Annotated in this window: 44 protein-coding genes and 1 pseudogene; 23 read left to right on the forward strand and 22 right to left on the reverse strand. The window is 66.9% G+C overall.

The features are described from left to right. Window positions 1-173 precede the first annotated feature (173 nt). The 4 genes from WH07_RS17900 to WH07_RS17915 all read left to right on the forward strand — a co-directional run bounded on the left by WH07_RS17900 (window position 174) and on the right by WH07_RS17915 (window position 7,973). Window positions 174-1,154, forward strand: a complete 981-nt coding sequence (locus WH07_RS17900) for a hypothetical protein (protein ID WP_232788945.1) — start codon at window positions 174-176, stop codon at window positions 1,152-1,154. A 466-nt stretch (window positions 1,155-1,620) separates the two neighbouring features. Next, window positions 1,621-3,600, forward strand: coding sequence for a type I restriction-modification system subunit M (locus WH07_RS17905; RefSeq protein ID WP_046501015.1), 1,980 nt, complete (start codon window positions 1,621-1,623; stop codon window positions 3,598-3,600). Continuing rightward, window positions 3,597-4,868 carry a restriction endonuclease subunit S gene (locus tag WH07_RS17910; RefSeq protein ID WP_052744447.1) on the forward strand — a complete coding sequence of 424 codons (1,272 nt, stop codon included), beginning with the start codon at window positions 3,597-3,599 and terminating at the stop codon, window positions 4,866-4,868. Before WH07_RS17905 ends, WH07_RS17910 begins: the two co-directional genes overlap by 4 nt. Window positions 4,869-4,871: 3 nt before the next feature. After that, the gene (locus WH07_RS17915; RefSeq protein WP_232788946.1) at window positions 4,872-7,973 is read left to right on the forward strand and encodes a type I restriction endonuclease subunit R; all 3,102 of its coding nucleotides are present in this window, start codon (window positions 4,872-4,874) and stop codon (window positions 7,971-7,973) included. A 236-nt stretch (window positions 7,974-8,209) separates the two neighbouring features. Here WH07_RS17915 and WH07_RS17920 read toward each other — a convergent pair whose 3' ends face one another. From WH07_RS17920 to WH07_RS41210, 3 genes are all read right to left on the reverse strand, one after another. Continuing rightward, window positions 8,210-8,578 (reverse strand): hypothetical protein, encoded by a 369-nt coding sequence (locus WH07_RS17920; RefSeq protein WP_198533831.1) that lies wholly within the window; start codon window positions 8,576-8,578, stop codon window positions 8,210-8,212. An 862-nt stretch (window positions 8,579-9,440) separates the two neighbouring features. Further along, the gene (locus WH07_RS39815; protein ID WP_157877372.1) at window positions 9,441-9,587 is read right to left on the reverse strand and encodes a hypothetical protein; all 147 of its coding nucleotides are present in this window, start codon (window positions 9,585-9,587) and stop codon (window positions 9,441-9,443) included. 100 nt (window positions 9,588-9,687) lie between these two features. Then, window positions 9,688-9,918, reverse strand: coding sequence for a transposase (locus WH07_RS41210; protein ID WP_232788947.1), 231 nt, complete (start codon window positions 9,916-9,918; stop codon window positions 9,688-9,690). A gap of 206 nt (window positions 9,919-10,124) precedes the next feature. Between WH07_RS41210 and WH07_RS17925 the strand changes: the two genes are divergently transcribed. Together WH07_RS17925 and WH07_RS42165 are read left to right on the forward strand one after the other, a co-directional pair. Then, window positions 10,125-12,266 carry an AIPR family protein gene (locus tag WH07_RS17925; RefSeq protein WP_046501017.1) on the forward strand — a complete coding sequence of 714 codons (2,142 nt, stop codon included), beginning with the start codon at window positions 10,125-10,127 and terminating at the stop codon, window positions 12,264-12,266. A 509-nt stretch (window positions 12,267-12,775) separates the two neighbouring features. Next, window positions 12,776-13,072, forward strand: a complete 297-nt coding sequence (locus WH07_RS42165; protein WP_079023319.1) for a transposase — start codon at window positions 12,776-12,778, stop codon at window positions 13,070-13,072. Between the two features lie 389 nt (window positions 13,073-13,461). Here the strand turns inward: WH07_RS42165 and WH07_RS17930 are convergent, their stop codons facing one another. Together WH07_RS17930 and WH07_RS17935 are read right to left on the reverse strand one after the other, a co-directional pair. Further along, window positions 13,462-14,019 carry a GNAT family N-acetyltransferase gene (locus WH07_RS17930; RefSeq protein ID WP_046501018.1) on the reverse strand — a complete coding sequence of 186 codons (558 nt, stop codon included), beginning with the start codon at window positions 14,017-14,019 and terminating at the stop codon, window positions 13,462-13,464. Window positions 14,020-14,029: 10 nt separating this feature from the next. Further along, window positions 14,030-15,352 carry a hypothetical protein gene (locus WH07_RS17935; protein ID WP_232788948.1) on the reverse strand — a complete coding sequence of 441 codons (1,323 nt, stop codon included), beginning with the start codon at window positions 15,350-15,352 and terminating at the stop codon, window positions 14,030-14,032. Between the two features lie 295 nt (window positions 15,353-15,647). On the opposite strand from WH07_RS17935, the gene WH07_RS37685 reads away from it, so the two are divergent. The 4 genes from WH07_RS37685 to fxlM all read left to right on the forward strand — a co-directional run bounded on the left by WH07_RS37685 (window position 15,648) and on the right by fxlM (window position 18,991). Beyond that, the gene (locus WH07_RS37685) at window positions 15,648-16,118 is read left to right on the forward strand and encodes an ATP-binding protein (protein WP_052744448.1); all 471 of its coding nucleotides are present in this window, start codon (window positions 15,648-15,650) and stop codon (window positions 16,116-16,118) included. After that, a complete protein-coding gene (locus WH07_RS17945; RefSeq protein ID WP_157877373.1) occupies window positions 16,118-16,558 on the forward strand; it encodes a DUF6415 family natural product biosynthesis protein in 441 nt (146 codons plus the stop codon). The genes WH07_RS37685 and WH07_RS17945 overlap by 1 nt, the downstream gene beginning before the upstream one ends. A 112-nt stretch (window positions 16,559-16,670) precedes the next feature. After that, window positions 16,671-17,669, forward strand: coding sequence for a helix-turn-helix domain-containing protein (locus WH07_RS17950; protein ID WP_063775787.1), 999 nt, complete (start codon window positions 16,671-16,673; stop codon window positions 17,667-17,669). Further along, complete coding sequence (gene fxlM / locus WH07_RS17955; protein WP_079023321.1) at window positions 17,666-18,991, forward strand: methyltransferase, FxLD system; 1,326 nt, start codon at window positions 17,666-17,668, stop codon at window positions 18,989-18,991. The genes WH07_RS17950 and fxlM overlap by 4 nt, the downstream gene beginning before the upstream one ends. On the opposite strand, the gene WH07_RS39820 is transcribed toward fxlM, so the two are convergent. Further along, window positions 18,936-21,347: a hypothetical protein gene (locus WH07_RS39820; RefSeq protein ID WP_157877374.1), complete on the reverse strand. Its 2,412-nt coding sequence runs from the start codon at window positions 21,345-21,347 to the stop codon at window positions 18,936-18,938. The genes fxlM and WH07_RS39820 overlap by 56 nt on opposite strands. Window positions 21,348-21,460: 113 nt before the next feature. On the opposite strand from WH07_RS39820, the gene WH07_RS17960 reads away from it, so the two are divergent. Both WH07_RS17960 and WH07_RS17965 read left to right on the forward strand, forming a co-directional pair. Beyond that, window positions 21,461-21,922: a hypothetical protein gene (locus WH07_RS17960; protein WP_157877375.1), complete on the forward strand. Its 462-nt coding sequence runs from the start codon at window positions 21,461-21,463 to the stop codon at window positions 21,920-21,922. Between the two features lie 454 nt (window positions 21,923-22,376). Continuing rightward, entirely contained in the window at window positions 22,377-22,937 is a 561-nt protein-coding gene (locus WH07_RS17965; protein ID WP_046501021.1) for a hypothetical protein, read from the forward strand. 223 nt (window positions 22,938-23,160) lie between these two features. Here the strand turns inward: WH07_RS17965 and WH07_RS17970 are convergent, their stop codons facing one another. Then, on the reverse strand, window positions 23,161-24,414 hold the full coding sequence (locus tag WH07_RS17970; protein WP_046501023.1) for a Dyp-type peroxidase: 1,254 nt from the start codon (window positions 24,412-24,414) through the stop codon (window positions 23,161-23,163). 109 nt (window positions 24,415-24,523) lie between these two features. On the opposite strand from WH07_RS17970, the gene WH07_RS17975 reads away from it, so the two are divergent. After that, window positions 24,524-25,867 (forward strand): right-handed parallel beta-helix repeat-containing protein, encoded by a 1,344-nt coding sequence (locus WH07_RS17975; protein ID WP_046501025.1) that lies wholly within the window; start codon window positions 24,524-24,526, stop codon window positions 25,865-25,867. Between the two features lie 23 nt (window positions 25,868-25,890). Here WH07_RS17975 and WH07_RS17980 read toward each other — a convergent pair whose 3' ends face one another. Then, entirely contained in the window at window positions 25,891-26,586 is a 696-nt protein-coding gene (locus WH07_RS17980; protein ID WP_046501059.1) for a hypothetical protein, read from the reverse strand. Between the two features lie 301 nt (window positions 26,587-26,887). On the opposite strand from WH07_RS17980, the gene WH07_RS17985 reads away from it, so the two are divergent. Further along, a complete protein-coding gene (locus tag WH07_RS17985; RefSeq protein WP_046501026.1) occupies window positions 26,888-29,395 on the forward strand; it encodes an SdrD B-like domain-containing protein in 2,508 nt (835 codons plus the stop codon). 497 nt (window positions 29,396-29,892) lie between these two features. Then, window positions 29,893-30,486, forward strand: coding sequence for a DUF4291 domain-containing protein (locus WH07_RS17990; protein WP_046501027.1), 594 nt, complete (start codon window positions 29,893-29,895; stop codon window positions 30,484-30,486). A gap of 122 nt (window positions 30,487-30,608) precedes the next feature. On the opposite strand, the gene WH07_RS17995 is transcribed toward WH07_RS17990, so the two are convergent. Next, window positions 30,609-31,076, reverse strand: coding sequence for a hypothetical protein (locus tag WH07_RS17995; RefSeq protein ID WP_046501028.1), 468 nt, complete (start codon window positions 31,074-31,076; stop codon window positions 30,609-30,611). Window positions 31,077-31,389: 313 nt separating this feature from the next. Here WH07_RS17995 and WH07_RS18000 point away from each other — a divergent pair, with 313 nt between their 5' ends. After that, window positions 31,390-32,250: a tetratricopeptide repeat protein gene (locus WH07_RS18000; RefSeq protein ID WP_046501029.1), complete on the forward strand. Its 861-nt coding sequence runs from the start codon at window positions 31,390-31,392 to the stop codon at window positions 32,248-32,250. 42 nt (window positions 32,251-32,292) lie between these two features. Here the strand turns inward: WH07_RS18000 and WH07_RS42170 are convergent, their stop codons facing one another. Both WH07_RS42170 and WH07_RS18010 read right to left on the reverse strand, forming a co-directional pair. Further along, on the reverse strand, window positions 32,293-32,559 hold the full coding sequence (locus tag WH07_RS42170; protein ID WP_046501030.1) for a hypothetical protein: 267 nt from the start codon (window positions 32,557-32,559) through the stop codon (window positions 32,293-32,295). Between the two features lie 206 nt (window positions 32,560-32,765). Next, window positions 32,766-33,383, reverse strand: a complete 618-nt coding sequence (locus tag WH07_RS18010; RefSeq protein ID WP_079023322.1) for a TetR/AcrR family transcriptional regulator — start codon at window positions 33,381-33,383, stop codon at window positions 32,766-32,768. Between the two features lie 171 nt (window positions 33,384-33,554). Here WH07_RS18010 and WH07_RS18015 point away from each other — a divergent pair. Next, window positions 33,555-34,250 (forward strand): annotated as a pseudogene (locus tag WH07_RS18015) (SDR family oxidoreductase); the annotation flags it as partial. A 215-nt stretch (window positions 34,251-34,465) separates the two neighbouring features. Then, window positions 34,466-35,206 (forward strand): hypothetical protein, encoded by a 741-nt coding sequence (locus tag WH07_RS18020; RefSeq protein WP_046501031.1) that lies wholly within the window; start codon window positions 34,466-34,468, stop codon window positions 35,204-35,206. 61 nt (window positions 35,207-35,267) lie between these two features. On the opposite strand, the gene WH07_RS18025 is transcribed toward WH07_RS18020, so the two are convergent. The 4 genes from WH07_RS18025 to WH07_RS18040 all read right to left on the reverse strand — a co-directional run bounded on the left by WH07_RS18025 (window position 35,268) and on the right by WH07_RS18040 (window position 37,903). Next, complete coding sequence (locus tag WH07_RS18025) at window positions 35,268-35,834, reverse strand: hypothetical protein (RefSeq protein WP_157877376.1); 567 nt, start codon at window positions 35,832-35,834, stop codon at window positions 35,268-35,270. Between the two features lie 117 nt (window positions 35,835-35,951). After that, window positions 35,952-36,959, reverse strand: a complete 1,008-nt coding sequence (locus WH07_RS18030) for an acyl-CoA desaturase (protein WP_079023323.1) — start codon at window positions 36,957-36,959, stop codon at window positions 35,952-35,954. 243 nt (window positions 36,960-37,202) lie between these two features. Then, window positions 37,203-37,646 carry a PIN domain-containing protein gene (locus WH07_RS18035; protein WP_046501034.1) on the reverse strand — a complete coding sequence of 148 codons (444 nt, stop codon included), beginning with the start codon at window positions 37,644-37,646 and terminating at the stop codon, window positions 37,203-37,205. Further along, a complete protein-coding gene (locus tag WH07_RS18040; RefSeq protein WP_046501035.1) occupies window positions 37,643-37,903 on the reverse strand; it encodes a ribbon-helix-helix domain-containing protein in 261 nt (86 codons plus the stop codon). The genes WH07_RS18035 and WH07_RS18040 overlap by 4 nt, the downstream gene beginning before the upstream one ends. Window positions 37,904-38,146: 243 nt before the next feature. Here WH07_RS18040 and WH07_RS18045 point away from each other — a divergent pair, with 243 nt between their 5' ends. Next, window positions 38,147-39,022 carry a fumarylacetoacetate hydrolase family protein gene (locus tag WH07_RS18045; RefSeq protein WP_046501037.1) on the forward strand — a complete coding sequence of 292 codons (876 nt, stop codon included), beginning with the start codon at window positions 38,147-38,149 and terminating at the stop codon, window positions 39,020-39,022. Between the two features lie 61 nt (window positions 39,023-39,083). On the opposite strand, the gene WH07_RS18050 is transcribed toward WH07_RS18045, so the two are convergent. From WH07_RS18050 to WH07_RS18075, 6 genes are all read right to left on the reverse strand, one after another. Continuing rightward, entirely contained in the window at window positions 39,084-40,478 is a 1,395-nt protein-coding gene (locus WH07_RS18050) for a cryptochrome/photolyase family protein (RefSeq protein ID WP_046501038.1), read from the reverse strand. A gap of 129 nt (window positions 40,479-40,607) precedes the next feature. Continuing rightward, window positions 40,608-42,155, reverse strand: coding sequence for an SDR family oxidoreductase (locus WH07_RS18055; protein WP_046501040.1), 1,548 nt, complete (start codon window positions 42,153-42,155; stop codon window positions 40,608-40,610). Window positions 42,156-42,337: 182 nt separating this feature from the next. Continuing rightward, the gene (locus WH07_RS18060; RefSeq protein WP_046501042.1) at window positions 42,338-42,904 is read right to left on the reverse strand and encodes a hypothetical protein; all 567 of its coding nucleotides are present in this window, start codon (window positions 42,902-42,904) and stop codon (window positions 42,338-42,340) included. 142 nt (window positions 42,905-43,046) lie between these two features. Next, window positions 43,047-44,456 carry an oxygenase MpaB family protein gene (locus tag WH07_RS18065; protein WP_046501065.1) on the reverse strand — a complete coding sequence of 470 codons (1,410 nt, stop codon included), beginning with the start codon at window positions 44,454-44,456 and terminating at the stop codon, window positions 43,047-43,049. A gap of 143 nt (window positions 44,457-44,599) precedes the next feature. Then, complete coding sequence (uppS, locus tag WH07_RS18070; protein ID WP_269801375.1) at window positions 44,600-45,418, reverse strand: polyprenyl diphosphate synthase; 819 nt, start codon at window positions 45,416-45,418, stop codon at window positions 44,600-44,602. 220 nt (window positions 45,419-45,638) lie between these two features. Then, window positions 45,639-46,049 carry a Fur family transcriptional regulator gene (locus WH07_RS18075; protein WP_046501043.1) on the reverse strand — a complete coding sequence of 137 codons (411 nt, stop codon included), beginning with the start codon at window positions 46,047-46,049 and terminating at the stop codon, window positions 45,639-45,641. A 318-nt stretch (window positions 46,050-46,367) separates the two neighbouring features. On the opposite strand from WH07_RS18075, the gene katG reads away from it, so the two are divergent. The 3 genes from katG to WH07_RS18090 all read left to right on the forward strand — a co-directional run bounded on the left by katG (window position 46,368) and on the right by WH07_RS18090 (window position 50,286). After that, window positions 46,368-48,611 carry a catalase/peroxidase HPI gene (katG, locus tag WH07_RS18080; protein ID WP_046501045.1) on the forward strand — a complete coding sequence of 748 codons (2,244 nt, stop codon included), beginning with the start codon at window positions 46,368-46,370 and terminating at the stop codon, window positions 48,609-48,611. A 275-nt stretch (window positions 48,612-48,886) separates the two neighbouring features. Further along, window positions 48,887-49,573: a uracil-DNA glycosylase gene (locus WH07_RS41225; protein WP_046501046.1), complete on the forward strand. Its 687-nt coding sequence runs from the start codon at window positions 48,887-48,889 to the stop codon at window positions 49,571-49,573. Window positions 49,574-49,752: 179 nt separating this feature from the next. Further along, the gene (locus WH07_RS18090) at window positions 49,753-50,286 is read left to right on the forward strand and encodes an EF-hand domain-containing protein (protein ID WP_046501047.1); all 534 of its coding nucleotides are present in this window, start codon (window positions 49,753-49,755) and stop codon (window positions 50,284-50,286) included. Window positions 50,287-50,374: 88 nt separating this feature from the next. Here WH07_RS18090 and WH07_RS18095 read toward each other — a convergent pair whose 3' ends face one another. Continuing rightward, entirely contained in the window at window positions 50,375-51,130 is a 756-nt protein-coding gene (locus tag WH07_RS18095; RefSeq protein ID WP_046501070.1) for a class I SAM-dependent methyltransferase, read from the reverse strand. A 156-nt stretch (window positions 51,131-51,286) separates the two neighbouring features. Between WH07_RS18095 and WH07_RS18100 the strand changes: the two genes are divergently transcribed. Beyond that, a complete protein-coding gene (locus tag WH07_RS18100) occupies window positions 51,287-51,949 on the forward strand; it encodes a hypothetical protein (protein ID WP_046501048.1) in 663 nt (220 codons plus the stop codon). Window positions 51,950-51,969: the final 20 nt, after the last annotated feature.

A 51,969-nucleotide genomic window follows, 5' to 3' on the forward strand; every position in this document is an offset into this window, starting at 1 on the left:
CCGGACCCCACCATCGAGAGGGGAGCCACAGACCATGTGGAAACTTCCTGACTCCGTAGCCCAGCGATCCCCGACGCCCCCCCCGCCCCCCCCCCGCCTGCCTCCCCCTGCCCCAGCGCGTGCAAGCGCTGACAGAACTCGCCAACACCGCAGTGCAGCAAGGCGACCCGAGCATGGCCTCCACGGTCTACAACCAGGCCGCCCTGATCGCCTCCGACGTCGGCGTCCCGGCCACCGCCCGCGCACTCTGCCACCAGCACGCCACCGCCTACCTGAACGCCACCCCCCTGAACGCTGCGGCGGCCATCCGCGCCCTCGAACCCGTCGTCAACCTCGCGCGCCTCCAGATCCGAGCCGGGCACGCCGACGACGGCCGCCGTCATCTCCTCGCCCTGTACGACGCCGTCACCACCGGGAGCCCCGTCCAGGTCGAGAGCATCACTGTGCCTGCGGACCTCGTAGCAAGCGCCGCCGAACGCCACGATGTCCGCGCCTGGCTGTGGAGCGTCGTCCTCGCCGACGGCACCCGCGCCCTGACAACCGCCGGCCGCTGGGCCGAAGCGCTCGTCCACGTCGAGACGCATTGCGGCGTCGGACAGCGGATGCTCGACGGTCGCCAAGTCGCCGTCCTCGCCGCTCTCACAAGCGGAAATAGCCTCGCCGCAGACAGCCTCCTGGCCAATACAGCACCCGAAGAGGCATGGGAGAGGGCCGTCACCGACTGCCTGACCGTCCTGTGCCACCAGGCGTCGGGACGACAATGGCAACGCTCCCTACAGGACCTGGCAACCACCTACCTGAAACGCCCCGATCGGAACGGCCTGGCCGTCTTTGACACAAGACTCGGACTCGCGGTGCTGGACCTGGTCGACTCCCCCAAGCATCCTGCAACGCGGCCGGTGGTCACGGAGCTGCATCGCCGAACGATAAAGACGACTGACGGCTACGCCGCACGAGAGACCCTTGCACACCCGATGTTCGCGATCCTCGCCACCGACGGGGAGGCGCAGGACTGCCGTGCACTCCTCCACGCCTGCGCGCTCGATACCGGGACGCTCCCGGAAGAACTAAGCGGCCAACTCGCCACCGCCCTGCGCACCAGCAACCGTGTCATTCGCCGAAGCATCGACCACTCGGACAAGGTTGCACTATGAGCGAGAATGATCTCGGTCGGGCCTTCACTGGGCTGTCGTGACGAATCGTGACCACAAACCGTGGTGCTGTAATCGACATTGTCGCGTATGCACACCCGGAAGCTGGCCGTTGCACCGCAGGTCAGAACGCTCCTTACCACTCTCGGCCTCCCGGACAAACATCTAGAAAGCGTGCTGCTCACCGCCGACCGACGACGCCTCGCCTTCAATCCCTTCGCCCCCTGGCCCGGGTCCGTTCCGGCTCCGGGGATTCCTCCGCCGCCGACCTGCAGAACGCGACCGGACAATGTGGACTTGCGGCTGCGTGCTCACCACGAACGACTCCGTCGTGGCCGACTTGACGTCGTGCGACGCCCTTCGAGCGGTGTCGCTCCTGTCAGTGGCATCATCTAGGTTCCACCGAACGGCCAGCATTGGTCAGCCTCAGCGAGCCCCGCCCTTATGTAGGCCAGGAAGGACAACTCAAGTGGTCGACCTGAAGAAGGACGTCTGGGCCGTCGCCGACACCTTGCGCGGTGTCTATGCCCGCAACAAAGCAGGGGATGTCATCCTGCCCATGACGATCCTGCGCCGCCTGGAGTGCGTAATGGCACCCCACCGCGCCCAGGTTGCCGCGATCATCGCCCAGCAGCCGAACGAGACGCTGCGCGTGAAGATGATCAAGTCCTTCACTGGCAGTGTGAAGTTCTACAACACGACGAAGCACACCCTGGCCTCGGTGTACGACTCCGGCGACGACATGGCCGACAACCTGCTGGACTATGTGCGCGGGTTCAGCAGCGACATCGACGTCTTCGCGAACTTCCACCTACCCCAGCACATCGAACGGATGAGGAAGGGCGGCATCCTCGCCACGATCGTCCGCCAGTTCCGCGATCTCGACCTGTCGCCCAAGGCCGTGCCGAACTCCAAGATGGGTGAGCTGTTCGAGCACCTCATCTATATGGACTTTGAGTCGTCCAATGCTGAGTCCGGTGACCACTACACTCCGCGCGACGCGATCAACCTGCTTGTCGACTTGCTGTTCGCCGAGGACGACAACGCGCTGTCCGGCGACGCCATCCGCAGCATTTACGACCCCACCGTCGGCACCGGTGGCATGCTCAGCGTGGCAGAGGAGCACCTGCACCGCATGAACCCGGACGCCGAGCTCCTCCTGTACGGGCAGGAGCTGCGTTCCGAGTCCTACGCCATGTGCCGCTCCGACATGCTCGCCAAGGGCCAGAATCCCCAGAACATCGTGCTGGGCAATACCCTGACCAAGGACCTGTTCCCTGACGACAGGTTCAACTACATCCTCTCCAACCCACCCTACGGCGTGGACTGGAAGAACATCGCCGAGGATGTGGAGAAGGAGCACAAGAGGGGCTTCAGTGGTCGCTTCGGGGCTGGCCTGCCCCCGACCTCCGACGGCGCCCTGCTGTTCGTCCAACACGCCATCGCCAAGATGAACCCCGCTAACAGCCAGGACGGCGGCGCCCGCGCCGGCATCGTCCTGAACGGCTCCCCGCTGTTCTCCGGCGGCGCCGGGAGCGGCTCCAGCAACATCCGAGGGTGGCTGCTGGAGAACGACTTGATCGAAGCCATCGTCGCGCTGCCGAACGACATGTTCTACAACACAGGCATTCCCACCTACCTGTGGATCTTCGACAACAACAAACGCCCCGAGCGTCAAGGCAAAGTGCAGCTCATCGACGCCACCGCCCTGGGCGCCCAGATGGACAAGTCCCTGGGCTCCAAGCGCGTCAAGATCAACGATGCCGCCCGCGAGCGCGTGCTCCAGCAGTACACGGACGTGGAGTCCTCGGACACCTCCAAGATCTTCGACAACCTCGACTTCGCCTCCTGGCAGATCACCGTCGAGCGGCCTATGCGGCGGAACTTCGAGACCACACCTGAACGGGTCGCCCTCGTCGCTGAGCACAAGACCCTCAGCAACATCGACGGCCTCATCGACGCCCTGAACTCCTTCAACGGCGGTCAGTACCTCAACCGCGAGGACTTCCTCAACGACCTGGGTAAGCACCTCGGTTCCCGCAGCATCAGCCTGACCGCCGCGCAGCGCAAGGCCCTGTGGCAGACCCTCGGCGAGCGCGACGAGAACGCCGACATCTGCCGCTTCCAGTCCGGCAGGAACAAGGGGGAGCCGGAGCCCGACGTTCCACTCCGCGATACCGAGATCGTCCCCTTCGGCTGGAATCGGCATCCCAAGAGCCACGACGCCAAGGACGCCACCATCAAGGCGTACTTCAACGCAGAGGTTAAACCGCACATCGAGGACGCCTGGATCGACCACACCAAGACCAAGGTGGGCTACGAGATCCCCTTCACCCTCCACTTCTACAAGTACGTACCCCCGCGCACCCTCGCTGAGATCGACGCCGACCTCGATGAGTCCCTGCAGGACATCCTCGGCCTGCTGCACAAGGTGGAGGCAAGCAAGTGAGCACTCCACTTCCCTGGGGAGACACCCAACTGCCGTGGACGATCGGTAAGGTCAAGCACCTGGGCAGCGTCACTCTCGGCAAGATGCTCCAGGCAAAAGACACCGGCCAAGACGTCCTTGCTCCGTACATGAGGGCGGCCAACGTCCAGCCTGACGGCGTCCTTGCTCTGGACGACGTGAAGGAAATGTGGTTCTCACCCTCTGAGCTGGACGACCTCACCCTTCGGCAGGGTGACGTGGTCGTGGTCGAGGGCGGACAGGGAGGCTTCGGACGTGCCGCGTACGTCGGTGAAGACCTTGACGGCTGGGGGTTCCAGAACTCGATCAACCGTGTCCGGTCGAAAACTGGTAATGATGGGCGATTCCTTGCGTACTACCTGATCGCCCTGCGCGCCACCGGGTTCCTCCGGAGGTACTGCAACGTCGTTTCCATGCCGCACCTGACGGCCGAGAAGCTGGCTGCCATTCCCCTCCCGCTTCCCTCCGGTCCTGAGCAACGCGCCATCGCTGATCACCTGGATCGCGAGACCGCAGAGATCGACAGGCTCATTGCCGCGCTGGAGCGGTTCATTGGACAGCTGCAGGAACGACGTCAAGCTGTCGTGGAGCATGAGCTTGCGGAGGTCGTGCCGGCGGCGCACGGTACACGGCTGAAGCACCTGGTGCGGTCCGTTCGACAGGGGTGGAGCCCGCAGTGCTTTCCTTGGCCTGCAGATGGAGTCCAGACCTGGGCAGTCTTGAAAGCCGGGGCGGCCAACCGTGGGGTCTTCCGCCCGGAAGAGAACAAAGAGCTCCCCGAAGACCTGGAGCCGCGTCCGTTGACCGTGGTGCGGCGCGGCGATCTCTTGGTCTCCCGAGCCAACACCCGTGACCTTGTCGGTAGCGCTGCAGTGGTGTCCGGAGATTACCCGCGGCTCATGCTGAGCGACAAGCTCTACGCTCTCGCGCTTGACGAGTCCAAGGCTTTGCCCCGGTATGTCGCCCACCTGATGGCCAGCCGCCGAGTCAGGGATTTGATCGAGATCGCCGCGTCTGGCGCGAGCTCTTCGATGCTGAACATCAGCAGGGACGACATCGTGAACCTGCCGATGAATGTTCCTGAGCCTGCTGAACAGTGTCGCATCCTCAAGCACCTGGACGGGGAAACAGCGGAGATCGACATTCTGATCACGAAGACGCAGCGGCATATCGAGCTCGTCAGGGCGCGCCGTAGCGCGCTCATCACTGCGGCCGTGACCGGCCAGATCGACATCCCCGAGGAGGCCTGAGCCGTGGTGGACCTGACCTACGAGTCGGAGTTCGAGCAGCGCATCTGCGAATACCTGGCCGCCCACGGATGGGAGTACTCCCCGAACGGGGAGGGATACGACGCCGAACGTGCCCTGTTCCCAGAGGACGTGTTCGATTGGTTCAGGGACCTGGACCCGCAGGCATGGAAGCGCAGCATCGGTTCCGGCCCGCGGGCAGCCTCAGTGAAGGAGGCTCTGCTCGACCTGATCGTGCAGCTACGCTCCACCCCGCTGGACAACAGGGGTGGTGGCCCTGGCGGGACCCTGCAGTTGCTGCGCTCGAACGTCCCCGTGGGGCTGCGCGACGAGATGAAGATGGTCCAGTGGCGCCCGGCGGACCCGACGAACGCCACCCGCATGGCCGCCTACGGCAAGGTGCGCCTGCGAATCATGCGGCAGGTGCACTACTCGCGGCAAAAGCCTCACGACAGCATCGATCTGGTCGCCTTCATCAACGGTATCCCGGTGGCTACGTTCGAACTGAAGACGAACTTCAAGCAGTCCATCGACGCTGCGGTGAAGCAGTACGCCCAAGACCGCAACCCCAAGGGAGAGCCGCTGCTGGCGTTCGGTACCGGGGCGCTGGTGCACTTCGTGGTCACCGAGTCCGAGGTCGGCATGACCACTCATCTCGACGGTGAGAACACCTACTTCCTGCCGTTCAACCAGGGCAACAACGGCGGCGCAGGCAACCTGGTCAACGAGCACGGGCCGGCCACCGCCTACCTGTGGGAGCAGGTCATGGCCCGCGACACGTGGCTGGACATCTTCGGGTCCATGCTGTTCGTGGACGTCAAGACCAGCGCGAACGTGATCACGCGTGAGCGCAAGACCTCGACCAACGTAATATTCCCGCGCTTCCACCAGTGGCAGGCCGTCTCGCGGATGGTCGAGCAGGTCAAGGCTGAGAGCGTGGGGGGACGGTTCTTGATCCAGCACTCAGCCGGGTCGGGCAAAACGAACACGATCGGATGGACTGCACACCGCCTGTCCAACCTGCATGACCCCACCGGTCGCAAGGTCTTCGACACGGTAATGGTGATCACTGACCGCACTGTGCTCGACGACCAGATGCAGCGGGCGGTCCTGCAGATTGAGGGCAAGCCGGATTACGTCTACAACGTGGACAGGAGGGCCCGCACTGACGAGGGCTCCAAGTCCCGTGCGCTGCTCAAGGCCCTGCAGGACCGTCGCCGCATCGTGGTGGTGACCATCCAAACCTTCCCGGCCGTGCTCAAGCTCCTGTCGCAGGACGACTCGCTTGCCGGGCACCGGTTCGCGGTCATCGCGGATGAGGCGCACTCCTCGCAGGCCGGTGCCACGGCTAAGAAGGTGCGCCAGGTACTGCGCGTCGGCGGGCAGGAAGTCGACGAGGGTGCGGAGATCGACGCCGAGGACGCGATCAACGCGTTTGCTGACGTCCCGACCCCGAACGTGTCATTCTTTGCATTCACCGCCACCCCGAAGCCCAAGACGATCGAGTTGTTCGGGCGCCGCAAGACGCCCGATGCCAAGCCGTCCGCGTTCGACGTGTATTCCATGAAGCAGGCCATCCAGGAGGGGTTCATCCTGGACGTCCTGCCTCGCTACCAGAGCTACGGGACCGTTTACCAGATCGCGGAGGCGATCAAGAAGAACGGTGTCAACGTTTCCGCCGACGACGAGGACAACCTGGTCGAAAAGACCGCAGCGGCCAAGGCACTGAAGCGGTTCGTGCGCCTTCACCCAACGAACATCGCCCAGAAAGTCGAGATCATCGTCGAGCACTTCCGTGCCAATGTGGCCGGCCTGCTGGGCGGCCACGCAAAGGCCATGATCGTGACATCGGAGCGCAAGCACGCGCTGCGTTACAAGCTGGCAGTCGACAAGTACATCAAGGCCAAGGGGTACGACCTGGGTACCTTGGTTGCCTTCTCCGGCACCCTGGACGACCCGGAGTCCGGCATTCATGACGAGGTCTCCGAGGCCAAGATGAACCCGGGTGCTGGACCGGACTTGGCTGAAGCGTTCGCCGAGCCGAACTATCGCGTGATGATAGCCGCGGACAAGTTCCAGACTGGGTTCGATCAGCCACTACTGTGCGCGATGTACGTCGACAAGCGCCTGGACGGCATCCAGGCCGTGCAGACCCTCTCGCGTCTGAACCGCACCTTCCGGTCAGGCAACCTGGTCAAGGACCGGGTATTCGTCCTGGACTTCATCAACGAGCCCACAGACATCCAGGCGGCCTTCGCGGAGTACTACGAAGAAGCCGAGATCGAGACCGAGACCAACCCCAACCAACTGCACGTGCTGGCAATGGGGTTGAGCACCTTCGGCATCTTCGACACCCAGGACGTAGCCCAATTCGTCCAAGGCGCCCAGGACGGTGACCGCAACGCGATCACCGCAGCGATGAGCCGGGCCCAGGACCGATTCGCCCAGGCATGGGACCACGCGCAAGCCGACGAAAACACTCAGGCCGTGGAGCGGCTGGAGCAGTTCCGGAAGAACGTCTCCTCGTTCGTGCGGCTGTACGACTTCCTGTCTCAGGTGTACGACTACTCCGGCTCCCCGCTGGAGGACCTGTGCGCGTTCTGCCGTGAACTCGCTCAGTGGATCAAGGCCGAGCGGACGCACGACGAAATCGACATCTCAAGCGCACGGCTGGTCGCCATCGAGCAGAAGGACAAGGGCGTCACGAACGCCTCGGTCACGGAGAAGGGCGACAAGCTGACCGGGCCGAGCGCGCTGGGCACGGCCAAGGTGAAGGACCCTGAGATGGTCCCACTTCTGGAGGTCATCGACACCCTCAACACCTTGTTTGACGACCTGTCGGAGTCTGCCGTCGCCGGACTGATGGCGCTTGTTATCCAGGCGGCGAAGTCGGATGAGGTGCTGAGGTCGCGGGCGCTGGAGAACAGCCTGGAGAACTTCCTGAAGTCCGAGAAGGTCCGTGACCGGATCCTCGATACCCTGCTTGCCGCCCCCGGGGAGTTGGGGAAGGTAGTGGCCGAGGTCGTCGGCGATGGCAAGGGCCTGGACAGCATCATCGCCGGCGCCTTCCACGGGGTGCGTCTGGACGCCGAGCAGGAGGCTAGCTGACGACAGGGAAAACCACTGCCTGGACCTGGACGACCAGCGCGATGCTCACTCGAAGTGGTCATAGTGGCTGTGGATTTCGCAGCAGGCTAGGCATGGCACGTAGGCCGCAGCCTGCAGCGCTTCTCCGCCTCGACTGCCTTGGCCAACAGTGTTCCGATTTATGTTGTCGCCTCGTCCTGGAGGGCAACCCGTGCCGGTTTTCCTCATGGAAGACGGCCGCTGAGTCGGCCGTGCAGTCATGGCCGGTACCGCACCAACAACCGTCGCTCGCGCCGGTCCACATCGACGAGTGTCGTGTCACCGACGAGAATCCACTTGCGCCAGTAGGCGGCACCACCATGATTCACACCGAGGCAGGAGCACTCGCAGTCATCCCCCGTCGCCTCCTGGCAACGGGTGTCGCAGCGTTCCGTCGTAACGAACTGAAGGATCACCTCGACCTCACCGAACCGGTCAGCCAGGGCCTCCACAATCGTCCGAAGGTGCGGACGGGCGATCTCCCAGCGCCGCGGGCTCGCGTCGCCATTCCACTCGGGACGTACACGCGCCCCGAGTTCTTCCTTGATCCACCGCCGGTTTGAGCCACCCTGGAAGGGCATCCACACCCACAAACGCTGCTCACCGATGTGTACGGCGCACCCACGGACGAGTCACTCGCACCACCCCCAGAGCATGGTCATCCCGAGGGGGCTGTCGTGCCAGAGGATCTTTCTGGCCATCAGGAGGAAGGCCGTCGCGCAAATCCTTGAAGAGGGTCACGGTCCGGTCTCGGGGGACCGTCGCGCCCTGGTGGGTGGGTTTCCAGTCTGAAGGACGCCCCGTCTCTGCTGCTCGCATGCAATGACCATCGGGCGTTCTGCGCATGGTGGCGCGCGCCACACCGTCGCTCACCTAGAACCTGCCTTGTCGATCATGTGACTAGTTGTTGCCCGAGTCGTTGGTGTGGTCATGAGGCGGGTGATCTGACGGATGCCGAGCGGGAGCGGTCGCGGCCATGCCTGCTGGCCAACAACGGGCGTTGTGGGTGGCGGCGGAAACATCAGCCGGTGATCGACAGGAAGCAGGAGTCTGCGTGCCCAGCCCAGCAGCCCTGACGATCGCAGGTATTCGCGGATTGCCGTCCGTGGCCCGGCTCTGGTCGACCGTCGGAGGGGCATTCCCTCTCGCCGAACTCGCCACCCACCACTTCTCTGCCGAGAGCCAGCCGCTGGTAGAGATATCCAGCTTGCTACCGCCGTATTCCTCGTACAACCGGCCTTCACCGCTTCCTCGGGCTGCTTCCCGAAGGGTCCGCGGGCGCTCCCGGAGTCCAGCCGGGGGCGTCTATCTAGCAGCGCACCAGTACATCCACGAGCGAGTAGAAACGAGTACGGCTATGCATAGCATCACCCAGGAGTTAACGGCGACGCCCGCTGAGCACACCACCGTCCTGTCGGCGGCTGAGCGTGGCCCGGAGTGGATGGACGCCTACTGCTGTACGCCGTGGTGCACCATGGACCACAGCGGCCCCGGCGCAACCGCCGAGTGGCACCAGGCCGCCCCGGCGATCATCCCGCCGCTGGAGGCCCAGAACCACGACAGCAATGCCGAGCCGTTCCTCACCGCCCACGTCACCACCTCCAATGGTGAGCCCGACGGTTCGGCATTCGGACCGAGCTGTGGATCTGGACCGGCGGCGACTCCTACGAGCTGGATGAGGAGCAGACCGACCGGTTCATTGCGAACATCGAGGCGTTCTTGCCGCAGCTCCGCGCGGCGCGCGCCCTGCTCGCCGCCCCTCGGCCCGGCGGACGGCCTCGCGCAGCCGGTCGTGCAGCTCGGCCACCAGGCCCGCGTCCCGCCAGCGGGCGAAGAAGGCATACACGCGCGGCCAGGGCGGAAAGTCGCAGGGCATCGCCCGCCACTTGATGCCGTTGTCGACGAGGTAGCGCACCGCGTCGATCACGCTGCCGGTGGCAGTAGCCTTCCGGCCGCCCGCCCCGGCCTGCCGGCCATCCCGGCACCGGCAGCAGTTCCCGCACCAGAGCCCATTCGGCATCGCTCATGTCCCACCCTTCCACCGAGGCCCTGAGCGTTACTAGGTTCACCGCCACCCTCTAGATCACCTGGGTAGGCTGTGTGGTCAGGGCGAGACCGGGGAGTGGAATCAGCATGGGGAAGAGCACGCCGGGGATGCCGCTGGAGGTGCGCCAGGTTCGCGAGGCGCTGCTGAGGGAATTCACTGAGCGGATCTCCATGGATGACTACGAGAAAAAGGATCCCACGGAGCGTGAGACTGCTCTCTTGTCCCGGGCCGTATCGGCGAAGGCAGCTCGTATCCTGACCGATTGCACTTCGGACGAGGCCGCCTCTGGGGTGATCGATGGCCGGGACGACTTTGGCATTGACTCTGTTGCCTTCTCTGCTTCTGGAACGGAACTCTGGCTAATCCAGGCAAAATGGAAGAACTCGGGCACGGCAGGCTTCGATACCGAAGCAGCGCTCAAGATTATTCATGGCCTCAAGAAGCTCGATAATCGGGATTTCGATCACTTCAACGAGCGTCTACGGCTCCTTGGAGACCGCGTCCACGGCGTTCTCAAACTGCCCACCTGCAAGGTGCACCTGGTCATCGCTCTTATGGGAGATGGCCGTCTCTCACGCGAGACGCGCAACATCCTGGATGAGGCTGCCCGCGAATTCGGTGGTCTCGGCCGCACTGTCGAATACCGGGTAGTGGACCAGGCTGACTTCCACCGAGCCATCCGGGAAGATCTACAGCCGGAACCGATCACTCTCACTGCTAAAATGACCGAGGGCTGGCACGACCGCGAGACCCCTTACAAGGCCATCGTTGGTGAGGTAAGTGCTGCGGAACTTGCCCAGTGGTATGCGGACAATGGCGAGCGCCTTTACGATCGGAACGTTCGCAAGTCTCTGGGGCTCACCGGAGTCAACAAGACCCTGGTCGACAGCATGCTTGAGGATCCAGATGGCTTCCTCTACCGTCACAATGGCATCACGGTGCAGTGTGACACCATCGAACGAGAGTTCTTTGCAAAGCGGGCAACCGGCGCACCCATCTCTCTTACCCTCCGCAACGCAAGCGTCGTGAATGGAGCGCAGACTGTCACTTCGGCAAACCGGGCCTTCGAGAAAGACCCGGACGCGGTGGCGGAAGCTTACGTCTCCGTGCGGATCGTCTCGGTGCAGGGGGCGCCCGAAGGGTTCGCACAGAGCATCACCAAGGCGACAAATACACAGAATCACATGGAGCGGCGGGACTTCATAGCCATCGATCGGGTCCAGAGCGAGATTCAAAAGGACTTCAAGCTCTCCCTCGACAAGGAATACGTCTTCCGGCGCGGAGAAATGGACCCGGCTCCCGAGTCCGGCTGCTCGGTCATTGAGGCAGCTACCGCCCTCGCCTGTGCGTATCGGGATCCGACCTTTGCAGTTCGAGTCAAAGGGTCTACTGAGGCTCTATGGAAGGAAGGCGCCGACGGCGCCTACACCCGCCTGTTCGGACAACAGCCCAGCGCCTACCAGGTCTGGCGTTCCGTGCAGGTCCTACGAGAAATCCGCGACGAGGTCACGAAGCTCCGGTCAATTCTATCTGGGAGGGCAGCGTCCATCGCGGACAATGGGGCGCTGCTGGCCGCCCATCTCGTGTTCCAACGCATCGGCAGAGAGGCGATTGAAGAACCTGACAGCGACTGGGACACGATTCTGCAGGGCGTGCCCAACCAGGTACGAAGTGTAATGGCCTGCCTGATCAACGTGGTCGACGAACTCTTCACTAACAAGAGCTACATCACGAGTACTTTCGCCAGCGAGGAGAAGTCCAGGCAACTGGTCCAAGCGGTCCTGCTTACGCTCGACGCGGGAAATGGCACCCCTGACCTGTCGGCGTTGACGGCATCCAGCAAGAAGCGTGCGAAGCGTCCGCCGACTGTCCACCTTCTCGTGGACCACGACCTCATTTCTGAGGGAACCTCACTGGTGTACGCGCCTAGTGACACTGAGGAGCGGGCCATCGGCGCCTGGCTCGACCAGGATCCGCGTCGCCGCCGGGCTACCTGGCTCAACGACCGTAAGGCACCGATCCTTTGGGAGGCCGACGGCCGAGGCTACTCGCCGAGTGGGCTGGTGAGCCGCATCTGGCAGCAGGCCGAGTGGCGGGAACAGTGGAGTGCCGTCCAGGGGCCCAAGCAGTGGCGGGTCCCCGGAGAAGGAACGCTGGTGGAAATCGCGGAGCGGAAGTGGCGACAACTGGATACTGAAGAAGAACTCGCCGAAATCGACCGGTCCTAGCTCGACCTCGCAGTCCAAGGAAAGGGCGAGGTGCTGACGCCTCCGATGACCCTCGTCGAGACGGAGCAGGGTAGAACAACTGAGCAGCGCTGAGACTCTAGGTGCTCTCCTGGCTCAAGATCGCTGGCACGGTGCGGGGTGGGCGCTTCAGCACGCGCAGGATGCGCCAGCCGTGGTCCAGAGCGTGTCGGCCGCGGCCCACGCAGCGATCCGCGAGGCGGGTGCCAAGCCGTACCTCTACGGGTGCGGTGAAGGGAACCCGGCCTAGGCCTACAGCGGGATGCTGCCGTGTGTTCTGCTGTATGGCCACAACGGGTGGCACCAGTCAAGCACAGACGAGTCACTCGTACACCTTGGCCAAGCAGTCTGAGGGCGTGAAGGGAGGTCACGGGTCGGGCCGCGCTTGCAGGCGTTGTATACGTGCCGTTCCACGGGACCTTCTCGCATACCGGCATAGAACTGTCCAACAGATAACATGACTACTCCGTGCGGGGGTCGTTAATGCGGGCATGGGGCGGAGCAATCTGACTAATACAAGGCGGGAACCGCTGCGCCCATTAATTCCGGCCGACGACACGCGCGGCAGTCAATGCTCTGATTACCGGCAGATGATCGACGGGATTCTGCATCGAGCACGGAGCGGCGCGCGGTGGCGTACTTGCCCAAACGGCTCGGCCCCTGGAAGAGGGTCTACGAACGCCATCGGCAGCTATCCAGCGAAGGTTGTGATCAGGGAGAATGTGCTGTTCGGCAGTTGCAGTTCCAGTTGCATTCACCCCCGTTCAGCACCGTCCGAGTCCTGGTAATCGAACCGTCGGCTCCAGGTCAGGACGCCCGCGAACCACCGTGAACCGCCGAGCGAACAGTTGGAAAGCGTGTTGGGGGCAACCCCTCACGAGTTCGAATCTCGTATCCTCCGCAGCCGCCCACCAGGGCAGTGTTGGCCCGGACGCGTCTGCGTCCGGGCCGACTCCGTTGTGTGGGTTGCAGTCGCCTAGTTCAGGCAGCGGAGGCTGCTGGTCCGGCCGGGCCCAGAGGTGTCCGTCGATCTTGTCCGCGGTGTCCCTGAGGACGCGGTCGATCAGGTACTGATACCGGCAACACAGTCAAAGCGGCAATATCACCAAGCTGGGCACCGCCATCGCTTCGACCTGCTCGTCCTTGGCAAGCCGGAGTGGCCGCGCTGCGCAAGCGGCTACTCCGGGGAGAGGGCTGCCCATTCGCGGTCGAGGATGGCGTGCACCACGGAGTCACGCCATCGGCCGTTCTTGAGGATGTGCTCGCGGATGGTGCCCTCTTCGACCATGCCCGCAGCCGCCATGGTCTTCGCGGACGCTGTGTTGAGCGGGGACCGCGCTCCCCAGATTCTGTGCAGGTCCAGGTCCTCGAACCCGAGGCCGAGCAGGAGACGTACGGTCTCCAGCCCGTAACCAACACCCCATGCCTTGGGATGCAGCGCGAAGCCGAAGGTGGCCGCGCGCTGCTGGTGGGGATCGAGGGCGATCCGGCCGAACCCGATCAGCTCGTCCGTCTTCCGCTCCACGACAGCGAGCGCGTACTCACTGCGCGGCTCCGCCGCGGCCGACGTGATCGAGCGGACCACGATCTGTTCGACCTGCTCGTGCGTGCGGGGCTCGAACGACAAATGCTCGACCGCCTCGGCACTGCCGTAGATGGCGAACACGGCGGCGATGTCCTCGACGGTGAGTTCCCGGAGGCCGATCCGGGTGCCTGATCGCGTGACCGGGTACATGATCCGGACTCTACCCGCGGGGCAGGGCCGGCCGATGGGCCGGGAAGGCTTCGATCTCTGCGCGAAGATCGCGGGCGACAACGGCCGTATGCGCAGGGTTGCTTGTGAGTGCCTGGCGGACGCGCATCGCGGAGACGACGATGCCGTTGTTCCGGTGCGAGGGAGGCAGGTCCAGCACCGGACGGATGGCTTCAGCCGCTCCCTCCACATCCCCGCTGAACAGCCGGACCAGCGCGAGGTCGCACTGCGCCCCGGCCAGATCCCCGAAGGCCCAGTTGGGTTCGCTCGGATCGGCGAATCCCTGCACCGCGCGCTCCGCCTGCGCGGTAAGTCGTTGATCGCCGTGGCCCAGGAGCGCTTCCGATTCCACCTCGTAGTAGAGCTGCTTCTCGGGCGCGTAGGTGAGCAGCCCTCCGAGCTGGTCCAGATCGTCGGGCACCACACGCTCCCGCCTTTCCGTAGCCTCCCGGTTGGCGGTGAGCGCCGTCTCGGCATCGCCGAGGCGCGCGGCGGCGCGGGATTGGAGACCGAGGAGCCACAGACCTACGGTTCCCCGCAGATTCGCCGTGGTCTCGGCGCCCTTGCTCGCGTAGTGGTAGGCGTCCCCGGGCATGTCCGCCCAGTAGGCGATCAGACTCTTGAGACCGTCGGTGAGGGCGATGAGCCCGGGGTGTTCGGCGTCCTTGGCACAGGATGCCGCCACCCGGGTCATGGTCATGGCCTGGTGCGGCACCTCCAAGTCGTTGAAGCCCTTGGCCACGAGGAACGACAGCACAGCGCCCTTGAAGTTCAGGTCACGCAACTGCGACGGCCGGACTCTGCCGCCCTCCAGAAGCCGGAAGACCTGGTCCTGGGTCTCCAGCAGGTCATCCCAGATCGATGCCAGAGGTTCCCGCGGATACGCGGTCACCAGACGCGTCACCTCGTCGTCGAGAAGGCCCAGCGTGTCATCGCCCACCGTCTGACGGTCCTTACCGAGGAGGAACTCCTTCGCGCGTCGCACAGCCATGGTGCCCGTCCTTTTCATCTCATTCAGATCCACGCCGGAATCGGCTTGGAGTTCGGTCGGTGACGCGTCGGTCAGAGGAGCGAAGTTCGCCGTGGCTTCCGCGGGCACATCCGTCCAGAGGTCGTCGATGCTGTGGTTCAGCATCTGCACGACGGTCGGCCGGAACGCCCGCTGCGGCCTACGGCCTTCGTAGATCCAGCCCTCAACGGTCTTCAGGGCGGGGACCTCGGCGCCGATCTCGCCGGCGACCTTCCTGTACTCCAGGAGGAAATCCTCCGGACTTCGTACGCCACGCGCCTCAAGAGCGTGCCGGAAGAACAACACGGGTGCCTCCGATTCCGTCCGCAGAGCACGTCACTGCCCGCACGTCACTGCCCCGACGGTAGAACGCTGTCCCCATCAAACTGCCCGATTCAGACGGTACTTAGCGAGTCCGAGGGAAACCCGAGGGATGGCAGAGGAAGCCGTCAAATGCGCCTCTCAAAGCCGAGGGCAGATTGGGGGTAGAGCCGTCCGGGACCGGTTGCAACGCTTGGAGTCCCTCACCGAGGGTGCCCAAACAAGCACACAGGGCCGTGTCCACCGCTGGGTCGGTCCTGCGCTCCTCCCAGAGGACGTGATGACGACGACAGCCGTACGGACACCTCTCGCGCGCCACCGCCGCGACGGGGACGTGATGAACGAGCACATCGAGGTCGCTCCCTGCCGCGATGGCGGACCGCCCCGCGTTGAGGACGCATGCCAGGTAGGAGTCATACGCCGTATCGCTGCCGCCAGACTGAGGCACTGCGGTCTTGAGGCGCTGACCGACACGGTGTTGCTGCTCATCTCCGAACTCCTCACCAACGCGATGACGCACAGTGGTACCAAGGAGATCGATCTGCGCCTTGCCGTACGGGACGGCTTCCTGAACCTCACCGTCATCGACGGAATGCCGGGCCGCGCCACACCCAGGCACGCCGATGACAACGCCGTGTCGGGGCGCGGCCTCCTACTCGTCGAGACCCTGGTGGAAGAGGCCGGCGGGAGCTGGGGGACCAGCGACGGCGGCGCGGAAACCTGGTGCAGGATCCCGCTGGGGACGCCGTGATGTCCGCGGTGGCAGTGGCGGAACCGCTTGCTGACTTCGGCATTCCTGTCCGTACGGTGACCCAGCAGGCTGGGCTTTTGGCGCCGCTGACCATCGACTCGTACCGTCCTCGCCCCGCAGAACCCGCGTCGGACGTCTCTGTTGCGATGCCCGTCTTCAACCCTCTTTGCGACGCTCTGGAGGCGGTGCTCGGAGAACACGCCGATCCGGGTGCCGAGGAGATCGACCAGGCTGACGCGCAGTTCAGAACCGTGCTGCCGCTACTCGTGCGCGTCGCCGACTGGCACTCCGGCCCGGCGGTCACCGAGGCCGTAGACAGAGTGCAAACCGTATGGGCCGAGGCCCGGTCCGACAGCGCCCTTCTCATACGTGGGCAGACGCGTCGCTTGGCCGTCGCTGTCCTCGGCCTGGTTGATCTGCTGGTGGAGGCACTGTCATGAGCGTTCTGTCGACCGGGCCGCTCCTGCTGCCCCGGCTCCGCTTTGGCCCCGCGGACAGGCCCACATAATCCGCTCCGCCTCCCTGTCATCGTTCGTAAGTCCGAGGAGTTTCGTGCAGCCCAAGCCGCTGGACACGGCACCGTCAGTCCATGCCCTGATCGGCGCAGAGCTCAGATACCAGCGCGAAAAGAAAGAAATGTCGCAGAGCGAGGTGGGGCGACTGCTGTTCCTGACCGGCGCCTTCATCGGAATGCTGGAGTCGGGTACGCGCAGAATGCGGCCCGAAATCGCACTCAAGCTCGACGAACTCCTCGACTCCGGTGGGTTCTTCTTCCGGGTCTGCGCATCACTGAAGGAGTTACGACGGCCGGACCAAAGCATTGAGGCAGTCAAAGCCGAACAGAGCGCAAAACGTATCCAGGAGTATGCCCCGCAGCACATTCCTGACATCTTGCAGACGGAAGCTTACGCGCAAGCGGTCATCCATTCTGGCCTCCCAACGGCAGCCGAGGAGGCAATCAATGAACTTTTCATGCCAGTGCTCGAACGCGCAAAAATGCTCCAGCATCCTGATCCCACCGTGTGGACCGTACTTGACGAGGCCGTCCTCCGGCGAATGGTCGGCGGTCCTGCGGTGATGGCGGAGGCGCTACGCCACATCGCCGAGCTGGGGCGTCGGCGCCGCATCGTTGTGCAGGTACTGCCATTCGTAGCCGGCGGACACCCAGCAATTGACGGCGCCCTGAAACTGATGGCCTTCTCTGACGCACCAACACTGGCCTATCTGAAATGCTTCGCGTCTGGCCAGTTGGTTGACGACCCAGCAGCGGTGGCACAGTACGAATTCGCGTTCAGCCTGATTGGCGCCAGCGCGCTCTCACCATCTGATTCATTGGACCTGATCGAGTCCATGGCCAGGCATTACGAACTGAAAAGCAGACGCACACACAATCTGCGCACGGTCCTGCTGTGTAAATCCGAGCGCTCCGAGCCGGACCTGGAACACGGCTCGGCGCCGGATGTATCGCACAGGAAGAAACCTCCTTCCCACCAGCTCCTCCCCATGCCCGACCGACCAGAAACCACAAAGGAAATGACGGTAACGGAATGACTACTGTCAGCGACTCGACTGTCCGCGATTCCGACGCGCTGCGCGCGGACATGGTCAGCGCACTCCGTGATCAGGACGGGATCACGTCCGAGCCTGTCGCCGCTGCCTTCGCCGCAGTGCCCCGGCACCGGTTCGCGCCGGACGCGCCTCTGGAACTCGCCTACGACCTCCACCGCACCGTGCCGGTCAAGAAAGACGAGAACGGCCTGGACATCAGCGTCATGTCCGCGGCTCACCTTCAGGCCGTGATGCTGGAGCAGGCCGGCATCGAGCCCGGCATGAGGGTGCTGGAGATCGGATCCGGCGGGTACAACGCCGCGCTCATCCAGGAACTCGTGGGCAGCGACGGTGAGGTCACCACGGTCGACATCGACCGTGACATCGTCGACCGCGCCCGGCTGTGCCTGGACGACGCCGGATACACCCAGGTGAAGACAGTCCTCGCAGACGGCGAGTCCGGTGTTCCCGATGGAGCGCCGTACGACCGGATCATCGTCACCGCGGCCGCATGGGACATCCCCCCGTCGTGGATCAGCGGCCTCACAGGGAACGGCCGGCTCGTCGTCCCGCTGACTGTGCACGGCACGACCCGCTCGATCGCGTTCGACCGCGACGGCGAGGGCCTCGTCAGCCACTCCTACCGTCTGGCGCGCTTCGTGCCCATGCAGGGCGAGGGAGCTGTCAAGGAACGCAAGGCGTTGCTGCGAGACGGCATCGCCGTGCAGACCGACGACGCTCGGGTGCCCCTCAACGCGGAGGCCCTGAATCGCGCCCTGGACACACCCAGGCTGCAGTGCTGGTCCGGAGCGGCGTACGACCTGCCCGACGAGCTGGAGCTGTACCTCACGCTCAATCTGTCGAGCGTCGCCCGGCTGCACGCGTCCAAGGATGTCGTCGGCAGCGGGCTCGTGGACGCATCGGCCCTGCTCGGTGTACCGGCACTGGTCAGCGAGGACAGCATCGTCTACCGCACGCGCCGCGAGAACGGGGACACCGGCGGCTTCGAAAGCGGCGTAGTCGCCCACGGCCCGCAGGCCGAAGCGCTCGCGGACCAGTACGTGGAACTGCTCCGGCGCTGGGCCGAGAACCACCGCCGTCGGGGAGCGGCAACGATCACGTACCTGCCGGGTCCTGCCCCGTCCACCCTGTCCCAGGTCACCGTGCAGAAGCGTCACGGCATTCTCGCAGTGTCCTGGCGCTTAAGAGGCCATGATCACTCGCGCCAAAGAAGTTCCGGCCCAAATCCGCTCCGCCGACCCTGGCCTCCTAGCTCTCCCGCCTCCCCTCAACTCTTCTTGCCACTTCATCAATACTGCGGCTAAGCGCCGAGGAAACAGCGGGCCAGTCGAACCCACCGTCAGGATGAGGCGCCTCTTCCCAACAGGTATCCAAGTACCCCACGAAGTGACGCGCCCTTTCCAGCCTATCTTCGATATATCTAACGTCCATGATGATCTCCCTGAAGCCCTCATCAAGGATGGGCGTATCAACCACGACGGCATCAACATAGACAAATTCAGTGACCAACTTCCGCAGAATGTAAGCGCCTCTTTGCGTAATTCGCAACCGAGTTGGCGCTTCCTCGTCCGCCATGGCGAAATCGCAAAGCTTCGCGCGTTCCGCACGAGAAAAGGCAGAACTGATCTGCAGGTCACGATATCCCAGCGACTGCAGGTACGAGAATACCTCGCTCTGGAAAACATAGCCCATATCGGAGTGGGGACTTTGAGATGACCTCAAACAGTAATCAATCATGTGGGGCACGAGAAAGTGTTCAGATACGTTCAACGAGACCACATCAAACATGTTCGCAACAAACGAGTTATCTGGCGAGTAATGCTCGTTGTCCCCATAGATCACCGCACGAAGAAATTCATGCAGCGGAATAAAATAGGATCCTCTTTTGATCTTAATTTCAAGAATTTTACCCGTGTCCACATGGCCGCTGCCGACGAAGATCGTTAGCAAGTCAAGGGCGTCACGAACATTTCCCGCACTGACGTTATCGATACACTCTGCCAGAGAGGGATTGCGATCGATGGAGTCGGTGATTACCTCAATATATTCGAGCAGAAGATGACTTTCTACGGACACGCCCTCCCCGGAAAGAGATAAACCGCCATCGCGCAGTTGCTCCAGAGCGAATTCAAGGCGCTTCTGTACTACAAGGTCGATTCGGGGAGGCGAGATAGTGAAAACGCGGTTCTGATAGGCACTCAGAGAGCCCTGCCTTCGACTCTTGTTGTAGGTGGAAGGCCGCAACGTAACAAAGCAAGTGACTGGCCAAGTCTCTGCCATACTCTGAGCGATAAGGAATACCTCTTCCTGAAAGTCGTCCTGCCTTTGGTCAATGTTGTCCAAGAAGATGACTACGGTCCTGCGCTCGCCAGATGTTAGGTGCTCGATGGCCTTTTTGAGATGGCCACTCTTGTTTTCAATCTTCGCAGCTAGAAGTTCCACCTCTTTCAGGCGGTAGGCTGCTGGATCCGCCTCGCGCAGAAAGCCGTAGATACCCTCCCGAAGGGCCAGCAACTCACCGTGATAAATTCCTCGAACAAAGGCATCACTTGCAAGGTTCAAATGATATTTATCGCGAAGTTGACGCTCGAATGAGTCGAGAACATAGTTCTGCAAATCGGTACGCAGGGCTGGCTCCCTACCGAAGTCAACGTAGAGAACAATCCCTCGCTTTAACTCCTCGCTCGCCTCCACTGACACCAGGTTCTTGATGAAGCTCGTTTTACCGACGCCAACGTCTCCAAGCAGGATTACGGGCCTCTTTGTTACACTTTTCGCCAACACGGCGTTGAGCAGGTCTTTGGAAACACCCCTCTTGTCGCTCGCAGACGTGACAGTCTTTTTAACTCCCTGCCCGGATGCAGTGTAACGGTTTTTTAGGATTTCCTTGCTGATCAAGGCATACTGAGAGAGCGCACCACTGCTGCAATAGCATTTCTCAATGAACTCATCTTTAAAATCCTCATCTTTTACGAGGTCCTGCAAAAAAATCTCGCCAAGAGTCCTGAGCTCGTGTTCTAGTTCATTCCTCCTCTTAACTCCTGGATAGCGAAGAAGTCGGCGGGACAGCTTCTCCGGCGGAGGGGTTAGCGCCTCACTGGTGACGCGACTTTCGAGATACCTCCGCTCAATTGCAGGGTAAGAAAGGCAATTCCAGAGTGTTTGAAAGTCATCTCTCATTTCGGCGAGGCTGCGGAAAATAATTGCGCGCCCGCGCGTTGGCGGGACGCCATCTATGCGACTTCCGATGAAAGCAACGAGCTGGCGGCCGTTGCAGGCAACGGCTATTGGAATTCCTCGACTCGTGCAGTACCCTCCAACCTGCTTTAGGGCAGCGTCTAAGTTTCCGTTGTTTCGAGCCAGCGTGGGCAGTGAGATTTCCCTCGCCTTGGCATCTACTGGCAACTCAAAATGAAGGCCCTCCTTTTTGGCCTCCACAATCATCTGACGCTTAGGCAGACCTAGAACGTAGTCGGCATACAAGCCGTCATGACTTTCCTCGGGCGTACATTGATCTTTGGGCCATTGCAGGGCATCGAAAACGATTCGATCGATCAGATGCAGACGCGTGGTCGCCTCATTCCGACTCCCGGAGTCGTCATCAGAAGAAGCTAAGCCTGAAATGACTTCGAATCCGATCTCGTATTTTGACGCGGCCACGACCAATCCCCCTGTTAATCAAAAGCCCCAGATAAGCTATGGTAACCGGCGCCTAGTGCTTCGCGACCCTCTTTGTGTCAAAGTGCTCGCGAGAACCTCCCGACGCTCCGCTCATGCGACTGGCGTCGTACAGAGTCCGTGCGCCCCACCGCCGAGAGGACACCCCGGCAGCCACTCGCCGCAAGGGCTGGGCAGCATCCGTCCTCAACCGGGAGCAGCCGGACCCGAACGGTCCCAGCAACGTCACCTTCTATCACTATCGGTTGAAGGTGACGGGCACGCCGGTCGTCAAGGGCTCGCCGAAGGTCGGCGGGTACGTGACCGCCGACCCGGGCAAGTGGGTCCCGGATGCGAAGTTCAGCTACCAGTGGCTCGTGAACGGCAAGCCGGTGGCGGGCGCCACCAGGTCGCGGTTCCACCTTGTGGGAAAGTACCTGGGCGACAGGGTGAGCGTTCAGGTGACCGGCACATGGGCCAACGGGACGTCCAGCACAGTCGAGTCGAGGCCGGTGACGGTGACGGTCGGTCATGTACGGCACCGGCACGAAGAGGTGCGGGGTCACCACACGCACTGACCCCTGTTGTGGCGACGTGGCCGGGCCGCACCACCGGCGCGTCGCGGCGGTGACGCTCACCATCCGCTGGATCACCGCCACTTCGGACGGATCACGGCCACTTCGGACGCGCCCCTCGCACGTCCGGTACGGATCGCCACGCCGATGGCCCGGCAACGGCCGGCGGGCCCCGCAGGTCGACCAGGGGGTTGCCGGGGTCTCGGCGAAGTGGCGAACATCCGTTTTCCGCCCTTGAGCGCCAGCTCAACTTCCGTGCCGGAGAACGCACATGCGCCGGTGGGAAAGGGCGTACGGGCCGGGTTCTCAAGGCCCGTGAAAGTGAAGCGTCGATAGACTCGTGGCGTTGATGCGGCCAATGACGGCCGATGGCGGTCGGTGGCGGTCGGTAGCCGTCGATAACGGTCAATGTTCGCCGGTACGGCGCCAGCGGGCGGACGGGGAGGGAGGGACGCCGGTGTGCAAGGTGGATCGCGACGCCGCAGCAGTGACTGCGGCGGCAGCTCTGACGACCGCCCACCCGCATCTGAGCCACGAGGCTTCTCCGCATCCGGCGCTGGAAGGGTGCGAGGGCGTCGGGTGGTTGTCCGTCTCCGGCTGCGCGGTCGATGTCCCGGTCATCCTGCGCGGGCTGCTCGACCCCGACGCGGCCGAGATGGCCGAACGAGCACTGGACTGGCTCGTCATGTCAAGTCCGATGTCCATCAGTGCCACGATGCCGGCGGTCCTCCCGTACCTGCTGCGGCTGACCGCCGACCCATCGGCCCCACGCCGGAACGAGTTGTTCGGGCTCGTACTCGTGGCCGCCGCCCTGTCCGCACAGACCAACCCCGCCAGCGCATGGGATTTGGCGGTCAGCGGCCCTGAGCAGGACCATCCTGAACGGGCCCTGTGCCGAGCGGCATTCGTCGCCGACGCGGCCTGGGTGCGACGCCTGCTGGCCGACGACGAACTGCTGGCCGGCCTTCATCTGGATGAGGGCGACCGGGCGTCACTGGTTCAGGTGGCCGGACTGTAACGCGCAAAGCGTCCCGGGCAAGCCGACAGCGACTGCCGCCGGGCTGCTCGGGCAAACCGACTACCACTGCCGTCGGGCTCCGGTCCCCGATGGCCGGCCGGCCTCGGCTGTCGGCCCGGAAGGGCCCGGAAGGCTCGGGCACACCAACACGCCAACGTCCCGCCCGACCGCACAGCAGCCCACCAGACCGCCGGACCCAGCCCACCGGCCCAGCACCGCGCCATCAGCCGAACAGCGTCGAACCGAGCGGGCGTTGCCGGTCGAAGCCGGGGAGGATCAGGAACGTCGCGCTGGCGGTCGTGGTCGTGAACGGCAGCAGCGCGTCGGAGGTGTCCATACGGGTGAGCGTGGCCGTGAAGGTCCGCAGGTCGTTCTGGAAGCTGATGAAGAGCAGGCCGGGGGCGGGCTCGTCGGTGCTGTACGAGCGGCGGAGCATGAGGCCGACGCCGACCACGGTGGGGTGCGCCCTGCGCACATGGGCGTCCACGGGTACGAGATAGCGCCCGTCGGGCGTCTTGGCGCCCAGTTCCGGGCCGGAGGCCACGGCGCCGCCGGAGAGGGGTACGCCGCTGGACCGGCGCCGCCCGAAGACCGCCTCCTGCTCGGCGACGGACAGGGCGGCGAACCGTTTCAGGTCGAGTTCCATGCGCCGCAGTACGGCCAGGGTGCCGCCGGCGACCGCGGGGGGCCCGGCCAGCCACAGGTCACGTTCCTGCTCGGCGGTCGTGTGCGGGCCCACGATGCCGTCTATGAAACCGAGCAGGTTGCGCGGTGCGGTACGGCCCTCGGCGACCGGCACGTTCGTACCGCGGCGTCCGGACTGCCGCCAGCGTTCACGTACGCGGTCGCCGGCCTGGTCCAGGAGCGCGGCGGCGACGACCGGTACGACCAGCGCGTCGCCGGCGCAGATCTGTATCAGCAGATCACCGCCGCGTGCCCGCGAGGCGATCCGCTCGCGGGAGAACCGCGGGAGGTCGTCCGCGCCAGGCAGTGAAGCACCGGACGGTGTGGCACCGGGCAGCGAAGCACCGGACGGTGAGGAACCGGGCAATGACGCACCGGCCGCCCGCACCAGCCGCGGCCCCACGCCGACGGTCACGGTCAGGTCGCCCGGGGACAGGCCCAGCAGCCGCGGGTCGGACCCGGCGGTGAGGGCACGGATGGTCTCGCCGAGTTCGGCCAGTAACGGGCCGGGCGCCACCCCGGTGCCGAGGTCGGCCACCACGGCCAGCAGGTTGCGCTGGGCCGACCGCGGAAGCGTGACGCCCGCCTGATGCCGGCCCGTAGCCGGAACCGACTCCGACTCGGCCGCGGCCGCCCTCTCCGGATCCGGCGTGTCCCCGGCCGCCGCGGAAGGACCGGACCGACCCGGCCCGGCGGAGTCCCATGAGCACCCGGCGAGAAGACCGGCGGCCACCGTGGCGCCGGTGACATCGAGGAACGCGCGGCGTGACGGATGGCGATCGGCGCGGTGCATGATGTGCAGAGTGCCACACCGGCCTCCCGCCCGCGGCTCAACCTCCTGGTTCCGGCCGTCCAACCTCCCTGTACCGGCGGGGAATTCGCCACCATGCCAGACTGGGATCATGTCTCGATCAGCTCTTCGCGTGATGGCGGCGGTACTGGGCGCACTGACACTGGTGGCCGGCTGCGGCAGCGGTGGCGGCGACAGCGGATCGGACAAGGGCCGGCGGGCGGACGGCGCGCGGGTGACAATCCGTGTGCCCGGCGACGCCCCGACGATCTCGGACGCGGTGTCCCTGGCCCAGCCCGGTGACCTGGTGCTGGTGGCTCCTGGGGTGTACCACGAGTCGGTGAAGATCGACACGGCTCGCATCACGCTGCGCGGCGAGTCCCGGGCCAAGGTGGTCATCGACGGGCGGTTACGGCAGCCCAACGGGGTGGTCGTCGCGGCGCCCGGGGTGGCCGTGGAGAACCTGACCGTGCGGCACAACACGCAGAACGGGGTGCTGGTCACCGGTTCGGCGGCGGCGGTCGCCGGACTGCCGGGGAGCGGCGGCTACGACACCGGCGACGAACCCGTCAGCTTTCTGAAGTCGTTCCTGGTCTCGCATGTGACCGCGACCCGCAACGGCCTGTACGGCATCTACGCGTTCTCCGCGCAGAACGGTGTCATCGAGCACTCCTACACTTCGGGCGCGGCGGACTCGGGGATCTATGTCGGCCAGTGCAAGCCGTGCCGGATCGTGGTGCGGGACAACGTCTCCGAACTCAACGCGGTCGGTTACGAAGGCACCAACGCCGGCGGCGACATGTATGTGGTCGGCAACCGTCTGGTCGGCAACCGCGTCGGGCTGACCACCAACTCCGACCACCAGGAGAAACTGCTCCCGCAGCGCGACGCCGTCGTCGCCGGCAACCTGATCACGGACAACCAGCAGACCCGGACCCCCGAACAGGCCGACGGCGGCTGGGGCATCGGTATCGGCGTCGACGGCGGCAGCGACAACCAGTTCATCCGCAACCGGATCACCGGCAACACCAACGCCGGGCTCGTGATCACCGCGACCGCCGACCTGACGGCGGACCGCAACCGGATCACGGACAACACCTTCACCGCCAACGGCGTCGACGTCGGCTGGACGTTCCCCACCGCCACCCGCGGACAGGGCAACTGCCTGCGAGGGAACGCGCTTCGGACGACCGTACCCGCAGGGCTCGCGGACACCGCGTCCTGTCCGGTTCCCGCCAACGCGCCCACGCCGTCCGGCAGTTGGGCGAGACCGACGGCGCCCGCGGGCATCCCCTTCACCGACGTGGCCACGCCCGGCCCGCAGCCGGAGCTCCCGCGTGCCACCACGACCGGCGCCACCGTCGTACCGAACGTGCCGGCGCTGCCGGACATCGCGGGCATCGCGCTGCCGTCGCCGTCGCTGCTCGCCGCCGGTGCGCGGGTGCAAACCTCGTGAGCGGGGCTACGGCGCCGACGGGCTTACGGTGCCGGTGTGACGCCTGGGACCGGCTGGACGGGCACGTACGCCCGGTTGTCGAAGTCGAAGACCACCGGCTGCGGCTCGGAGGCGATATCGGCCTGAACCCGGTACATGGTGCCGTCCGAGCCGAGCCAGTAGCGCACGGTCTGTGACGTACCGGCCTTGGTATCGGCGTCCGGCCCGTTCATGATGTCGGTGCGATGGCCGTGCACCTCGTCCTGCCCGACCCAAGCGGCGCCGCTCTGCGGCAGCAGCGCGGCGTTGTCCGGCCGGTCGCTGCCGAGGCCGAGCGCGATGGCCAGCGCGCTGTCCAGGGTCATGCCGGATGTCCGCAGCGGACGGCTGTACCAGCCGGACGTCGGCGGCGACGCAGGTGCCGCAGCCGGGGGGTCCGTCATGGGGTGGACGAGGACGGTGGTGTCCGTCCACTGGATCAGCCCGTCGCTGGACGTGTCGCGCCCGGTCCCGCGCACCACCCCGTAACCGGTGTGGGTGCGGTAGTCGACGGATCCGGTGACGACCAGCCCGCCGGCGGCGTTCGGTACGGTGATCGTCACCGCCCGGCCACGCGCCTGGTAGTTGAGGAACCGCGTGATCGCCAGCCGGTTCACCTCGTCCGAGGTCAACGCCCGCGGGGCGGTGGCGTCACCGCTGTTGCCGAGAAGGACGAAGGCGGTGGTCGCGGCGGCCGTGATGCCGAGGGCGGCGGCTGCCACCCAGCGTAACCCTGGCCACCGGCGGCGCCGGCCCGCCTCGCGCCCCGGGAGGCCCGGCCGCTTGATGTCGACGCTCCGCCTTCTGCTGCTACGCGTTCTGATGCTCCGCACGCGGCGCGAGCGTAACAGGTCTGCGCGGAGGCACCGCCAAACTCTACGTTCACGGGACATGACGTTCCGTCAACTTGTACGCTCACCTTTGACTTTGCCGCGTTGGCGATAGCGTAGGACGACATGAAGGATTGCCATGCCATTACGGCCATTGCGTGGACTGGTACGGATGGGGCTGTCCGGCCTGCTACTGGTGGGGGGCAGCACAGGCACGATCTTGACCGGCGCCGGGCAGGCCGGCGCCTCGGCATCTGACGGCACCCTGACCGTCGAGGTCCTGCGGGACTTCTTCGGTACCGGCGTGATCAACTCGACCATGGACGTGCCGCAGCGGGGAATGAAGGTCGATGTGGCCGACCCCGCCGGCCATCACGTCACCGGTGTCACGGATGCCACCGGAAAGGTCGTCGTACCGCCCTCGGGCGAACTGACCGGCGGCCGGTACCGCGTCGATGTCACCGTCCCGGCACCGTACAGCGACTATCTGCGGGCGGCGCCCGCCTCGACCGCGCCGAACCACTTCGACAGCTTCACCACGTTCGTGGACGTCTCGGACGGCCAGGACGCGTCGGTGATCACCGGGGTCTGGAACCCGGCCGACTACGCACTGCCCGACTCCCGCTACTTCGTGCCGGTCCAGAGCGGCGCCGGAGGGACGGACACCCGGGCGCTGGTGGCGTTCGGGACGGACGCCCGCGGCAACTGTCCCGACCAGCAGGCATGCCCGGAGGTGCTCAACACCCAGGACCAGGTGGGCACGACCTTCGGGCTGGCCTACGACAGGTACCGCGACCAGTTGTTCCAGTCGGCGTTCGCCCGGCGGTACACCGAGTACGGGCCGGACGGCGGTGACGCGATCTACACCGTGCCGGCCGACGGCGGGGGCGCCCCGAAGCTGTTCGCGAAGGTGCCGGACGCCACGGAGACCCCGCACGACACCGACAACCTGATCAAGGACGCCGGGTTCGTCGACGTCCCGGGCAAGGAGAGCATCGGCGGCCTGGCCCTGTCCGAGGACGGCTCGACGCTGTACGCGGTGAACCTGCGCACCCGCAGCCTGGTCGCCTTCGACGCGACCGGGGCCACGGCGTCCGAGCCCGAGTCGACGGTCCCGATCCCCGACCCGGGCTGCGCGTCGGCCGAGGACTGGCGCCCGTTCGGCCTGGCCACCCACAACAACACCCTGTACGTGGGCGGTGTGTGCAGCGCGGAGAGCACACAGCAGCGCGCGGACCTGAAGGCCGTCGTCACCACCTATGACGGCGAGCGGTTCACCACCGTGCTGTCCCAGCCGCTGACCGCCGAGCGCGGGAGCGTACTCACCGGCAGGTCCGGCGACCAGGTCCGCCACTGGAACCCGTGGGACACCAGCCTGGAGACCTGGGACGACCACAACATGGAAGGCGCGATGATCGATCCGCAGCCGGCACTGGCCAGTATGGCCTTCGCCCGCGACGGCTCGATGATCCTCGGCTTCCGCGACAGGTTCATGGACGTCGTGAGCTGGGGCGGACTGGACCCCAGGCCGGGCATCGACACCCCGCAGAACGGCATGTCCGGCGGCGACATCAGCATGGCCTGCGCCACGCCCACCGGCGGGTACGAGTGGGAAGGCACCGGAAACTGCCCCGACCACGCCACGGACCCGGCGATCGACGGGGTCCAGCCCAGCAGCGTCGTCGAGTACTTCCCGGGTGACTTCTTCCCGAACGGCGGCTCCTCGACCCAGCCCGGGCCGCACCAGGAGTCCGCGCTGGGATCGGTCGCCTACATCCCGCAGCAGCAGTGGGTCGTCAGCACGCAGATGGACCCGACCGGCCAGGTCATCACCAACGGAACCGGCTACTACGACGTCGCCACCGGCCTCGGCCCCGGCAACGACCCGGCCGCCAACGCCTACCAGTTCATCGGTCCGAACGAGAACGGGTTCGGCAAGGCCGGTGGCCTCGGCGACATCGCGTACGCCGCGGCGAACGCGCCGATCCAGATCGGCAACGTGGTGTGGTACGACGGCGACCACAACGGCATCCAGGACCCCGGGCACGTGCTGCTGCCGGGGGCGACGATCAACCTGCTGGACGCCGATGGCAAGCAGGTCGCCACGACCACGACGGATGCCGCCGGCGAGTACTACTTCGGTGGTGTCGGCGCGGAGTACGAGCTGACACCGGGCGCGGAGTACACCGTGCAGTTCGATGTGTGCACCGCGGACACCAGCGGGGTGCCGGGCCAGCCGGCCGCCACGGACCTGCGGTTCACGCTGCCGCGGGTCGGTGAGGACCGGGTCCACGACTCCAATGTGACCCCTCCGACCACCGGCCGGCTGTGCAACGGGTTCGCCCCGGTCACCGCACCGGCCACGCCAGGAGGGGTTGATCACACGATCGACGCCGGCGTGTACATCCCGCCGCCGGCATCCCCGTCACCGACACCCACCCCGACCCCGACCCCGTCACCGGAGGAGCCGACGGTACCGCCGACGGACCCGGCGCCCAACGTCCCGACACCCAACGCCCCGGCACCCAACGCCCCGGCCCCGGCCGACCGGCCACCGGGCTCACTCGCAAACACCGGCGTGACCGACCTGGGAGAGATTCTCGCCCTCGTCGCCCTGCTGGTCGGCGCGGGCGCGGCGGTAGTCCTCGCCAGCCGCAAACGACGCCCCAGGCACCACTGACACCTGAAACCCCCGATGGGCCGGTGCAACCGCACCGGCCCATCGGCCTGAACGCGCTCGCCAAGGGCGTACGTACGGACCTACGTCCACACCCACATGGCCACGGACCTGCACGGTGACCAACTGCCGGAGCGGATCGAACTGATGCGGCTCTTCGGGGGCACCGCGCGGACCGTCATGCGCTACGTCGCTGCGGCGTATCCAGAGCGGACGGCCCGGGGCTGGTCATTGCACCGATCCCGGGCGGTGTTCGGACCACGTCGCTGCCGTAGAGCACGGAGTGCTGGACCGCCGTCAGTTGGCGATGCTCATCGGCAGGGTGACGATCTGTCGGCGCTCCTCGGCACGGATCTTCATCTGGCCGGCCCAGTGCTCAGTGACCAGTGGAACCCGCTCCCCCGGGCCGCCTCCAACGGTGGGCAGGCGGCCGGACTCGGCGGCCTCGCGCTTCGTTAATTCGATGGCACGCGCGCAACGGTGCGCCCACCCTGGTCCCCGTGGCAGAACCCAAACACCAGATTCGAGCCCTGTACTCGGACTCCACGGTCACTGTCTACCAGGCGTACGCCCCGGAGATTGCCGTACCGGCCGCCCGCGAGGGGCGTTTCCCGGCAGTGTGGCAGCGGGACCGGATGACATGGATCAAGCCGTCGTTCCTGTGGATGATGTACCGCTGCGGGTGGGGCAGCAAAGAAGGCCAGGAAACCGTCCTCGCCGTCGAAATCTCCCGCGAAGGCTTCGAGTGGGCCTTGGCACACGCCTGCCTGTCCCACTACGAGCGTGGACTCCACGCCGACCTCGCCACATGGAAGCGCCAATTGAAACGGGCTCCCGCCCGGGTGCAATGGGACCCCGAACGCGACCTGCACCTTGAGGCACTTGCCCACCGGTCGCTCCAGCTAGGTCTCTCCGGCGCAGCCGCACGTCTCTACGCCGATGAGTGGACCGTCTCCATCACTGACATCACGCCGCTCGCCCACACGATCCACACGCATGTACGGGACGGAGACCTGGATGCTGCACGGCAACTCCTGCCCCGCGAACGTCCCTACCCCGTGGATGAAGGGCTCCTGTCTCACCTGCACCACTGAGCAGGTCTGCCAATTGAGATGATCTCGCAGACATGCCGAGGTTGATCACTGTGCGCTGTCGATCTTTAAAAAGCTGCTTGGCACGGTTACGCGACTCACGGCAGGAATCCTGACGTCGCCACTCAAGCGATCCAGTCCTCGCCGCTTCGATGTCGATCCAGCCCCACGGCTGCGAACTCGTCCGTGGCCGCACCCGCCACCACACCCAGCATCCGGAGGGCCTGCGAGATCGGGCTGCCGGCAGATCCGAAGGGCTGGCCTTCCGGTATATGAACCGGTCCCAGTACGACAGCCCCATCAGCCCAGACGGCGGCGCGCTGATCGCCCACACCGCCGAAGTACTCGGCTTCCACGTAGGCCACCGGTCCGGCGGCTGACCAGTCCGCAAGCCGCTTGTCGAATCCTCCCGGAAGTCGCCAGAACCCCAAAGGGCTCTCTGTGCCATCCGTTGAGGCATCGCAGAGCTGGTCCGTCATCGGCATCAGCGACATGCCCTGGCTGAGAGAGACGACCCGGGCGGCAGGAAAGTCCCTCGCGGCGCCACGGAGCACCTCGTCTCTGGCGATGACTGCCTGTAGTTCGTAGCCCATACCAACGCCCCCTCCACCGATCGGAGGCTCCATCTTGTCGCGGCTACCGCCGTCGCGACCCGCCTCCCGATCCGGGCGGGCCCACCCGTACCGAGGTGAGCGCCTGGTCAGGCCACGGTGCGTCGAAGTCGACGCTTGAGCCAGACCAGCAGCGACCAGCCAAGGAACAAACCGCATCCTCTTGGCGGCGGGCGACCGCGCGCCCGTACAGGCCCTCCGAGTTGATTCACCCTGCTGAACCGTCCCGGTACGCGCGTGTCAGAATTCCGCGGTTCCCGCTACTCGGTGTCGGCGGGCGGACGGAGGGGGCGGAATGCACGAGGACAAGGCCAAGGAGCTCTACGAGCAGGCCCATGAAGCGTGGGCGGCGGAGCAGTGGCAGGTCGCGGCGGACCGGTACGAGGAGTTGCTCAGCCACCTCCCTGACGCGCCGTCGAGTGCTGCCTGGTGGTACGACGCGGCGCTGGCCCACAAGTTCCTGCGCAACTGGGACAAGGCATTCACCCTGGGCCGGGAGGCCGCGGCACGGGCACCACGTGGCGAGGAAGACCCGGCCTTCTGGAACCTCGGCATCGCGGCAACAGTGCTGCGGGAATGGGCCGTTGCCCGGGATGCGTGGACAGGCTTCGGGATCACCCTGCCGGAGGGAGAGGGCGAGATCTTTGGCTCTTTCGGCATCTGCTGCGTACGCCTGGACACCGACGGCGCACACGAGGTCGTCTGGGCCGTGCGGCTGTGCCCCACCAGGGCACGGGTCGTCAGCGTTCCCGTCACCCCGGGGCGCCGCTTCGGAGAGGTCGTGCTGCACGACGGCGAGCCCAAGGGCGAGCGGATCGTGGACGGACGGAGCCACAGCGTCTTCGACGAGATCCTGCGCTTCGAGACGTCGGACCTCCCCACCCACACCGTCACAGTCTCGGCCGGAGCGGCCTCCGACATCGACGCGCTCGAGACGGTTTTCACCCAGCAGGGCTACGGCGCGGAACCCGCGAGCAGCTTCCAGTTCCTGTGCGCCTGCTGCAGCGAAGGAAGCCGCGAACAGACACGATCCGTCCACGCCGGCACCCAGCAAGTGTCGGTCGCGGCCCCAGCCGACGAAATCCCCGAACTGCTCGACACCTGGGCAGCCGCAGGACCGGAGCGCTCCTGGTCGGACTTGGCCGGCGTTGGCTGAGCCCGCCCCGAGCAGTGGCGGTGTCCTGGCCCCGTGAACCGGCTACGGGCCATGCATCGGCGCCCGTATCGGCCCCCGCACCGGCGCCCGTTCGCCCCTGTCCGTGCCTGGCCCGACCGCTTCTCGCTCCCGGCTGCCGCCGTACCGGCGCACGGCGAGCGGTACGAACAGGAAGAGCAGCAGCAGCCCGAAGGCGCCGCACGCGCCGGGCACCGAGCCGTCGATCCGCCACCCCACCGTGAGCCCGACCAGGATCAGGGGCACCATCCCGACGGCCGTGGTGAGCAGATCCGCGCCGGTCTCCCGCAACGGGACGAGCTGTTCCGGACTCCAGGCGTCGTACGGCCCTGAGGAACTGCTCGGCGCCTGGCGCAGGAGATGAGCAACGGCTGATCTCCGCTGGTCACGGCTCTGGTACGTAGGGGCCGGGGGTGCCCGGTACGTACGCCGAGGACGCCCGGAACGCGAGGTTCCGAGCGCCCCCGTGCAACGGCTGCTGAGCTGCGGGAGCCTGATCAGTCCGTGATGCCGGCGGCTTCGATGAGGGTCTCGGCGGTGGTGACCGCCAGGCCCTGGAGGTCGTCCGCGCCGATGCCGGCCCGGGTGCTCGCCCCGTCGTACAGGATGGCGAGCTGGCGGGTGAGGAAGTCGGGGTCGGTGGCTTTGCCGCGCTCCGCCTCGGTACGGAAGAAGCCCTCCAGGTGCTGCCGCTTGACGCGGGCCGCAACCAGGCTGGCGGGGTGGGCGGGGTCCTTCAGTTCCACCTGCGGCGCGAGGAACGCGCAGCCCATGTACTCCGGTGACCGGGCGAACTTCTCCAGTTGCCGGAAGACATGGAGCAGCCGGGCGCGAGGGCCCGGGCCGAAATCGGGCGGGGGCAGCAGGAAGGCCGCGTCGGCGAGTACGCGGCGCTCCAGGGCGGCCACGAGCAGGGCGTCCTTGCTGTCGAAGAGCTGGTACATCGACTTCTTGGAGATCCCGGCGCTCTTGCAGAGCGCGTTGGCGCCCACGCCCACGCCGTGGCGGTAGAAGAGGTCGACCGCGGCGGTCAGGAGCCGTTCTCGCTGTGAGGCACTGACGGTTGCCTCCGGGGGCTCGGGCAGCACGCCGGATGCGGCCTTGTCGATGGTCATGGCACCGAGGCTACCCCGCGTTCGACAACAGAAACCGATCGGTTTATCTTGGGGCGAAAGAAGGAAACCGATCGGTTTCTCGCTGTGTTCGGGTCGTGCGCCCGGCACGGCCCGCGGCCGCGTCTCGCGGCATTCGCCCCTCCGTCCTCCGGACAGGAAGAAGCCCAGCTCATGACTCTCAACGGCTCCGTCGCTTTTGTGACCGGCGGCAACCGCGGCCTCGGCGCCCAGTTCGTCCGCGCCCTTCTCGAAGCCGGTGCGAGCAAGGTGTACGCGGCGGCCCGCGATCCCCGCACCGTCACCGCCGAGGGCGCCGTCCCGGTCCAGCTCGACATCACCGACCACGCGTCGGTCCTCGCCGCCGCCGAGCAGGCACAGGACGTCACCCTGCTGATCAACAACGCCGGAATCCTGACGCCGACCAGCGTTCTGGAGGGCGACCTCGACACCTACCGCCTTGAGTACGACACCCACGTACTCGGCACCCTCGACGTGACCCGCGCCTTCGTGCCGGCCCTGGCGCGCAACGGGGGCGGGGCGGTCCTCAACGTCCTGTCCGTACTGTCCTGGGCGTCGGTTCCGCACCAGGCGGCGTACTGCGCGGCCAAGGCCGCCGAGTGGTCCGTCACCAACTCCCTGCGCGTGGAGCTGGCCGGCCAGAAGACCCAGGTGACCGCGCTGCACGTCGGCTACATGGACACCGACATGATCGCCGGCCTCGACGGCGTCGAGAAGGCCGACCCGGCCGGCATCGCCAGGATCGCCCTCGAAGGCGTCGAGAAGGGGCGACTGGAAGTGGTCGCCGACCCCCTCACCCGGCAGATCAAGGCAGGGCTCTCGCTCGGCGTCGAAGCCCTCTACCCGCAGTTCGCACAGGCATGCGGCCACCACAGCCCGGCCGTACACCGCCGGGTGTGCCCGCGACGCCGACGAGCGCACACGGCTTACGACTCCGCCGCGCCCGTCCGCCACAGCGCCACGTCAGGCTTCGGGCGCCGCGTCAGGCGCCGGAACTCCACCAGTCGGCATCCCGCCAGCCAGCACCCCACCAGCCGGCACCCCGCCAAGGAAAGGACGCGACAATGACACATCTTCTGGATCTCGTACTGGAAGCTCACGGCGGCGAGGAACGCTGGAGCAAGGTCACGGCGGTGACGGCGGTGACGCGCATCGGCGGGCCCATGTGGTCGCTGCACCAGGTGCCCGGCGTCCTCGGCAGCCATGAGGTCACGGTGGACTTCGGAACGCAACGTACCGTCCTCCGCGACTACAGCGAGCCCGGACTGCGGGGCGTCTTCACCCCCGAGCACGTGTCGATCGTGGACGAGGACGGGCGCGCGGTCGAGGAGCGCCACGACCCCCTCGCCTCGTTCGAAGGGTTCCGGACGGACACCCCGTGGGACATGCTGCACGCCCTGTATTTCATCGGCTACGCCACCTGGAACTACCTCACAGCCCCGTATCTGCTGACCCTGCCGGGCGTCCAGGTCCGGGACCTGCCACCGGAGCAGCCGGCCCTGGACCCCCGGCCGGGCCTCAGCGGCGGGTGGCGCCGCCTCGGCGTCACCTTCCCGGACGACATCACGGTCCACACCAAGAACCAGACCTTCTACTACGACGAGCAGGGCCTGCAGCGCCGCATGGACTACGCGCCGCGGGTGACGGGCGGCATTCCCGCGGTGCACATGATCGACGGCCACCAGGAGTTCTCAGGCCTGATCTTCCCCACCCGCCGCCGCGTCTTCGTCCCCGCCCCCGAGGGACGGGGCCTGCGCGCCGACCCCTTCATCACGCTGGACTACGCCGACGTCCGCGTCGGGTGACCAGAGTGCGTATCCAGTCGTGACCGATCGGTGGATTCGCCCGTGCCCCGGGGGCTCGACGTCAGTCCGAGCAGCCGGTCGCAGAACCGTTCGCCGGGGAGGTGATGGCCACGCGATAGCCGGATCCAGAGTTGAATTCGGGTCCGGCCTTGCGCTCTTCCGCATCGAGGATTTCCTCGGTCAGGAAGTAGACGTCCAGCGTCGTCGTGCTGTCCCCCTTGCCGAGGGTGAAGCACAGATCCGCGGTGCGCTCTGCCTTCGACGACTGAGCGGAGGCCTGAGACAGCTCCCAGCCGTCACGCTCCGCCGCCGCCCGGTAGTACTGGGTCACTTCAGCCTTGTCACCGGGGAACACGTAGGTCCGCTCGGCGTATATCCAGGCGTCGCCGCTGTCCGCCCAGCAGCCGGACTCAAGATCCTTGAAGCCCTGAGGTACGACCGTTCCTTCGGGCCGGGAGTCGAGGATGTCATGCGACTCCAGCTGTTTGACCCGGTTCTCGGTGTTCTCGCAACCTCGGTCGAGCGCGGCGTCCAGAAAAAGGGAATCGCATCCGGTGAGAGCCCCGGCCGCCACTGCGACCGTCAGCAGCAGCGCGGCACAACGGCCCATTCCCGTACGAGGTGTCAAGCGGACTCCTATGGTTGAGACCTCCGTACAGTACAGGCGGACTTCACGCCGAGGTGCCGCGTTGGCCGCTGCGGTCGATCGGCGCGGGACCCCGGGGTGACGCGTCGTCCAAGGACGTCAGGCTACGGAATTGTGCGGGCCGGTCGGTTCCGGGAGCAGGCGGGCGTTGAGGCGGTCCGCGCTCGGCCAGCGGACGTCGTGGACCCAGCCCAGCTTCTCGAATATCCAGATCAGGCGGGCCGCCGGGTCGATCTGGCCCGGCAGCACGCCGTGGCGCGCGCCCGTCGGGTCGGCGTGATGTGAGTTGTGCCAGCTCTCGCCGAAGGACAGCAGCGCGAGCGGCCAGAAGTTGGTGGCCTTGTCCCGGCTGGCGAACGGACGTCGGCCCGCGACATGGCAGACCGAGTTCACCGACCAGGTGACATGGTGCAGCAGCGCCATCCGCATCACGCCGGCCCAGAAGAACCCGGTCAGCGCACCGGTCCAGGTGCCGGTGACGAGCCCGCCGACCAGCGCGGGGGCGAGGAGCGAGACGGCGGTCAGCGGCCCGAAGAGCCGGCCGATCAGCCGCAGATCGGGATCGGCGGCGATGTCGGGCGCGAACCTGGTCCGGTTGCTCAGTTCACGCTTCAGCATCCACCCGACGTGCGCGTGGAGAAGCCCCTTGAGCAGCGCGCGTGTGTCCGTTCCGAAGCGCCACGGCGAGTGCGGGTCACCCTCGCGGTCGGCGAAGGCGTGGTGGCGGCGGTGATTCGCCACCCACTGGACCGGCGAGCCCTCGACCCCCAGCGAGCCCGCGACGGCCAGGGCGATGCGCAGGCCTCGCTTCGCCTTGAACGAGCGGTGCGTGAAGAGGCGGTGATAGCCGACCGTGAGCCCGGCGATGGACACGAGGTAGGCGACCACGGCCATGCCGATGTCCAGCGCGGACAAGCCCCATCCCCACACCAGCGGCACCACGACGATCAGGCAGATCACCGGGCCGACGACGAAGATCCACATCGCCACCGCCGCCGCGGGCGCCTGCGGGGCGTCGAGCAGCGGCTTGACCTCGGACGCCGTGCCGGTGTCGGTGTCGCCTTCGGCTGCGGCCTGTTCGGGCCGACCGGTGTCGCTCGGGTTCATCGGTTCCTCGCCGTTGCTCGAGCACTGTCGGACGGGGTACCGGGCCCACCCGGATCACGCGCGTCCGCGCGCTTTCGAGCGCGCTCGGCAACCCACGGCACACGATCGCACCGGACGGCATCCGCGCAGGCCGTCGCTCATGTCCGGGGTGTGAACGTCGCGGGACTAAATCGCCTTCACGTCCCGGCGGGAGGCGGGAGGCGGGAGCTTCGAGCAGCGGCATCGCCCGCCGCCTGCCCGGCCTCAGAGCGGCAAGTCGTCGGGCAGGACACGGAAGGACTTGTGACGGCCAAGGGGACGTACGGCCCGGAAGTCGCGACGGTCGAGGGTGAGAACGGCGTCGGTGTCGTACTCCGACGCCAGGGCGACGTTCACCGCATCCGCCAGGTCGAGGTCGAGCGCGGCGTACCGGGCACGTACGGACTGCGCGGTGGCGAGATGGAGTTCCGTGATCTCCGGTACGAGAATGCGGCTCACCCGCATCCAACGCCTGATGTCATCGACCGCACTCACTGCGGCCTCACGACCCAGTTCCCGGGTGGCGACGTGATCGATCTCAGCGAGCAGTAGCGGGGACATCACAAGGAGTCCGGCAGCCATGATCGTCTCATTGGCCGCCTGGTGATCCGTATGCGCGGCGTCCAGCGCGGCCAAGAGGCCCGAGGTGTCGGCAATGACGATGATCACGCAGCGGTTCCGGACCGCGACTCCCGCTGCACGGCGTCGGCCACCGTGTCACGCACATCCTCTTTTGTGGGCGTGCGACCGGACCCCGCGAAGGTGCGGGAGAACAGCGGCTCGTCCCAGACCCGGTTGGCCATGGCAGCAAGATGGATGCCCTGGCGGATGATCTCGGCTTCACTGATACCGCGACGCGCCGCCGCCTCCTTGATGATCGCAAGATCCTCAGGATCGGCGTACACGTTCGTGCGCTTCATGGACATGTACCAAACCTACCCCATGTACCGAGGGTGGTACACGCGAGCAGCCGAGAGTACGGAAGCTCCGATAGCTGACGGTTCCAGTTGAGTGCACGCCGGGAGAGCGACCCCTCACGAGTCCGAATCCCCGTTCCGAGTTGCCGGAGATCAGCACCTGAGGCGTACTTGAGAGTGGTATGCCCTGATCGGCGGAAGCCGGTCGAATGGCGACCTGAGGTCGAATGGCGACGCTGAGGAGGTGCAGCGATGAAACTCGCGACATTCGACGCCGGCTCCGACGCCGGAGCCGGACAGCATGTCGGTTTTGTCGACGGTGACGAGGTCGTGGACCTGACCGCGGCCGATCCGTCGTTGGACACGATGATCGAACTGCTGACGCGCGACCCGAGACAGGTGTCGACCGCCGCCAACTCGGCGCCGAGGCTGCCCCTTTCACAGGTGAAGCTGTGCGCTCCGGTCCCCAGGCCGCCGAAGTTCCTCGCCATCGGCTACAACTATGCCGCGCACCTTGAAGAAACGCATATGGACCGGCCGACCCGCCAGGCGTGGTTCAACAAACAGCAGACCTGCGTCATCGGACCCGGCGATCCGATCTGGATCCCGGCGATCGCCCCGGACGAGGTCGACTACGAGGGCGAACTCGGTCTGGTGATCGGCAAGCGGTGCAAGGACGTCCCGAACGAGAAGAAGGCGGTGCTGGACGTCGTCGCGGGATTCACGATCATCGACGATGTCAGCGTGCGCGACTGGCAGACCCTTGAGCCGGGCATGGTGGTCAGCAAGTCGTTCGACACACACGGCCCGATCGGTCCGTGGATCGTCACCCCGGATGAGATCGGTGACCCGCTCGATCTGCGGTTGCGTACGTACGTCAGTGGCGACCTGCGCCAGGACGGACATACGGCGGACATGCTCTTCAACCTGTACGAGCAGGTCGCCTACCTCTCCAGCGCGTTCACCCTTGAGGTCGGCGACGTACTGGCCACAGGCACCCCGAGCGGCATCGCGTGGCACCGGCCCGGCATGTATCTCAAGGCGGGCGACACCGTTCGCATCGAGATCGAAAAGATCGGCGCCCTGGAGAACCCGGTCATCGACGAACCTCGCCAACCGGCCCGCTGAGGCGTCTCGCCCCTGCCCCCTGCCCGGCTTGTGCCCGTCGGGCCTGGCGCCCCTGAAACTGTCAGTCGCCGTTCCGCAGCCGCTTGAACCGGTGCGCGGCCTCCGCCAAGTCCACGATCGGAGCCGGGTAGTCCGCGTCTGTACGGGGGACTGTACGGCGGGCGTCGCCGGGCCGGGCCCCGCCGGGGCGGGCCAGGCGGTGGATCGACGCGGCGTCCAAGTCCCGGAGTTCGGGAAGCCAGTGGCGTACGTACGCGCCGTCGGGGTCGAACCGCCGGGCCTGCACAAGGGGGTTGAGGATCCGGTTCGGCCGGGTGTCGGTGCCCGTGCCCGCGGCCCATTGCCAGTTGAGCTGGTTGTTCGCGACATCGCCGTCCACCAGCAGCTCCAGGAAGTGCCCCGCGCCCACCCGCCAGTCCACGTACAGCGTCTTGGTGAGAAAGCTGGCCGCCAGCAGACGGGCGCGCCCCGGCATCCACCCCTCGTGCCGAAGCTGCCGCATGGCCGCGTCGACGACCGGGTAACCCGTACGCCCCTCCCGCCAGGCCCCGATCTCCCCGGCGTTCCCGCGCCAGCGGTCGTGCCGGGGGCGGTAGTCGTGGTGGGCCGCGTCGGGGCGGGCGGCCAGGACCTGGTGGTGGAAGTCCCGCCATGCGAGCTGGCGGACGAAGGCATCCGCCCCGGGACCGCCGTGCGCACGGGCCCGTTCCAGCAGTTCGACCGGGGACAGACAGCCGAAGTGCACATAGGGGGAGAGCCTGGAGGTCGCGTCGGCGGCGAGGTCGTCGTGCAGGTCGGCGTACCGCTCCAGCGGACCGGCCAGCCACGACCGCAGTCTTCGGCGGCCCTCGGACTCCCCGCCGGCGGGCAGCCCCGGCGACACGGGGCCCGGCGCGAGGGACTCCGCGCCCGGCAGCCCGGCCGAGCGCGCGTCGGCCACCGGCACCCTGGACGGAGCCGGGAGGACGCCGCGTACCGAAAACTCCTCCCACCTGCGGAAGTACGGTGTGAAGACCGCGAAGTGGTCCTTGCCCCCGGGCACCAGTGCCCCCGGCGGTACGGTCGTCACCGAGGCGTCATGGATCCGCAGGCCGCACCGGTCACCCGTCAGCGCCGCGCGCAGCCGGTCCTCGCGCCGTGTCGCGTAACGGCTCGCTCCGCCCGCGACATGGACCGTTCCGGCTCCGGTCTCCGCCGCCACCCGGCAGGTCTCCTCGACCACGTCACCGGTACGCACCACCAGACGGCCGCCCCTGGCGCGCAGCGCCGCGTCGAGGTCGGCCAGGCTGTCGGCGAGGAAGGCCGCCCGATTGGGCACGGCGAAACCCGTTCGGCGGATGCCGGCGTCGACGACGAAGAGCGGCACCACGCGTTCCGCTTCGCGCAGGGCAGCCCGCAGGACCGGGTTGTCGTGCACCCGCAGGTCCTGGGTGAACAAGGCGACCGAGACACGCACGGCTGCCCTCCTTCAGCGTCCACAGCCGACGTCCACAACGCGCATCAGCCGACGTCCGTCAGCGCCCGTCTGCATCCATCAGCGTCCGTCTGCTGGCCTCCATCAGCCAGCCTCCGTCAGCCGCGTCCATCAGCGCCCACCGGCCGTGGTGGACTCGGCAGCCGCCGAATCCGCCCCGGCCGACTCGCCACCAGCGGATTCGGCGGCGGCGGCGATATTACGGGCCATGCCTCCGAACACCGCCGCGTGAAACGGAGCGACACCCCACCAGTACGCGTGCCCCACGAGGCCGTGCGGATGGAACAGGGCACGCTGCCCGTACACCGTCCGCCCCCGCGCGTCCCGGTCCACGGTCATCTCCAGCCAGGCCAGGCCCGGCAGCCGCATCTCGGCTCTGAGCCGGAGCAGCCGCCCCGGCTCGATCTCCTCCACCCGCCAGAAGTCCAGGCTGTCCCCGGTCCTCAGCCGGGTCGCGTCCCGGCGGCCCCTGCGCAGGCCGACGCCGCCCGCCAGCGTGTCCAGCCATCCCCTCAGGGACCAGGCCAGCGGCGAGGAGTACCAGCCGTTCTCACCGCCGATGCCCTCCACAACCCGCCAGAGGGCCTCCGGCGACGCGCCGACCGTACGTTCACGGTGATCCGTGTAGAGACTGCCGCCCGCCCAGTCGGGATCGGTCGGCAGCGGATCGCTCGGGGCACGCGGAGTGGACGCCGAGGACCAGCGGGTGGCCACGTCCGCGCCCCGGACGCGCTGGAGGGCCAGCCGGATCGCGCGGTCCAGATCCACGGGTCCCTCCGGCGGCTCCGGCAGACAGCGCGCGCTGTCCCGCTCCGTACAGACCACCGTGTGCCTCAGCGACTCGACCAGCGGCCGTGCGATCGCCCCTGGCACAGGAGTGACCAGACCGACCCACAGGCTGGACAACCGGGGAGTGAGCAGCGGAACGGGGAGGATCACCCGCCGCGAGAGGTGGGCCGCCGCGGCGTACCTCCGCATCATGTCCTGGTAGGTGACGACGTCCGGTCCGCCGATGTCGAAGGTGCGGCTCACGTCGTACGGGAGCCGGGCGCACCCCACGAGCAGACGCAGTACGTCGCGGACGGCGATCGGCTGCGTACGGGTACGGACCCAGCTCGGGGTCACCATCACGGGCAGCCGTTCGGTGAGGTAGCGCAGCATCTCGAACGAGGCCGACCCGGACCCGATGATCACGGCCGCCCGCAGCACCGCGGTCGGCACCCCCGAGTCGAGAAGGATCCGGCCCACTTCGGCGCGCGAGCGGAGATGGGGCGACAGCGCGCGCTCGGGCACCCCCGAAGGCGTCAGACCGCCGAGATAGACGATCCGCCGCACGCCCGCGGCCCGCGCCTGCTCACCGAAGACCGTGGCCGCGCGCCGGTCCGTCTCCTCGAATCCGCGCCCGGTCCCCAGTGCGTGCACCAGGTAGTACGCGACGTCCACGCCCTCCATCGCCGCGCGCACGGACGCCTCGTCCGTCGCATCGCCGCGCACGACCTCCGCCTGCCCGGCCCACGGGTGATCACGCAGCTTGTCCGGGGAGCGGGCCAGACAGCGCACCGCATACCCGGCCGCCAGCAGCTCCGGCACCAGCCTGCCACCGATGTATCCGGTGGCACCGGTGACCAGACAGCGCGGCGGCCGGCCGTCGCCGGTCATGACGGCCGCACGGAACCGGCGGCCCGGCGGCTGCGAACCGGTGGCACACGAGATCTCATAACCCCTCCGCGGACACCGTTCCCCGCTCCCCATGCTTCGGCCCGCAAGCGACCACCGCAACCGCGCCGGTCAGCGAGGCCCGCACTCCGGGGCACGCACGGGGGCGCCCGCGGTCGTGCCGGTCAGGGTCGCGCGCCTCCGGCGATCGAGCGGTTGATCAGGCGGGCGGCTTCGGCCGGATTGTCGGCGGCGGCGTAGACCCGCCCGGCCAGCACCGATTCGCCGTTCCGCAGCCGTATCGGCAATGGCTCTTCGAGCTCGATGACGAGATTGGTCGCGCCGCCTATGGTGCACGCCACCGCGCCGTCCTCGTCCGGGACGTGGCGTAATCCGTACCCGCGCGTGGAACCGTGCGCCACGCGTACGGATCCGAGCGACCCGACCGGAATCGTGACCTCACGGAACGGTCCTGTCCGCAGGCGCAGAACCGCGCTGTCGAGCAGATGAGGCGCGCGGGCCGTCATCGCGCAGAAGCCCAGCGAGAGAACGAGGCTCAGCACCACCCAGACGAGATGGACCGCACGACCGGCCGGTGGAAGCATCGCGTCGATGACGAGCCCGGTGACCAGGTCGGTCCCGGCGAAGGCCCAGACAACCATCCGTACGTCGGACGAATGCGGGACCGGATGCTTCCCCTCGGGCAATGTCATCGGTCTGCGGGCCGACCAGTCCGCCAAGTCGCGCAGCATGGTGCTCGTCCATTGCTTCCCGGACCGGCGCGGCGCCGTTTCGATTTCGATGGATTCGGAATCACTGTGGTCACGCATCTGCCGGATTATTTCCCGTCAGGTCCCGGCGGAACCACCGCGCCGAGTCCGGGGGTTCTGGTTCTTACGCCTGGGCGAGCAGGGGGTCGTACGCGGTCGAGTGCCGGCGGCCCGACATGAAGGACAGGAAGTCCTTGACGAACGCGCTGCGGGAGTACGTCTCGTCCGTGCCGGTCAGGGTGCGGTGGAAGGCGGTGCGGAACAGGGTTCGGTATTCGTCCGCGTCGATCTGCTGGTCGCCGTTCTTGTCGGTGGCCTCGAACAGGACTTCGGCGACCCGGATCAGCGCGGGCCCGGCGAGGGAGGGGACCGCGGCGGCGTACTCCTCTTTGCTCACGCGGCCGTCGCCGTCGGTGTCGAGGGCCGACTGGAGTTCCTTCCACCACTCGGCGTACGCGTTGTAGAGCCGGGTCTCCTCCGGTTCGTCCAGATCCAGGCGGGAGGACAACTCCCTTGCCATGGCCGCGAGATCGGGCCAGTCCAGATGGCCGTCCCCGGTCTGGTCCAGTACCGCGTCGAAGAACTCCTCGGCGCTCCGCTGCCGTTCGGAGCCCGGGGCGGGGTCAGGCTGTACGGGAAAGGGCGTGACCAGCCGGAACAGGGCGCCGGCTCGCTTCATCCGGCCGTGCAGTGCCGCGATCGTCGCGGCTCGGGGGTCATCGCTGTCGGGGGACAGGTACAGCAGGTCGGTGAGCGCTTCTGTCTCGATCCAGCCTTCGGGCAGATAGCGCGCCAGCCCCGCGGCCACATACGCGCTCTGCATCAGCGTCTGGGCGCCAGGGACTTCGGGCAGACCCGCCCGGCGGCGGAAGGGCTCCGGGAGGGACGCGACGGTGACCGTGCCGATGACCGGGCCGGCCAGCGCCCGGCCGGCCGCCCACACGGTGGGCAGGCCGCTCAGCAGGGGCGGCGCCGGGAGATGGTCGAAGAGCTTGTAGAGGATGATGCGCAGCGCCTCTGTGTTCTCCAGCTCCGTCTCGACCGTGTGGTCGTAGTACTGCCAGAACTCCTTGAGGGTGGGCGGCAGATGACCGTCCTCCACCCCCAACGCCGCGAGGAATGCCTGGAATTCGGTGTACAACTGCTCCATGGCGCTCTGCTCGAGCGGCTGTCCGCTCAGTCGGTACATGGTGACGGCGCTCTCGAACAGCGTCGCGACCACCCAGGCCCGGACCTGCGGGTCCATCGCGTCGTAGGGCCGGTTCTGTGCGTCGGTGCCGCTCAGGCGCTCGTGCAGGCGGTTGAGCCGCGCCGCCTCCCTCTGCCGTACGTGGTCGTCGGCACCGAACATGCGCTGGAGGCTCACGAGCGTATTGCGCAGCCGTCGCCAGGGGTGTGCCACAAATGTCGAGTTGTCGGTCAGGGCCGCGCCGACCTGCGGATGGGCGGCTTCCAGCACCGTGGCCCGGACGATGCCCAGGGCCCAGCGCGGGTCGTTGAACAGCCGGTGGAACTGCGAACCCGGGCCGAACAGGGGCGCCGGCTGTACGGTGGCGGCGTGATCGGCGGTGGTCCGATCCGTGGCGGCGCGATCCGTGGCACCGGAGCCGGTGTGGCCGGAGTGCCCGGCCTGGCTGAAGTGGCCAGTGTGGCTGAAGTGGCTGCTGCCCGTGTCGCTCACTGGTGAGGTTCTCCGTTCGCCTTCGGCGTCACGCCGCCGAAGCGGCGGCTCCGTTGCTGATAGGTGTGCAGGCACTCCAGGAAGTGCGGCGCGCGGAAGTCGGGCCACAGCACCGGCGGGAAGATCCACTCGGCGTAGGCGACCTGCCAGAGCATGAAGTTGGAGATGCGCTGTTCGCCGGAGGTCCGGATGACGAGATCCACATCGGGCGTGTCCGGAAAGGGCAGATGAGCGGCGAAGTGCCGCTCGTCGACGGCATCGGCCGGCACCCCGCTGCGGATCAGGGACCGTGCCGCCTCGACGATGTCCCTGCGTCCGCCGTGATCGAACGCCACGGTCAGCGTCATACGTCGGTTCGTGCTGGTCAGCGTCATCAGATCGGCGAAGTCCTGAGCCAGCGCCGGGGGGATCCTCGGGTCCGCCACGCCGAGGAACCGGCAGCGGATGCCCCGCGCGTACAGCAGCGGCGCGTGTTTCCGTACGACACGGCGCACCAGCCGCATCAGGAAATCGACCTCGTTGCCCGGGCGTTGCCAGTTCTCGGTGGAGAACGCGTACAGGCTCAGCCACTCGACGCCGGCCGTCCGCGCCGCCTCGATGACGTCGATCACCGTCGCCTCGGCGGCCCGGTGTCCCGACGTACGGGGTAACGACCGCCGTGCCGCCCACCGGCCGTTCCCGTCCATCACGCACGCGACATGACGCGGGACGCCGGGTGGACGGTCCTCGGCAGCCGGGCGACCCGTATCCGTACCGCCCTCGGCCGGATCGTCCTCGGCCGACGACCACGCCGGAAACGGGGCGGAAGCGCCCATGGCTCGTTCAACCGTCACATGTGCCCCCGGCCGTCACAACGCAGTCCCCACCACACAGTCCCCACCGCGGGCGCCACTCGGACCGCCCCTCAGCAGGGTGCCCGTGCGTCGTCGCGGGCACACCGGAATCTCCGCACATTCACTTGTAGTACGTCAGTACGAATATGCGACCGCGCGACCGGCCTGACCGCGCGACCGGCCTTCGGAGCGTCCGCGGAACTCAGCCGCAGGACGGACACAGCCCCCGGTACGTGACCTCGACCTCGGACACCGTGAAGCCGAACCGTTCCTCCGCAGGAAGGTCGGCCAGCGGGTTCCCGGTCGGGTGGACATCGCGGATGGTGCCGCAGTCGGAGCACACCAAGTGCTGGTGCGGACGGTGCGCGTTGGGGTCGTAGCGCTTCGCGCGGCCCTCGGTGGAGACCTCCAGGACCTCGCCGAGGGAGACCAGTTCGCCGAGGGTGTTGTAGACGGTCGCCCGGGAGATCTCGGGGAGCCGCTCCGCCGCGAGGGCATGCACCTCGTCGGCCGTGAGATGTACGTGGTCGCCGTCGAGGACCTGCGCGACGACGCGTCGCTGGGCGGTCATCCGCCAGCCACGCTCGCGCAGTCGCTCCAGCAGGTCACTCATATCGGTTCACCTATTGAGGTTTGCGGGGTACCCGGAGTTATCAGCGTACGTCCGAATTCTAAGCGAATATGCTTTTAGTGCACTTCTTGACTTGGACTCCGTCCATCGTAGGATCGGTTCCGGCGACAGCCAAGGGACAGGGAAGACTCGGACAGGAAGACTCCTGTACGGCCGGTACGGCGCCCGTACGACCAGTACAGCGCCCGTGCGGCGGTACGGCAGTGCGGCCGGCCCGGCCAGGTTCGACGGACGTGCCCCGGCTGTTCCAGCGCCCGCAGTTCCTGAGCACCGTGATCCGCCTGGTCCGGAAGGATTCCCATGTCTGAGAACCACGATTCTGAGAACCACGACGCGATAGTCGTAGAAGCGAAGACGGAGAGCGAGGGTCGCTGCCCGGTCGCGCACGGGCGTGCCCCGCACCCGACTCAGGGCGGCGGAAACCGCGAGTGGTGGCCGGAGCGGCTCAATCTCAAGATCCTCGCCAAGAACCCGGCCGTGGCCAACCCCCTCGGCGAGGAGTTCGACTACGCCGCGGCGTTCGGCACCCTCGACCTGCCGGCCGTGAAGCAGGACATCGCGGAGGTGCTGACGACCTCGCAGGACTGGTGGCCGGCCGACTTCGGCCACTACGGCCCGTTCATCATCCGGATGGCGTGGCACAGCGCGGGCACCTACCGGATCAGCGACGGCCGCGGCGGCGCCGGAGCCGGTCAGCAGCGCTTCGCGCCCCTCAACAGCTGGCCGGACAACGGGAACCTCGACAAGGCCCGCCGTCTGCTCTGGCCGGTCAAAAAGAAGTACGGCCAGAGCCTCTCGTGGGCCGACCTCATGATCCTCGCCGGCAACGTCGCCCTGGAGTCGATGGGCTTCGAGACCTTCGGCTTCGCCGGCGGCCGCGCGGACGTCTGGGAGCCCGAGGAGGACGTCTACTGGGGTCCCGAGTCCACCTGGCTCGGCGACGAGCGCTACACCGGTGACCGCGAGCTGGAGAACCCCCTCGGGGCGGTCCAGATGGGCCTCATCTACGTCAACCCGGAGGGCCCGAACGGCACCCCCGACCCGCTCGCCGCGGCCCGTGACATCCGGGAGACGTTCCGCCGTATGGCGATGAACGACGAGGAGACGGTGGCCCTCATCGCGGGTGGCCACACCTTCGGCAAGACGCACGGCGCGGGCCCGGCGGACAACGTCGGCGCCGACCCCGAGGCCGCCCCGATCGAGGCGCAGGGCTTCGGCTGGAAGAACAGCTTCGGTACGGGCAAGGGCGCGGACGCCATCACCTCCGGCCTCGAGGTGACCTGGACCAGCACGCCCACCCAGTGGGGCAACGGCTTCTTCGACAACCTCTTCGGCTACGAGTGGGAGCTGACCAAGAGCCCGGCCGGCGCCAACCAGTGGAAGCCGAAGGACGGCGCCGGTGAGGGCACCGTCCCGCACGCGCACGACGCCTCGAAGAAGATCGCGCCGTCCATGCTCACCACCGACCTGGCGCTGCGCTTCGACCCGGTGTACGAGCAGATCTCCCGCCGCTTCCACGAGAACCCCGAGGAGTTCGCGGACGCGTTCGCCCGCGCCTGGTACAAGCTGACCCACCGCGACATGGGCCCGAAGTCGCTGCTGCTCGGCCCCGAGGTGCCGGCGGAGACCCTGCTGTGGCAGGACCCGCTGCCCGAGGCGGAGTACGAGACGGTCGACGCCGAGGACATCACCGCCCTCAAGGCGAAGATCCTCGAATCCGGCCTGAGCGTCAGCCAGTTGGTCACCACCGCGTGGGCGTCGGCCTCGACCTTCCGCGCCAGCGACAAGCGCGGTGGCGCCAACGGTGCCCGTATCCGCCTGGAGCCGCAGGCCGGCTGGGAGGTCAACAACCCCAGCGAGCTGGCGACCGTGCTGAGCGCGCTTGAGGGCATCCAGCAGGAGTTCAACTCCGGCGCGGGCGCCAAGAAGGTCTCGCTGGCCGACCTGATCGTGCTCGGCGGTGCCGCCGCGGTCGAGAAGGCCGCCAAGGACGCGGGCCACGACATCGAGGTGCCCTTCGCCGCGGGCCGTGTGGACGCCACGGACGAGCACACCGACGCGGAGTCGTTCGCCGCGCTCGAACCGTCCTCGGACGGCTTCCGCAACTACATCGGCAAGGGCAACCGGCTGCCGGCCGAGTACCTGCTGATCGACCGCGCGAATCTGCTGACCCTGAGCGCCCCCGAGCTGACCGTCCTGGTCGGCGGACTGCGCGTCCTGGGTGCGAACTACGACGGCTCGAAGCTCGGCGTCCTCACGGACAGGCCGGGCGCGCTGACCAACGACTTCTTCGTCAACCTGCTCGACCTGGGCACGACGTGGAAGGCGACGTCCGAGGACGCGAACACGTTCGAGGGCAGCGACGCCGCCACCGGCGAGACCAAGTGGACGGCCACCCGTGCCGACCTCGTCTTCGGCTCGAACTCCGAGCTGCGCGCGCTCGCGGAGGTCTACGCGAGCGATGACGCGAAGGAGAAGTTCGTGAGCGACTTCGTCGCGGCATGGACCAAGGTCGCGAACCTCGACCGGTTCGACCTCGTCTGATCACGACGAACGTACGGGTCAGACGTACGGACGGCTCATGAGGGCCCCGACCGGTTCGCCGGCCGGGGCCCTTGCCGTCGGTACGGAATTGCCGTCGGTACGAAATGCCGGGCCGGGCAACGGAGTCGGGGGCCGGGGCGCCGGGCAGCGCCACCCATGGATTCATGGACTCCATGCTGACGGTGCGCGCGGGCACGGCCGCCCGCCGGCCCGGCTCGCGGTGTGCCGGGCGCGGGAGGAGGGTGGGGGTACGAGACGGGAAAGAGGGCGGACGCGTGGTGGGGTCGGAGGCGACGCTGGGGCGTACGGAGCGGCAGGTGGTGGCCTGTGTGCGGTGTCCTCGGCTGGTGGCGTGGCGACAGGAGGCGGCGCGGCAGGCGCCGGCCCGGTTCGCGGGCGAGGAGTACTGGGCGCGGCCCCTGCCGGGATTCGGGGACCCGGCCGCGCGGCTCTATGTGCTGGGGCTGGCCCCGGCCGCGCACGGCGGAAACCGTACGGGGCGCAGCTTCACCGGCGACGCGTCCGGCGACTGGCTCATCCGCGCGATGTACCGGACCGGGTACGCCAACCGCCCCGTCTCCCTCCACCGCGGCGACGGTCTGCGCCTGACCGGTGTCTGGATCGCGTCCGCGGTGCGCTGCGCGCCGCCGGAGAACCGGCCCACGCCGGCCGAACGGGACAACTGCCTCCCCTATGTGACCGCGGAACTCGACGCGCTCAAGGACGTCACCGTCATCCTCGCCCTCGGCGCCTTCGCCTGGAACGCCGCCTGTCTCCAGGCCGGTATCAGGCCACGCCCCGCGTTCCGGCACGGCGCCGAATTCCGCCGCCCCGACGGCAGGATCCAGCTCGGCTGCTACCACCCCAGCCGCCAGAACACCTCCACCGGCCGTCTGACCGAGCCCATGCTCGACACCGTCTTCCGCCGGGCCAGTGACCTGACCGCGCCGCCGCCGGGGTAGCGAAGAGCCGGGGGGCACGGCTGAACGCGCCCCGTCCTCGAAGACAGTGAAGACAGTGATGCGTTGACGTGTTTCAAGACGACCCGTTCACTCGTTCGGTTGACTCGCATTGGTTTGAGGGACGTGGCGGGTGGGGCCTTCGCATAGTGGAAAGCACTGCTGCGAGAAGGGGGTTCGTTGTGCGTGCGGAAGCGGTTGAGCGGGTTCGGGTTGTGTTCGGTCTGTTCGATGTCGACGGCAATGGATATCTTGAGGCCGATGACTTCGAGCTGATGGCCGAGCGGGTCATCCGGTCGGTGCCCACTGCCGATGACGGGGCGAAGCGGGCGATGCTGGATGCGTTCCGGAGGTATTGGGGGACCCTGGTCGAGGAGCTGGACGCCGACCGGGACGGCCGGGTCAGCTTTGACGAGTACACCGCCTGCGTTCTTTCTCCGGAGCGGTTCGACGGTGCCATCGGGGAATTCGCCGAGGCGCTTTCCAGGCTGGGGGATCTGGAGGGGGACGGGTTTGTCCGGCGGCCTGTTTTTGTCGCGCTGATGACCGCCATCGGGTTCCGGCTGCCGAATATCCATGCGCTCTTCGACGCGTTCGAGCCGACGGATTCGGACCGGATCGCAAGGGAGACCTGGGACCTCGGGATCAGGGAGTATTACGGGCCGGACAAGGCGGGCATTCCCGGTGACCATCTGGTCGGCGAGGCGGCGGCCTGAGCACTGCGGCCTGAGCACTGCGGTCCGAGCACTGCCGTCCGAGCCGCCCGACCGGTCCCGTACCGCGCCGCGTCCGGACCGTACCGCGTCACACCGCCCCGCGGCCCCATGCCGTACAGACCGCCAGGGACAGGTCGTAGAAATCGGGGGACGCCAGTTCGCGGTACGCGGCGTCGAAATCGGGGCCGGTCGCGAGGCCCGCGGCCACCATCGCCTCGCGGGACTGCTCCAGGTTCAGACGCCACCACTGTGCCTCTTCGTCGCCGCCCCTGACGACATGGAGGCGGGCGTCCAAACCGATATCGGTGAGTCCCGCTTTCTCCAGGGGTACGGGGAGTGTGCGGGCCCAAGAGGTGTCCGAACCCACCGATTGCTCAAGGTGAGTACGGAAAGCGCGCATGATGGTGCGATAGGCCGGGTGCGGGGAGTCCATCACCGGGAAGGACGCCGGTTCCTCGACCAACAGCACACCGCCCGGCTTGAGCCATGCGGCCAGCCGGGCAACCGCTTTGTCCGGATCGGGCAGATGGATCAGCACATAGCGGGCATGGATGAAGTCGAATGATCCGGGCGGAAATTCCTCGGTGTACATATCGTGCCGCAGTACCTTTATGCCCTGATCCGCCAACTCGTCAAGAAATGTGGTGTCCAGGTCCGTCACAGTCACTTCGGCGCCCTGTTCGGCCAGCCAGCGGGCCACCGAGCCTCCGCCACCGCCGACTTCGAGAACCTGATGGCCCGGCTTCAGCCCAAGTGCCTCAAAACGCGCCCGGGTATGCGGGTCCAGAAGGGATTCCAGCAGGCTGAGCCGCTGCCGCTCGCTGCCTATCCCATGGCTGAACATTCCGTCCCGGTAGCGCGCCTGCGTCCACTCCCAGCGTTCCCCCACATTCATGGCGTCACAATCGCAGTCGCGGGCCGAAAAGACACATGTTTGGCAGGGAGTTCACTCGATGTGATGATTCAACGCGAAGAGGGACCCGTGACAAGTCCTCGCACCATGGAGAAAGCCCACACGGGCAGACGCGCAGAAGGCCCGTCACCGCGGCAGGTCTGGTACGCCTCGTACGGTTCGAACACACACCTGGGCCGCCTCGCGTACTACATCACCGGCGGGCGCCATCCCGGCGCCGCCCGTGTCCACCCCGGGTGCCGGGACCGGCGGCCTCCGGAGCGGTCCGTGCCGGTGGAGCTGCGCGGAGCCTTGTACTTCGCCACCGAGTCGGCCGTCTGGACCGGCGGACGCGCGTTCTACGATCCGGACGCCGACGGGAACGTACTCGCCAGGGCGCATCTCGTAACGGCTCAGCAGTTCTCGGACATCGCGGCACAGGAGATGTACCGGCAGCCGGGGAACGAACTGGACCTCACCGACGTGCTGAGCAGCGGCCGGGCGGTACTGGGAGAGGGACGGTACGAAACGCTCGTCTGCGCCGGCACGCTCGACGGGGCACCCGTGCTCACCTTCACCGCGCCCTGGCCGGTCGCGGACGCCGAGCTGAACAGCCCGTCCGCCGCGTACCTCGCCTTCCTCGCCCGGGGTCTCCTCGAAGCGGGCGCCTGGGACGCGGCCACCGTCGCCGCGTATCTGGCGGAACGCCCCGGCGCGGCCGGCCACTGGACCGCACAGGACATCCGGCGCCTGATCGCGGCAGCCCCATGAACCTCACCGCCCCCTACCGC

Origin of the sequence: Streptomyces odonnellii, assembly GCF_000981895.1 — a bacterium.
Lineage (GTDB): Bacteria > Actinomycetota > Actinomycetes > Streptomycetales > Streptomycetaceae > Streptomyces > Streptomyces odonnellii.

Bases quoted from the DNA above. Each gene is read 5' to 3' on its own strand.
- WH07_RS17900 (WP_232788945.1), top strand. From the start codon at position 174: ATGGCCTCCACGGTCTACAACCAGGCCGCCCTGATCGCCTCCGACGTC.
- WH07_RS17925 (WP_046501017.1), top strand. From the start codon at position 10,125: ATGGGGAAGAGCACGCCGGGGATGCCGCTGGAGGTGCGCCAGGTTCGC.
- WH07_RS42165 (WP_079023319.1), top strand. From the start codon at position 12,776: ATGGGGCGGAGCAATCTGACTAATACAAGGCGGGAACCGCTGCGCCCA.
- WH07_RS17930 (WP_046501018.1), bottom strand. From the start codon at position 14,019: ATGTACCCGGTCACGCGATCAGGCACCCGGATCGGCCTCCGGGAACTC.
- WH07_RS37685 (WP_052744448.1), top strand. From the start codon at position 15,648: ATGACGACGACAGCCGTACGGACACCTCTCGCGCGCCACCGCCGCGAC.
- WH07_RS17945 (WP_157877373.1), top strand. From the start codon at position 16,118: ATGTCCGCGGTGGCAGTGGCGGAACCGCTTGCTGACTTCGGCATTCCT.
- fxlM (WP_079023321.1), top strand. From the start codon at position 17,666: ATGACTACTGTCAGCGACTCGACTGTCCGCGATTCCGACGCGCTGCGC.
- WH07_RS17960 (WP_157877375.1), top strand. From the start codon at position 21,461: ATGCGACTGGCGTCGTACAGAGTCCGTGCGCCCCACCGCCGAGAGGAC.
- WH07_RS17970 (WP_046501023.1), bottom strand. From the start codon at position 24,414: ATGCACCGCGCCGATCGCCATCCGTCACGCCGCGCGTTCCTCGATGTC.
- WH07_RS17975 (WP_046501025.1), top strand. From the start codon at position 24,524: ATGTCTCGATCAGCTCTTCGCGTGATGGCGGCGGTACTGGGCGCACTG.
- WH07_RS17985 (WP_046501026.1), top strand. From the start codon at position 26,888: ATGGGGCTGTCCGGCCTGCTACTGGTGGGGGGCAGCACAGGCACGATC.
- WH07_RS17995 (WP_046501028.1), bottom strand. From the start codon at position 31,076: ATGGGCTACGAACTACAGGCAGTCATCGCCAGAGACGAGGTGCTCCGT.
- WH07_RS18000 (WP_046501029.1), top strand. From the start codon at position 31,390: ATGCACGAGGACAAGGCCAAGGAGCTCTACGAGCAGGCCCATGAAGCG.
- WH07_RS18010 (WP_079023322.1), bottom strand. From the start codon at position 33,383: ATGACCATCGACAAGGCCGCATCCGGCGTGCTGCCCGAGCCCCCGGAG.
- WH07_RS18020 (WP_046501031.1), top strand. From the start codon at position 34,466: ATGACACATCTTCTGGATCTCGTACTGGAAGCTCACGGCGGCGAGGAA.
- WH07_RS18030 (WP_079023323.1), bottom strand. From the start codon at position 36,959: ATGAACCCGAGCGACACCGGTCGGCCCGAACAGGCCGCAGCCGAAGGC.
- WH07_RS18040 (WP_046501035.1), bottom strand. From the start codon at position 37,903: ATGTCCATGAAGCGCACGAACGTGTACGCCGATCCTGAGGATCTTGCG.
- WH07_RS18045 (WP_046501037.1), top strand. From the start codon at position 38,147: ATGAAACTCGCGACATTCGACGCCGGCTCCGACGCCGGAGCCGGACAG.
- WH07_RS18055 (WP_046501040.1), bottom strand. From the start codon at position 42,155: ATGACCGGCGACGGCCGGCCGCCGCGCTGTCTGGTCACCGGTGCCACC.
- WH07_RS18060 (WP_046501042.1), bottom strand. From the start codon at position 42,904: ATGCTGCGCGACTTGGCGGACTGGTCGGCCCGCAGACCGATGACATTG.
- uppS (WP_269801375.1), bottom strand. From the start codon at position 45,418: ATGGGCGCTTCCGCCCCGTTTCCGGCGTGGTCGTCGGCCGAGGACGAT.
- WH07_RS18075 (WP_046501043.1), bottom strand. From the start codon at position 46,049: ATGAGTGACCTGCTGGAGCGACTGCGCGAGCGTGGCTGGCGGATGACC.
- katG (WP_046501045.1), top strand. From the start codon at position 46,368: ATGTCTGAGAACCACGATTCTGAGAACCACGACGCGATAGTCGTAGAA.
- WH07_RS18095 (WP_046501070.1), bottom strand. From the start codon at position 51,130: ATGTTCAGCCATGGGATAGGCAGCGAGCGGCAGCGGCTCAGCCTGCTG.
- WH07_RS18100 (WP_046501048.1), top strand. From the start codon at position 51,287: ATGGAGAAAGCCCACACGGGCAGACGCGCAGAAGGCCCGTCACCGCGG.